Genomic DNA, 57671 nt, shown 5'->3' with positions numbered 1-57671 from the left:
ATGGGTGCATAAAGCGATTGAAGAAGGCGTGAATGTGAAAGGGTATCATCTATGGACATTTATGGATAACTGGTCTTGGACGAATGCGTATAAAAATCGTTATGGGCTTGTCGCCGTTGACCTTGAGCAAAATGAAAAACGAACAATTAAAAAGAGCGGATACTGGTTTAAAGCGCTTTCGGAGAACAATGGGTTTTAAATGATGATAAGGTTATCCCTTCATCTTAGGGATAACCTCTTTTTTGCAAAGGGTTTGTGATTGTGACAAGGAAAAATTAAAATAAAAATAGGATTGTGAAAACTGTGATGTAGAGGATGACCAATATGTCGAAGTATGAACAAATTTCCAATGAAATTCGTAATCGAATTAGGAAGGGGATTTACTCTCCGGATGAGCCGATTCCGGATGAGTTATCGTTATCTCAAGAATTCGGTTGCAGCCGAATGACGATGAAGCGTGCGCTCGATGTGCTTGTATCGGAAGGATTGCTGTATCGCAAGCGCGGACATGGAACATTTATTGTAAAATCAGCAATTTTGAACGGTCAAGTGAACGTCGTCAGCAATGAAACACTTGGATTAACGAATCTTTTAAAAGGAAGAAAGATTACAAGCAAAATCATTACATTTGAGGTGTTATTTCCGCCAGAGGAAGTGGCGGTTCATTTATCGATTGATATGAATACGCCTGTGTATCATTTGATTCGTCTTCGCAATGTCGATGGTGAGCCCTATGTTATTGAACGAACATATATGCCGACGAACTTAATTACAGGCCTCAACGAAGATGTGCTTCATTCGTCCATTTACAATTACATTACGCATCAGCTAGGGCTGACCATTGCTGGATCACATCGGAAAATTCGTGCAGCGAAACCGAATGAACTAGATCAAATATATTTGCAATGCGCACTGGATGATCCGGTTTTGGAAGTAGAGCAAGTCGGTTTTTTAAATAATGGGATGCCCTTTGAATATTCGTTTTCAAGGCACCGTTATGATAAATTTGTGTTCACAACGGTCAATATTCGCCGATAAAATGCGGGCTTGTCCTTTCGGTTGGACAGCCCTTTTTTCATAATAGCCACTCATAAATTAATTTTGCTTGTTCTAGCGGAACAAGATGGCTATGGTATTCCTCTGCTTTGTTAAAGTCGTGAGCCAATATTGATGAATGGAGAATATCTATGAGTGCCAAGGAAATGTTTTCCATATACACCCATTTACGGAATCAAAAATGATTTGCAGTTGATTAAGCAGAGGCAAGTTTCATCTTCTTGACCGAGGTGGGTATGATAAATAAAGATCGGCAATCTTTTAAATAAACCTTCTCTAATGGGAACACAGTTCGTAAAATCAACTTCATTATATAACTGGTTCATTTCCTCCCATGACGAAATATAAAAAATCGGAATGATGCGCGGGTGGTGAAGGACTTTTAATTGCTCGTATGATCGCCTGTTTTTTCCACACAGCATATAGTAGTCAATCGGGGCGTCAGAGGAAATTTTTTTATTATGTGCTGAAATGTGCCGATTCCAAGGCTGCTGCTGGCAATTAATCCATGGTAACGAGGTGATGCGGACAGTTTTTGGGAGCACCTTTGGCAATGGACGGATGAATCGGGATGCTGGTGATAAAAATTCGTTCGGTTGGAGCCCTTTTTCCTGTAGTTGTGTTTTTATATATGGATAGCCGATGAAATGATAGTCGATTGCTTCCGTTCTCAAAAGGTGATGAATAAAATAGTCAGTGTATACATTGACAACGGGAACGGTAATGTTCTGTTCATTTTTAACTGGTTTACTAAGTAAGAGGGGAGAAGAGTGAGTACAAATAATGGCATTTGGCTTTGGATGATGAACGATGCTTTTGATATGACGAAGAAAAAAGCATCTCATACTGTGAAAAGGATTTTTCCACGAACGACATATAATACGCTGTATGTCTTCGGAAAGCGATGAATCCACTGTAGATAAAACATGGAAATGATCGTTTCTCCTTTTCCTAACCACGATGATAAGAGTTCCACTTTTTTAGTATTGAAGGCGTGGATCAAGCGCCAGCAGCCCTTCTTTTTAACGCGTCGCCCGTTTGATGATGCCCTGTAATAGCGTAGCGGTAAGCGTGTTTTTTATGCTCCATTTTACCAATCATAAATTGCCCTTTTTTGTTTCATAATGTAAACGAATAACGAGGAAGAAAAAAGGAGAACATGTTATGATAAAGGTGAGGCAATGTTTTGTTGCTGTTTGGGGGATATTCGACCCGATTTACTATGCTTGCTCAAGGTTAGAATATATTGAAGACCCGGATCAAAATCGGCATATTTTTCGCGTTCGTGTAACGAAATATAAAGGAAGGGACGTTATTTTATCGGATGGTACGAAAATTCAAAAAAACGATCTTCTTTTAAAGATTCATTTGCATAATGTTCGTTTAATTCGCGAGCTTATTCGTTTCGAAAGTGAAATTAAAAAGGGACGCTACATTTACAAACAAGTAAAAAATGGCTTGCCTCATCTGGCGACATATCTTCGGAATCATGAACAATTCGCTCAAATTAAAGGCATTGTTGGAATTACAGCATTAAATAAAGGTTGCGAGCGTCTGGGGTTCGAGACGTTTTCTATTGTGAATCCGCTCTATCAATGGTTCAAACAAACGGCGTTTCTTCCGATTTATTGGATTTCTCAATTTCGTTTCGATAGTATGCGGAGGCCACCGAAATATTTATTTATGTCGAAACAACAATTGTTGCGGTTGTACGGTTGCCAACCTACCCAGTAATTCCCACTGTTTTCTCTCTTCCTGTTTACTATAATGGTAAAAGGGAGGGAGAACAATGGTATTATTTTTTACTCTAGTTTCTAGCATTCTTGTATATTTTGTGTATAGAGCAAACCGCAATACGTACGAAGCGGTTTTAAATAGAGTGACTGTGAATGTACGTCAAAACGATCAAGATGTCATTCGTATTTTACACTTGTCAGACCTTCATTTAGAAAATTTATCGATTTCTCCTGACTATTTATATAATAAGTTAAAGGACGAACACATTGATCTTATCGCTTTAACGGGAGATTTTCTTGATCGGAAGAAAAGCATTCCAAAGTTAGTTCCGTACTTGAACGTGTTTCAACAACTAAATCCGGCTTACGGCATATATACGGTATTCGGCAATCATGATTATGTGCTGCGGGGACAGCATTTTCAAACATTAAAGAAAACATTAGAGCAACATGGCTGCATTCTATTACAAAATGAGACGAGAACGATTTTTGTGGACGGAAAAACGGTCAATATCATCGGGATTGACGATTTTAGTACGAAACGAAGCGATTTACAAAAAGCGTATGCGAACGTAAAAGATGGGTTGAACCTCGTGTTAACGCATGACCCGAATATCGTTCTTCATATGCATGACTATCATTTTGATTACTTGTTATCCGGCCATTTTCATGGGGGACAAATTCATTGGCCGAAGCCATACCATCTTGTTAAGATGGGGAAACTAGTACGGATGAATATGATTAAAGGATATCATGAAATCGATGGGAAACCGTTTTATATTAGCGAAGGGCTAGGGCAAACAGGAGTGAACATTCGCGTTGGTACCAAGCCGGAAATTACTATTCATACACTGTCGCTAATGCCGCTAAAACAAGCAAAACAACACGTCAGCTAAGGAGGGAAGGTTGTCTGAAAAAGACAGCCTTCTTTTTTTCTAAGGACAAAGCGGAATAGATGATACAGTTCTTATGCATATTAAGGGGTAGATGCATGAAGAAAAGGAGTGTGGCAGGATGGAACCTTCTTGGAAAGCACTACTCCCCTTTTTAATTGTTATTCCATTATCGATATGGACGAAGCAAGTGATTCCGGGGTTGTTTGTCGCTTTGTTACTTGGCAGTTATTTAATCGAGCCTAGCTTGCTAGGTGGTATTAAAACAATGTTATCGTATACAGTTGATAATGTCATGCAAACGAATAATATTCGCATTATCATCTTTCTTTATGTATTTGCTGGACTTATTAGTATGATTAAATATACAGGGGGTATTAAAGGGTTTGTTCATCTCGTCGGCAAAAAAGTAAAAACGGCGAGAAGCGCGCTGCTATTAACGTGGATTTCCACGATGGTAACCTTTAGTGATCCTGATTTTCGTATTGTGACTATCGCTCCTATTATGAAGGCGTTAAAAAAACGTCTGCATTTGTCTTCCCAGCAAATTGGATTTACGATTGAAGTGACATCGAATCCGGTTGTCGCCCTTATTCCGTTAGCGACGGCTTTTGTCGGCTATATGGTATCGGTCATTGATAAGGCACTAAAAACAGCGGGGATTGACGCGAAGGCGTATACGGTTTATGTCAAAAGCATTCCATTTAACTTTTTTTCGTTTACAATCATTATTGTAGGGCTGTATTACAGCTTTTTTAAATATTCGAAAAAAGCGAAAGCAAGCAAGGAGAGAGCAAGGGCAGCTGCTGGAATCCGAAGATGGAATCAGCAGGAAGCCGTCGAATTTGCCAGTGAGGAGTCAACCAATCCGAACGAAGAACAAGGAGAAGAAGGGTTGGAATCGTGTCCGCGAGCGTTTGAAAAAGATACGCCGGTAAGACCATGGAACTTAATCATTCCGCTTTCGATTGTGCTAGTGTTAACGTTATTTCTCAGTTGGTGGGATGGACATCGAGGAGCAAAAAACTTTTTTGATGCGTTTCTTCGTAGCGATGCGCTTGGTGTTATGTTAGAGTCGCTGATGATTACCATGATTATCACTGTTATTTATTTTCTGTTTCAAAAGTTTAAGCTTGCCGATTTGTTGACTCATTTTGTCAAAGGCGGCAATGAATTAATGTCGGTCATTTTAATGTTAGCCCTTATTTGGGCGGTATCAGCCGTATCCGAAGATTTAGGTTTTTCGGAGTATATTACAGACCATGTGAAAGGATGGATTCCCCATTATTTTGTCGCCCCCGTTTTGTTTTTGCTAGGGGCAGTGATTTCGTATTTTGTTGGCTCGTCATGGGGAACGTGGGGATTGTTAATGCCGCTAGGGGTGACGCTGGCCCATCAATCAGGGACAAATATTTTACTCGTTATTGGGGCGGTATTTGCGAGCGGAACGTTTGGGGCGTTTGCTTCGCCGCTCAGCGACAATACGGTGACATTATGTACCATTTTAGATTTGCCGGTGATGGAATATTCACGGACTAAACTCATACCTGCATTTATTGCAGCGGGACTGGCAGCCGTTCTTTTCGGTGTCATGTCATTTGTGATGAGATAATACGCCAACGGGGTTCATTTTCTGTGAGGGGGAATCGAGCCCCGTTTTTCGTTCATAAAACGTATTCTTATTGTATCGGAATTTGTTTTGCCACATTATCTTTATGATTGCGGTAATAGCGAATCATTGTTTGAATGACGTGACGAAAATCTGGACAAATAATGCCGGAAGCTTGTAATGTGCGTTGGGCTTCACTTGAATCATAAACTGATGCACAGGTAAAATAGTCAAGCCCTTCTTTTTCAGTATGCAGCCATCTTCTTAGAAACGGAATGGACACCATCCACTTTGCAATAGAAAGAGGAAGGGATTCCTTTTGGTCCCTTTCCTAAGTATTCCTTTCATCATCATTCGGTACACCTCCTTCATCTTATACGGCTTTGGGTCGGTTAAATGATACGTTTTTCCGATAGCTCCATCAAAGCGGGCTGAATAAAGAGTGATTTTGATAATGTAATCAATTCAATAGGTATAAAATTTCCTTCCGCCTGTCCGTTTCCGAGATACGGGATGAACGGTAAAAAAATTCAACATAAAGTAAAGGCCGCCAAATTTCGCAGTTTCTCCTGTTTCCGAATGACCGACGACAATTCCGGGACGAATGATGGTCGTTGGACGCTGCTTAGCAACCTTACGAACGGCGATTTCTGCTTCGTATTTTGTTTTTTCATAATGGTTTTTAAGCGACTGTCCCATGTCTAATTCCGTTTCTAAAATTGTTCCATGTCACGTACCTGAAACGTAAATGGTACTAAAATATATATCGCTGTAGGTGTTGCAGGGAAAACAGCAATCGTTCACATGCTTTGTTCCTTGAACGTTCACCTCATAAGTATGGAAAAGGGACAGCTGCAAGAGCGATGCTTTATTTCTTGCTGCGCTATCCAAACGAAATCGGAAAATCATTTCGCAAAAAAATTGATATTCCACTATTGATCCGTTGGCATCAAGAATTTCCTGCCACGATTTATGAAAAGCATCGCAACTACGCTATTTTTTTCATTCAAGGGAACCGCAATCCGTTTATTGATGTTCCTGAGCTGGCGGAACGAATGATATTTCCGCTAACACTTTCGTAAAAAGAAGGCTGGTTCACAACATGGAGCCAGCCTTTTGCTATGATTACAGACAACAGTAGAGAAAGCCTAACCACGGCTGAATTGGATTCGGGCAAGACAGCCTAATGGTTCAACACACGAAATCATACTATGATGAATTAAAAATCAGCATAGCTTAGAAGATTGTGCAACTAAACTATTGTTGAACATAAAATCTATGAAGTCGTCATGAACAAGACGCTAAAACGGTGGGAGCAATGAAACACCTATGGTAGATGATGTAGTGTAAGTGATAGTTGCCAGCCCACGGATTGTTGTGGTGGGAGAAGTGATCGTACACTCTGAACTTTGGGGAAACTACAGATACCTGAATGGCCTTTCGCAAGAATCCCGCTGATTCCGAAGAAATCAGCTTGCCTTTTAGAGGAGGATCAGATAGGGATATTTGGATCGCCCGTTTCTTGTGTTTCGCTTTTTTTGCGAAAATATGTGGCGATAATCGGTCCAGAGATGTTATGCCAAACGCTGAAAATAGCGCTTGGAACGGCGGCAAGCGGTGAAAAGTGAGCGGTTGCCAATGCAGCACCAAGTCCGGAATTTTGCATCCCCACTTCAATCGAAACGGCCCGTTGCTTTGGCTCAGACAGGCGAAACAGTTTGGCAAACCAAAACCCAAGCAAAAGCCCAAGTCCGTTATGTACAACAACGATTAAGAAAATGGTCAATCCGCTTTTAGCGATCGCTTCTTTATTAAGGCCAACGACCGCTGCAACAATTGCGACGATCGCAATAACCGATATGAGCGGAAGAATTTGAACGCTGGCTTCCACTTGCTTTTTCAACAGCAGTTTTACAAGAAGCCCAAGTATAATCGGAGCGATGACAACTTTGACGATAGACCAAAATAGCGATGCAGCGGAAACGGATAGCCACTTTCCTGCCAACAGCAAAATAAGCGAAGGGGTCAAAATCGGCGCAAGCAACGTTGACACGGTAGTGACCGCCACAGAAAGCGCTGTATCGCCTTTGGCTAGGTATGTCATGACGTTCGAAGCCGTACCGCCTAGACAACAGCCAACAAGAATGACCCCGAGTGCGACCTCTCGAGAAATCGGTAATAACGTTGCTAGTGCAAACGCAAGCAGCGGCATAATGATAAATTGAGCTGCAACACCCATTAGTTGATCATACCAAGCATAACAATTCCCAGCAATGGAACAATATATGTTCCCAGCCATGTAAATCCTTGAGGATACAGAAAAGATAAAACGGCAAATAACAACACCCAAACTGCAAACGTGTTACCAACAAAGTTGCTAACACTTACTAAACGCCCCATTTTTTCACTCCTTTTCTTTTGTGATATGAATGTTATCATATTTTATTATTCAGAAAATTTTAATTATATTTCTTATAAAGAAACCTAGAAAGAATTAATATTTTGTGAACGTTTGTTGTTATGGAGAGGATGTGCCTAAATTCACTGCTAGGCGAATCGTTTTTATCGTATTATAATAAATTGAGAAGAATAATCATTATTGCTCAAGGGGATGAAGAAATGTTCCTTACTGACCTTCAACAAGGAAAAAAGGCAGTGATTACGAATTTAGGGATGATGAATGAAGTGGTAAAACAACGTTTAATACATATGGGACTACAAGAAGGGGAAGAAATTTGTCTAAAATGCGTTATGCCATTTGGAGGGCCGCTAATGGTCGAAGTATGTGGACAGTGCATTTGTTTGCGACGAAAAGATGCCGCTTGTATTGGAGTGAAATAAGCGATGTCACAAATTGCTCTATTTGGGAATCCGAATACCGGGAAAACGTCATTGTTTAACAATTTAACAGGTTCTTATGAATATGTCGGGAACTGGAGCGGAGTAACGGTTGAAAAAAAAGTAGGGATTTTACGTCATCAACATATACATATCGTCGACTTACCCGGTGTATACTCGCTTCATCCACTTTCTCGGGATGAGGGGGTTGCCACAGAATTTTTGCTGACGGAGTCTTTTTCAGCAATTTTAAATATTGTTGATGCTTCCCAGTTAAAGCGAAATTTACATTTGACTGTTCAATTGCTGGAGTTTGGCAAGCCGCTTATTATTGCGTTAAATATGATTGATGTTGCCGAGCGTCGTGGAGTAAAAGTGGATGTGGAAAAGATATCGCAATATGTAGGCGTTCCAGTTGTTCCCATTATTGCGCGAACGGGAAAAGGGATTGATGGGCTTGTTCATGCCGTGTTGTCTACTTCAAAACAAGAGGCACAACGTTTTTTTCTCAATTATGGCATAGAAGTAGAAACGGCTATTCATCGAATAAGCGAACAGCTACCGACCGAGCTCAATCTTTCTAAACGCTGGCTTGCTTTGCAATTTCTTGAAGAAAATCAACGGGTTCATGAATATTTGCAGGCAAGTGTTGATATTGGGCCGCTTCTAGAGGTTCGTAACCGTGTTCAAGAATTGATCGGGCGTCCACTGCCTCAATATATTCATGATGTGCGTGAAAAATGGATCGTTGATGTTATCGAAAAAACGACTATCATTGCTCCAAAACAACCATTGACGATAACAGAAAGAATTGATGCAATTGTCACCAATAAATATTTGGGCATTCCTATTTTCTTATTGTTCATGTATATCATGTTTATGTTGACATTTGATTGGCTGGGTTCGCCGCTTGCAGACTTGCTTGATCAGTTTTTTTCAGGGCCGTTAACGGACGGATTATCGAAGCTGTTATCGATCGTTGGAGCTTCGCCATTTATAAAAGAGCTTGTGTTAAATGGAATTGTATCCGGCGTCGGCGGTGTGCTTGTTTTTGTCCCGCAAATTTTCATTTTGTTCTTTTTTATTTCGTTTTTAGAAGACTCGGGATATATGGCACGTGTAGCGATGGTCATGGATCGTTTTATGGAAGCGATCGGCTTGAACGGAAAAGCGTTTATTCCAATGATTATCGGATTTGGTTGTAATGTTCCCGGGGTGATGGCAGCGCGAACGATCGAACAACCAAAAGAGCGGTTGTTAACGATTTTGTTACTACCGTTTATGTCATGTTCAGCACGGCTTCCGGTGTATGCGCTGTTTGTTGGTACGTTTTTTACGAAGCACGAAGCGCTTGTTGTGTTTTTGCTTTATGTGCTAGGGATTGTCGTCGCGTTGCTTCTAGCCAAACTATTTTCTTCGACGTTATTAAAAAATGAAAGCTCTATCTTTGTCGTCGAGCTGCCGCCATATCGAATGCCGCAAGCATTAACGTTATGGCGCAGTACATGGGATAAAGGAAAAGGATTTGTGCGCAAGGCAGGAACATTTATTTTCGCTGGGTCTGTGGCCATCTGGCTGTTAACGTATATTGGGCCAAAAGGGATCGGTGTTGGCATGGATGATAGTTTTCTCGCTGCCATTGGCGGCGTGCTTGCGCCCATTCTTGCTCCGCTCGGCTTTGGAACGTGGCAAGCTGGAGCGTCATTGATAACAGGGTTTTTAGCGAAGGAAGTCGTTGTTTCAACGATGAATATTATTTATCATGCGAAAAACATGGACGCTTTGCAAGGACTGATGGTCCATTACTTTACACCATTATCAGCGATTAGTTTTATGACGTTTGTGCTTCTTTATATTCCTTGCTTGGCTACGGTGGCGACGATTCACAAGGAGACAAATTCACGAAAGTGGACATTCATTTCGATTAGCTGTGCATTATGTATCGCTTATTTAGTTTCGTTTTCGATTTATGAAGGTGGAAAGTTGCTGGGATTTTCATAGAAAAGAGGGGAAATATGATGATTGCTAATGTTGTTATCGGTGGGGCGATTTTTGCTTATGCCGGTTGGATGTTTGTTCGTCATGTGAAAAAAAGCTCCCAAGGAACGTGTGCAAGTTGTTCGATGGCAGACGGTTGTCACGGTTCATGTGGGACTTACGAACATCGTCATAAGGGATAAAAAAACAAGGTTCTGGTACCTTATCAAGACCTAAAATTTTTAAAGAATAAGGGTAAGCACATATTAGTCGTGTTTAATATGTCTGCTTACCTTTTATTTGTATTCAACTTGAGTCACACGTTAATTGAAGAATTATACTAAAGCGATAATTCCCATCGCTCTTCTGTGAGAATTTGGTTAGATAAAGTCTGTATCCGTGTTTCCGTTAATCTGAATCCGAATTTTTTATATAAGTTTCTTGCAGCTTTAAAGTCATTATTTGTCCAAAGGAGTATAGTCTTATACGCTTTCTCTCTGCAAAAATCGATTGCCTTTTGTATTAACTTACTCCCAAAACCAGCCCCTCTTAAATCCGGCTCCACAAGAAACCAACGTAACTGTGCTACATTTTCATCAACCATTGTAATTCCAATGGAACCTTTAGGGACACCATTAATTTCTAAAATCCAGATTTCTTCTTTTGTAGTATCAGAACGTTCTATAAAGTTGTTTAATCCCTTTTTAATAAATTCTTTAAAAGATAAATCATAATTGTATTCTTTATTGTAAATTTTGTAATGCGAGTTAATTATGTATTCTGCGTCTTCAGGTTTAAATCTCCGTATCATATTCTCATCCTTTCTCTTTTAATTCTGTCCGTTCATTCATAAGAAAGGAAACAGTCTTCCCTTATGTTTACTCGTTTATAATTTTCTATAAACTTCTGCGTAAACCGTTTTCAACTGTTCCTGTGTGATTGCTTGTTTTTTATTTCAACGACTTAATGAGAGCGTCTTTGTTTGTTATCGTTCATTTTCTAATCATTATAGTATAGTTAATTTAGAAGAGCTCTTGTTTTTTACGTAGCGATATAGCTTACAGGCATAGTTGAACAATAGTCTCGTGAGAAAAAGCCGTTATCTATTTCTATCATGACAACATAACAGAGATTCGGCATGAAATCTGTACCATCATTCGAACGATTAGAGGTAAAGAGGACGAGGGGGATAGTTAAGCATCATTTATACGGACGGATTAGTCGATAAAGATTTACAGACCGTTACTAACGCGTTGGGCGTGAACAATGTGAGATAAAGATGGCATTTCATAAGCAAAAAAATGAAGGAGTTACTAATTGGGCGATTTACGATTGGCCTCTTCAGTTTCTCTTTTTCTATATTTTTCTTGTAGTAGTATGCAAATGGCGGATAAAGTAGATTTTTGATTAATTTTAGTAAAAGTAGAAAAAATTTGTCCTAATTAGTCGTAAAGACCTATTTACATTATAGCAAAAAATGTATATTAATGGATTATAGACAATATAATGTTTGAAAACAACGAATTTTCTATTAATTATATAATAATATGTGATCGTCCGCATGGACAAAGGGAGACGAAACGATGGTCTATGATGGCATTCTATTATCGCTATTAATTGGTTTTTTTCGCGGGGGAAGTTTGAAAGGACTTGCATATATGAAGCTGCGTGGCGGCTGGTTGTTTCCGATCTTGCTGGGAATTGAAGTTTGCATCTTTTTATTGCAAAATAAAGTGAGCATGATCGGCGAACTCAGTAATGCGCTATTTATCATTATTTATGTAATTGGTCTTGTTTTTCTATGGATGAATCGGCATCATCCGGGATTTATCGTCATTTTTGCTGGTGTTCTATTAAATTTTTTTGTTATGGCTGTAAACGGGGGAAGAATGCCTGTATCAATCGAAGCAGCGCAATTTCTTGGACGAGAATACATAGAGGCATTAAAAGCGGGAGTATACGGCAAGCACGAAGCCATTACAGGGGCGACATGGTTACCGTTTCTAGGTGACATTATTCCGCTCTCACCGCCATACCCGCGACGACAAGTCATCAGCATCGGCGATGTCGTGATGAATGTCGGAGCGTTCATTTTTATTCAACATCTTATGCTTCACGGAACAAACAAGGAGGCCACTTCTGTCCAAACGCTCCATGAAGGGAGGTGAAAAAGATGATGAACGTAAAAGTGAAACAGGCACTTATTAATCTATTCATCATCGGCTCTATTATCGTAGCGTTGACTTCGGGGTACAAATTTGGAAGCTAATTTATAGGTACCTCATTTATGGGGAAGTCCTTTTTAGTACTTCTCCTTAAAATTTTTTATAAAATGAGAGTGGTTTACATGTTTTTTCTTACATATTTACGCTCAAAAAATTATGTGAAAGCTTATCTTGTAATGATTTGTCTTTTAGGAATAGTTACGTTTATTTGGAAAGTGAATTTTCGTGCTCAATCCTTAGAGGATTGGGTTTTAATTTATGTATTATCAGGGTCTATTCTTTTGTTAAACAATTTTTTAATTCATCTTCCTCCGAAAGATAACTCATTTTCGATGGATTCAGCGATTTATTTAGCTTCGATGTTTTTGTACGGGATTGACTTAACGATAAATGTTTTGTTAATTAGCAGTGTTATTGAGTTAATGTATAAACGCAAAATGGCTTGGTGGAAACATGTTTTTAATTTTTCTATGTACTGTCTAATGCTTGTGGGAGCTTATTATTCTTTCATATTATTCGGAGGAACGATAGGTAAAGTTAACACTTACAACTTGCTCCCATATATGATTAGTTTAGTAGTATATTTTAGTTTAAATATTGCATTTATGTTGATATTCTTTTTTATTTCCGGTCAAATATTTAAAGGCACATTTGATATGGGAGTTCTATTTGAATCAGTTGTTAGCTACTTCGTCACTTTATTACTTTCTTTAGTTTTAACTATTTTACTAAAAGAACAAAGATATTTTGGCCTATTTTTATTCACTGTTTTAGTAGTACTATTATCGTTTGCGTTTCGTAAGTTTCTATATTTATATCAAGATATTTCAGAACGAGCCAATAAAGATCATTTGACGGGGCTGTATAATCATGGATTTTTTAAGGAAACGTTAAGCGAGCAGTTTACTGATGCGAAAAAATTGAAGCAGCCGTTTTGTTTGGCGCTACTTGATTTAGATGATTTTAAAAAATATAATGATCGCAATGGCCATCTTCAAGGGGATAGACTATTGCAGTTTTTTGGGGATTTGTTGAAATTAGAGACGAAAGGGACCAATTATGTTGTTGCGCGATACGGTGGAGAGGAATTTGCCATTTTGATGCCCAATACGACGAAAAAAGAGGCGTTTTCTTTTTTAGACCGGTTGCGCAAAAAAGTCAATGACACGTATTTTGCAGGGGTTGAGCATGTTCCTTACCGCTGTCTTTCGTTTTCGTGCGGCATTGCCGAATATGAAAAGGAAACGTATGATAGCGGTGAGTTAATTCATAAAGCGGATCAAGCGCTGTATTATGCGAAAGCTCAAGGGAAAAACAATGTACAAGTATATGATGACAAAAACATTTCTTTGGATGCCATTACGTTTAAAGAAGATTTAGACACATTGGAACAACAGCTTAAAATTTTTTTGTCTAAAGATGTATATACATATCGTCATAGCAAGCGCGTATTTAAGTATGCGTTAGAATTTAGCGAAAAATTAAATTTAGCGGACCATGAAAAACAAACACTCATTTTAGGAGCGTTAATACATGATATCGGAAAAATCGAAGTGCCGCGCGATATTTTAAATAAAGAAGAAAAATTAGCTCCCCATGAATGGGAAATTGTAAAAAAGCATGTGACATGGGGGAAAGAAATTTTAGCAGTAGAAAAGCGCTTTGACGATTTGATTCCGCTTGTTGAACTTCACCATGAACGGTATGACGGAAAAGGGTATCCGCATGGATTAAAAGAGGAAGAGATTCCGAAACTTGCCCGCATTTTATGTATCATTGATTCGTTTGATGCGATGACAACCGAACGGCCATATCAGCCGACGAAAACGTTTGAAGAGGCGATTGAAGAAATACGGTGCTGTGAAGGAAAACAATTTGACCCGATATATGCAGAAATGTTTATTGAGATGATTGAAGAAAATTATTTGAAAAAACATCGTTTTGCTGCTACATAACTCTGAATGAAAGGATAAACTAGCAATCTTGTCTTTTAAAAAAATCGAGATGAAAAGGAATGAGAGGATAAATGGAACGATATCGCATCGTTTACGATGTGCCGACGGTCTCAGCATATGTTCATCTACGCCAAAAAACAGGGCTAAGTGAAAAAAGTATCGAAGCGGCTGAACGAGGGTTAAAACATTCTTTGTTTGCGGTCAGTATATACGACAGTGAAACGTTTATCGGAATGGGACGGGTCATTGGCGATGAGGGGTGCTTTTATCAAATTGTTGATATTGCTGTAGATCCTGCCTATCAAGGAAAAGGGATTGGCAAACAAATCATGAAAGAGATTATGCATTATTTAGACACGCATGCCCCAAAGGGTGCGTACGTCAGTTTAATTGCTGATCCGCCAGCGGATCGATTGTATAAGCAGTTTGGGTTTGCTTATACGTATCCAACCTCATATGGAATGTATAAGCGCTATGAATAAAAAACGCTGTTCTCTTGTAAGTGAACAGCGTTTTTTTATTTTATGCTTTGATTATCGGTTGCCTGGAAGCAGAAGGACTTACATTTTTATATAGTTGATTGATTTTGGTTGTTTTATAGATATAATTTGACTGATTTTGATAGTTTTTTAATGTTTTTGATTGATTTTTAAAGCGCTTTCGATTATGATAATAGTACAAGCGAAACATCCCTTGATGGGAGGTGAGGATTTGCTGACGGCAGAGCGGCACCGGATTATTTTAGAGCTTCTTGCTGAAAAGGAAGTTGTGAAACTGCAAGAATTAGTCGAGGCGACACATTCATCGGAGTCGACGATTCGCCGCGATTTAACGCAGTTAGAAAAGGAAAAAAAATTGCGACGCGTCCATGGCGGTGCGGCGTTGCTGCATCAAAAACGAGAAGAGTTGAGCGTCCTTGAAAAGTCGACGAAAAACATGAAGGAAAAGAAAATGATTGCCGAATATGCCGCAAGCTTTGTTCAAGACGGTGATTGTATTTATTTAGATGCGGGAACGACAACATTTGAAATGATTGCGCATTTGCGTGGAAAGGATATTGTCGTTGTCACAAACGGGATCATGCATGTCGATGCATTGCTTGAACATGAAATCCCCACGTATTTACTTGGCGGATTCATTAAGAAAAAAACGAAAGCGCTTCTTGGCCGTGGTGCGTTGAATGCATTAGAGAGTTATAGTTTTGATAAATGTTTTATCGGCGCAAACGGCATTCATCTCGATTATGGTTATACGACACCGGATCCTGAGGAGGCGATGGTGAAACGATTAGCGATGAAACTGTCGCAGCACGCTTATATTCTTGCAGACCATTCGAAGCTAAATGAAAGTACGTTTGCGAAAATTGCTGATTTAGAAGAAGCAACGCTTATTGTTGATGAATTGGATGAAGAGCTCTTGGAACTATACGAAGCAAAAACAGCGATAGAGGTTGTGAAAAGATGATTTATACATGTACGTTGAATCCTTCTGTTGACTATATTGTGCAAGTCGATGAGTTACGAATTGGCGAGCTGAACCGAGCGATGAAAACGGCTACATTCCCGGGAGGAAAAGGGATTAACGTGTCCCGCGTGTTAAAGCGGCTCAATGTTGACAATACTGCTTTAGGATTTATCGGCGGATTCACGGGGGCATTTATTGAACAACAATTACGTCAAGAACACATTCAGTTTGATTTTGTCAAAGTACCTGGAGATACGCGCATTAATATTAAATTAAAAGACGGAAAAGAAACGGAAATTAACGGCCAAGGTCCGGCGATTCTTCCTGAACATGAAGAAGCGTTAATGCAAAAAATAAGTGCATTATCAGAAGACGACATTCTTGTATTAGCCGGAAGCATTCCGTCATCGCTTTCCGCCGACGTGTATCACCGAATGATGGATAAGGCGAAAAAAGCGAATGTAAAAGTGGTCGTTGATACAAGCGGACCTGCGTTAAAACGACTGATTACAAATCAACCGTTTTTCGTCAAACCGAATCATAAAGAGTTGAGTGAATTATTCGACACATCCTTTTATTCAAAAGAAGATGTCATCGTATGCGGACGTCGGTTAATCGAATTAGGCGCGGAAAACGTGATTGTCTCCATGGCTGGAAATGGTGCGTTCTTTTTTAATAAAGAGATGACACTGTTTGCAGAAGCGCCAAAAGGAACGGTGAAAAACTCGGTTGGCGCAGGTGATTCGATGGTGGCAGGATTTTTGGCAGCGTATACAAGCGGGAAAAGTTTGGAGACAGCGTTTGCCTATAGTGTTGCAACGGGGAGTGCAACGGCGTTTTCCGAGGACTTATGTACCAAAGAAAAGGTAGAGCAATTAGTGAGTGAAGTCAAAGTGACTCACCTATAAAAGGGGGATTGGTGTATATGAAAATAACGGATTTATTAACGAAAGAAACGATTGTTCTTGATGTAAAAGCAAGAACGAAAGCGGAAGTGATTGATGAGCTTGTCCAACAGCTGGATAAAGCGGGAGTGTTGCACGATTCTCATGCATTTAAAGAATCGATTTTGGCTCGTGAAGCGCAAAGCACGACAGGCGTAGGTGATGGCATTGCCATCCCTCATGCGAAAACAGCAGCGGTCAAAACTCCTGCTGTTGCCTTCGGTCGTTCTAAAAGCGGGATTGATTACGATGCATTAGATGGGAAACCTAGCTATTTGTTTTTTATGATTGCCGCTCCAGAAGGGGCAAACAATACGCATTTAGAGGCGTTAGCCCGCTTGTCAACGATGCTGATGGACGCGTCTTTTCGTTCACAAATTGAAAGCGCTTCAACTGATGAGGAAGTCATTGAGGTGATTGCTCGAAAAGAAGCGGAAGTACAAGAAGAAACCCAACAAACGGCGTCGTCACGGAAAAAAGTTGTAGCTGTTACCGCTTGTCCAACAGGAATTGCCCATACGTATATGGCAGCAGATGCATTAAAGGCAAAAGCGAAAGACATGAATGTCGACATCAAAGTAGAAACAAACGGTTCAAGTGGTGTGAAAAACAAATTAACGGAACAAGATATCGAAGAAGCAGTCGCAGTTATTGTTGCGGCTGATAAACAAGTTGAAATGGAGCGGTTCAGAGGCAAGCATGTCATTCAAGTACCGGTCGCACAAGCGATTCGCAAACCGGAACAACTCATTGAACAAGCATTACAACAAGATGCGCCGATCTACCAAGGAAGCGGAACAAAAGTAGAAAGGCCACAAGCGAAGCCTCGTACCGGTTTTTATAAGCATTTGATGAACGGTGTATCCAATATGCTTCCGTTCGTTGTTGGCGGCGGTATTCTCATTGCGATTTCGTTCATCTTCGGTATTAAAGCATTTGACCCGAAAGACCCATCGTTTAACCCGATTGCGAAAGCATTGATGGATATTGGTGGCGGCAGCGCGTTTGCGTTGATGATTCCGGTTCTTGCTGGGTTTATTGCGATGAGTATTGCCGATCGCCCTGGTTTTGCGCCGGGAATGGTGGGCGGTTTTATGGCAGCAAACGGTGGAGCCGGCTTTTTAGGAGGCTTAATTGCTGGTTTCCTCGCTGGCTATTTAGTCGTTGGGCTAAAGAAACTGTTTAGTCGCTTGCCGCAATCGCTTGAAGGAATTAAACCAGTATTGCTTTATCCATTATTTGGTGTTCTAATTACGGGACTTATCATGATGTATGTTGTTGTCGATCCGGTCAAAGCGCTAAATGACGGAATGAAACATTGGCTTGAAAATATGGGAACAGGCAACTTGATCTTATTAGGTGCAATTCTTGGTGGAATGATGGCGGTGGATATGGGTGGTCCGATTAATAAAGCAGCGTTTACATTTGGACTTGCGATGATTGATGCCGGCAATTATGCACCGCATGCAGCGATCATGGCAGGAGGGATGGTACCGCCATTAGGATTAGCGCTTGCGACGACGTTCTTTAAAAACAAATTTACAAAAGCAGAACGCGAAGCAGGAAAAACATGCTATATCATGGGAGCATCGTTTATTACAGAAGGAGCGATTCCGTTTGCTGCTGCTGACCCAGTGCGTGTCATTCCTTCTATTATTGTCGGCTCTGCTATTGCGGGAGCGTTAACGATGTTGTTTGGAATCGGTCTTCCAGCTCCGCATGGCGGAATTTTCGTCATTCCAATCGTGAAAGGAAGCTCGTGGTTATATGTGCTGGCGATTTTGATCGGTTCTATTGTTACAGCACTTATGATTGGATTGTGGAAAAGGGAAGTGAAAGAATAACAAATAAAGTCAGCAAAAACTGAGTGGGATATTTCCTGCTCGGTTTTCTTTTTTTAATAACAAAATCTCATTAAATTTTCATGAAAGGATGGATTCAATCATGGTAAAATAAATGGTTGTAAATATTACTAAAGGAGCTTGTGTCTTGATGAAATCGTTTCTTCAGCTCAATACGATTTTTGTTAGTATTTTAATAGAATCATTGCCTTTTGTATTAATTGGCGTCTTTATCTCCGGGATTATTCAAATGTTTGTAACCGAAGAGATGATAGAAAGATGGGTACCAAAAAATAAAGTTTTAGCGGTTGTGTATTCAACGTGTATTGGGGCGTTATTTCCTGCCTGTGAATGCGGGATTGTTCCAATTACACGCCGTTTAGTAGCAAAAGGGGTGCCGTTGTATGCGGCGGTTCCGTTTATGCTAACAGGTCCTGTCATCAATCCGATCGTGTTGTTTTCGACGTATATCGCGTTTGGTAGCAATATCAAAATGGTGCTTTACCGTTCGATTTTTTCATGTATCGTTGCGGTGACGATCGGCTTGTTGTTATCAATACAATACAAAGATGATCAATTACGGAAAAAAGAAGTTATTCAAGCGGCCCCTGCCCGGTCGTTAAAAGAAAAGTGGATGGGGACGCTTGAACATACGATTGAAGAATTTTTCTCATCAGGAAAATATTTGATCATTGGTGCGTTTACGGCTGCGGTGATGCAAACGCATATCAAAACGTCCACGCTTCTTGCGATCGGACAAGGGAAGATATCTTCTTCTCTTGTGATGATGGCGCTTGCTTTTGTGTTATCATTATGTTCGGAAGCTGATGCGTTTATCGCCTCTTCCTTTCAAAACACATTCTCATTTGGGGCACTAGCTGCGTTTTTAGTGTATGGTCCTATGTTAGATATAAAAAATACGCTGATGTTGTTGCAGTCGTTTAAAACGCGTTTTGTGATCGTGTTAATTGCTTATATTACTATTTTTGTATTTGTTGGTTCACTGTTTATTTAAGGGGGGAGGCCGAATGCTGCGCACATACATTTTACTTGGTTTTACATTTTTATTTTTTCACTTGCACGTAACCGGTGATATAAGCAGATATATTAATATGCGATATTCATATTTATCATTCAGCGCGATTTTTATCTTTGCTTTTTTAACCATTATTCAATTTGTGATTGCGAATCGAGCCGAGAAGCATCAGTGTCACGATGAATCGTGCTGTCATCACCATCATCATGAAGAACAAGCAAGATGGAAAAAAGCGCTCAATTATGCCGTCTTTATTTTTCCGATTGTTTCCGCGTTGCTTTTCCCGATTGCGACGCTAGATTCAGAGATGGTAAAGGCAAAAGGGTTTCATATACCGGGATTTGATACAAAAAGCGAAGACCCATTTGTGCAACGACAATTTCTTCGCCCTGATACAAGTATTTATTACGGCAAAGATGGCTATGATGCCCTGATGAGAAAAGAGTTGGCACAGTTTTCGAATTACTCTCATCTTGTGCTGAATGATCAAAATTATTTAAAAGCGATGGAAACAATTTATCAATTTCCGGGGCAGTTCAGTGATAAAGAGATTGAATTCGATGGATTTGTTTATCATGACCAAACAACGAAGAACAACCAATTATTCCTGCTTCGATTCGGCATTATTCACTGTGTAGCGGATTCAGGAGTCTATGGACTGTTAACGGAGTTTTCAGAAACGCCCCATTTGAACAACGATGAATGGATTCATGTAAAGGGAAAATTGTCAACGATTTACTATCAACCGTATAATGCAACGATTCCATACGTTGAAGTAGAATCATGGCATCCAATAAAACAGCCGAAAGAACCGTACGTGTTTCGTGGGTATGATAATTAGAAAAGCAGAGGAGATTCGACATACCCATATTATTATGAAAAAGCACCCGCTTTTTGCGGGTGCTTTTTCAATGGAAATATGTCTAATCACGAAAGTCGCAATCAAGCACTTCGCCAAGCTTTACACATTTTAGACGTTCCATTTCGAGTTGGCGTCGTTTCCATTCATTAAGCAAACGGTCGAGTGCTTCTTTTGGCGTATCGTCAGCGAGACGAAATGCTCCGTAATGCATAGGGATAAATGTTTTCGCCTGACAGTCAAGAAACGCTTGTACCGCTTCTTCGGGAGTGACGTGCTGCGGTCCCATGAACCACTCTGGTTCATAAGCACCGATGGGCAGGAGTGCATAGTCGATGGAAAAGCGTTCGCCAATCTCGCGAAAACCGCGGAAATAACCGCTGTCACCAGCAAAATAAAATGTTGGTTTATCGTCCGCTTGAATGACCCATCCTCCCCAATGGGATGTATTCGTATCGAATAACGTGCGTCTTGTCCAATGTTGCGCCGGAACAAAGGTGAACGTCACAGAGCGATACTTCATTTCTTCCCACCAAGAGTATTCGGTGACGTGTTCATATCCTTTCCGTAAAAACAAGCGGCCAAGCCCGACCGGAACGAAAATATGAGGGTTTCCTTTAAGCTTCCGGATGCTTGGGAAATGCAAATGATCGTAATGTCCATGAGAAATCAGCACTACATCTATACTTGGCATATCATCTATCGCAATTCCCGGCGCGGTTAGTCGCTTTGCTGTTCCCATTCGCATCGCCCAAACGGGATCAGTGACGATCGTTATGCCGTTTAGCTGAATAACGAATGTTGAATGTCCAACCCATGCCAGTAGCGTGCGTGAACGATTAGTATGAAGCTGTATGTACTCTTGCGTACCGGCGTGAGGTACTTGATAAGAAAGATCTTTTTTCTTGTTTTTTCGTTCTTTTTGCCATCGACGAAAATCGGCAAACGTTTTTTTCGTCGAGACGCTGTCCAAATTTTCATACCGTTTTTGTCTCATTGCACTTCATCCTTTTTTTCGCTTGGATTATAATTTAAGAGTAGCAAAAACGGTTTTTTCTTGACAAATCATTGATACAGGGTGAGGAAGCGAGATGTTACAATCATTTACGATTCGAACAACAAAGCGAGATGAAATGATCGACATTACTCATTTCGTCCAACAGGTAGTCCGTGAAGCGGGTGTATCAGAAGGAATTGCCATTGTGTATTGTCCACATACAACGGCAGGTATTACAATTAACGAGAACGCTGATCCGGATGTGAAGCGGGATATGATGCGACGCTTCGATGAAACGTATCCGTGGGAACACCCGCTTGACCGGCATGCGGAAGGAAATACGGCGGCGCACATGAAAGCAAGTACGGTCGGCGCTTCACAACACGTCATTATTACAAATGGCGAGCTTTTGTTGGGAACATGGCAGGGAGTTTACTTTTGCGAATACGACGGTCCGCGCCAGCGAACATTCTTTGTTAAAGTGTGGAACGGATAAAAGCTGACATCATCAGTCAGCTTTTTTCTTTGAAAAAAAATTGTTGCTGATACTCAAAAAAGATATATTATTTTTGTGTGAGGAGGTTTATATATGAAGGAAAAGATACAAAAACATTTAGCATTCAAATTATTTTTTTTAATTGCTGGTCTTATGCTAATTTTATTCATTTTTAACATCGGCTTATTTTTTCAAATGACGAAGCGAACCGTAGAACAGACTATTTCTTCATATGGCATTGAAACAGCCCAAAATCTTGTTTCACATTTCAACGCAGATGATTATTATGCGTTTTTACAGAAAAAAAAAGAAAATGATACATACTGGTCATTACGTGAGGAATTAAATGATTTGCGCGAAAAAGCAGGTGCGCTGTATGTGTATACGTTAGAGGCAGATGAAGAAACGAAGAAATTGTCTCTTTTAATCGACGGACAGCCAAAAGACTCTAAGGTCGCTTCTAAGATTGGCGAACCGGCAAGCACTGTGAAGTATGACGATATTGTACCTGTTTTAAAAGGGGGATCAAGCAGTACGAACATCGTTCACGATCCAAAGTACGGGGACTACTTATCTGCGTTCGCTCCGATTATCTATAATGGAAAAGTCATCGGTATATTAGGAGTCGATATTTCTGCAAAAAAAGTCGGTGTCATTCAAAGTAAAGTTCTGAAGGGGCAACTGCCAATATTTATCGTCATTTTTGTGATAGGAATTGTGATGGTGAGCAGCCTTTCCTTTTTGATGATTCGCAAACGGCTAAAACCGCTTGCCTTGTTAGATAAGGTAGCCGAAAACATTGCGTCAGGCGATCTTCAACATGCTGAGTATGCTCTTAATCAAGTGAATGTAAAAGGACAAGATGAAATTGCTCGTTTATTTCATTCATTTCAGCGAATGGTTCGTCGCATGGATGAAATGTTACAGGACATTACGCGTAGCATGCACGAAACCGTTCAATCATTCGAAAAGCTGAGCGAAAATATAGGGGACGTTCGACGTTGTCATGAAGATATCATGGCAGCGATGCACATCGTGTCTACTCATGCTGAGCATCAAAAAGTGAGCATGGATGAATCTGCTACAGCGATTGAGGAAATGACGATTGGTGTTCAAAAAATCGCGGAGTCTTCTGCTATAGTTGCTGAATTTTCGAATGATGTCATGAAACAAGTGGAACAAGGTAACGAGCAAATCGAAAGAGCTGTGCAGCAAATGGAACATATGAGCGATGCAGTTCGACAAACATCCCGTAAAATGGCTGAATTAGGCGAGCGTGTAGTCAAAGTCGGCAAAATTCTCGATGTAATTACTGCCATTGCCGAACAAACGAACTTGCTAGCCTTGAATGCCAATATCGAAGCAGCGCGTGCAGGAGAGCATGGAAAAGGATTTGCTGTCGTTGCCAATGAAGTACGAAAACTAGCGGAGCAATCAAAGCGTTCTACCGAAACGATCGCTCAAATGGTTCAACAGTTCCAACAAACGGCTCAAGAAGCTGTTAGCGAAATGCAACGAGGCATGAATGAAATGGAAAAAGGAACAAAATCTGTACATGAAGCGGGGGTAACGTTCCGATCCATTTTAGAAGCCATGCAGCGAACGAATGGTGAGATTCAAGAAGTATCAGCGGTAACGGAAGAAATGTCGGCAGGTTCTGAAGAAATTGCCGCTTCTGTAGAGCAATCGGCCGCTTCAACAAAAGAAACGGCACAAACTATTCAAAAAGCCATGGAAGCCGTCGAAAAACAAATGAAAGCAATGGAAGAAATCGAAGTATCCACACAGCAAGTAGGAAGAGTGACGGAAAAGTTGGAAAAAGCGGTAGAAAGTTTTCGACTATAAGATAGGTGGAAATGAATGAGGAAACGTTGTTTCTACCGATGGTTTTGATGACAGGAATTATATTATGTAAACTTATATTAGAACAACAGCGAGAAAATAAACAGCAGTCTAATGATTAGGGCTAACCTTTTCTCTTTCGGTTAGCCCTGTATCATTATGATCTTCAACTATCAAAGTGTTGTTAAAATTAATGGTCCATTTTTCGTAATCGCAATCGTATGCTCATATTGGGCAGAATAGGAGCCGTCGACGGTTCTTGCCGTCCAGCCGTTGTCGTCCATTTTGCTTTGCCAATCTCCAATGTTAACCATTGGTTCGATCGTAATGACCATGCCTTCTTTTAGCCGCATTCCTTTTCCTTTTTCCCCGAAATGAGGGATAAAGGGTTCCTCATGAATGGTTGGACCGATCCCGTGACCAGTAAAATCGCGAACAACAGAAAAACCGTTTGTTTCCACATATGTCTGAATCGCATAGCCAATATCGCCAATTCGGTTGCCGACGACGGCTTGTTCAATGCCCTTATATAAGGATTCTTTTGTGATATGAAGCAACGTTTTGACTTCTTCGCTGATTTCGCCAACTGGATACGTCCATGCCGAATCGGCAAGAGCTCCATGTAAATTGACTACAAAATCAATAGTAACAATATCGCCATTTTTTAGAGGTTCGTTACGTGGAAAGCCGTGGCATATTTCATCATTAATCGAAGCACATGTCGCATACGGATAGCCTCTGTATCCCTTTTGTTCAGGGACAGCGCCGTGTTGAGCCAGAAATTCTTCCACGAAACGGTCAATCTCAAGCGTCGTGATTCCCGGATGAATGAGCTTTGCGACTTCTTGATGGCAAGCAGCTAACAATTTTCCCGCTTCATGCATTAGCTGAATTTCTCTTTCTGTTTTTAAGTTAATCATCGAAGTTTTTCTTCTCCTTTTTTTGATGTATTCGTTGTTTTTCATTTTAATATAATGGCGCAGGAGAAGCAAAAAAGATGATGTTCAATTAAAGCCCAAAATAAGAAATATTAAAAAATTGGAGAAATAAACAATCATAATGTTATTTCGCAAAAAAGTAAGGCAATCAAGGGAATAGTCCCTTGAACAGGGGAGATAAGCAATGCGGTCAGGCAAATGTCGACATCACTACTGTGAAGAGGACAATGGAACAGCATTAGAAACAGCAGCTCTATTTGCCCGTGAAGGAACGAAGGTGGTACTCGCTGATGTAGATGAGGCGTCAGGGACCGCATATGCCCAGCAATTCAAGAAACAAGGATGGTATATGGACAAAAGCGGCTGTTCGAAACGAAACAGGTTCAAACAGCCGGATTTTTTTAGATCAATATGTATTCAATTCGAACAACAGCATAACATAAATAAAACGGAAGTTTTCCTGTATTTCATTTTTTGTTATGTCGCAAACACTTTTTCTTGTTCGTTAGCGATTGTATTTTTCCAAGATTGTGCAAGCGGAAGATAGATGGACACTTCGGTTCCCTTGTTGACCTCGCTCGTAATGTGAATGGTTCCATTCATTGATTCAATAATACGATAAACTACCATCATCCCAAGCCCCGTTCCTTTAATTCCTTTTGTTGTAAAATAAGGTTCTCCCAGCCGTTCCATTTGCTCTTTGGTCATGCCAATGCCCGTATCGGAGACGCGGATGAGCACTCGTCCATTTTCGATAGAAACATAAATTTGCAATGTGCCACCATTTGGCATGGCTTCAATAGCGTTTTTTATAATATTGATTAAACATTGTTGGAATTTTTCGCGCTCCCCTTTTACGTTGAAGGGAGCTAGCAAGGTTTGAAACTCGACGCTATTCATGTTAGCAAACGGGCGTAAAAGGTCGATGACGCGCTCAATTTCTGTTTTTACATTTAATTTTTCGACAGATTCTGGAGCTGGTTTCGCAAATGTCAAATAATCAGTGATAATCGCTTCAGCCCGGTCAAGCTCTTCGATCGCAATTTGCACGTATTGTTTCCGCTTTTCCGCTGATAGCTGCCCTTGCTCAAGAAGCTGCATAAATCCGCGCGCCGCAGTAAGAGGATTTCGAACTTCATGGGAAATCGAGGCTGCTAAATGACTAACGGCTTCCATTTTTTCTGCGCGAATAATCCGTTTTCGTAATGCAATATTTTTATATAACATTTCTTTTAAATAGCACGTAAGTAACATGCAAATGGATTGAATCGGTAAATAAACGAGTGAAAGAGAAAAAGAGGTAGGCGGGACCCCATAAAGCAGATGACCTAAAGCGACGGATAACGCCCCCGAAAAAACCGATAAGGAACATGCTAGAAAAATACGATATTTAGAGGATAGCGACAAAAACTTTTTTGATAACATCATGCTAGTGAGCGTAATAAAAATCGATGTAATGGCCGTAATCGTAAAACCACGCCCTCCGAAAAAGAAGTGGTAACCAATTGTGATGAAACAGAGGAGTACGCTAGCAGCAGGTCCTTTATACAAACTTCCTAACCAGAGTGGAATTTGACGTAAATCGTAAACATAGTGTGTGTCCATTCTGATAGGAAATATCATGCATAGGATAATGACGAAAGCAGAACAAAAAGATAAAACATGTTGTTTGATTGTTTCCGGGACATTTTTCTCTTCAATCCATAACGGAACGACGAAAATCGGAATAAGAATAAAAAATAAATTGAGCAGGAAGTCTTTGAGAATATTAACCATATACACACCTTCTTTCGTTTGGTGCAATAAAAAAGTTTTAACAATGATTGATTAATATATTACATTGTAAACAAAAAACATGTCGGATGTTAAGAGTGAATCATTAGAGTTTTTTTGACATAAATCTTTATTTTTCAACACAAACAGGATAGGTTTGCTATCCTGCTTTTATCTCATCAATAAAAACTATTTAAAATTAGAAAGCATAGTTAGTTTTTAACAACAACGTACCGCTGTTTGACGATAGCAAGTCTTACGAAAGCAATCGCTGGTGAAGGTCTGTAGCGTTCTAATAATAAGATATGGATTGAAATTTCGCAGTGTTGGTGAGGTGCTGACCGAACAGCTGCATGCGTGTTGTTATATCGATAATACGATATCAAGCACGAGAAAAGTTCCTCGTGCTCAACTTTATTCAATAAACGACAAATGCGCGATTTCGTTAGGAATTTGTTGATTTTTTTTCGTTTATTCTTCCCCTGTTTTATTTTTATAATTTTTAATGTAACGTCATGTAGAAGGGGGATTGTCATATAATGAGGGAGACATATAAGCAATTAATGACGTGGATTCAACAAAAACAACCGGTGAAAATTAAGACACATCAAGGAGAAGCGACATTTTTACCTGTCAAGTTATATAAAGATACGCGAAAGCTGTTTGTCTATAACCGAAAGATGAGATTGACCAACATTTGCTTAGATGACATTATTTCGATTCGGCCAACGCGTATTTACGGTTCTTTTGATATAAGAGATGAGAAATTCGTACATACACATTAGATTGGGAAGGGAGCGGACTCTACCGACGAAGGAGAGACCGTTCCTTTTTCTTATTGCCGAATGATAGGATTGTATTTTAGAATGAAATCACTAGCTGTAAGGGGGAGGAAGAAGCATTGGAAGGGAAACGAATTGTACTATGCGCCTCAAGAAAATTAGAGGAAATGAAAGCCCTCATTGAAAAGCAAGGAGGCATCCCGCTTGTTCGTTCGGCACAAGGAACGGTGTTTTCGAAAGAAGATGAGTTAGGAGAAGAAATCCGTACGGTCATCGCGATGCGCCCAGATTGGATGATTTTCACGACGGGTGTTGGAGTGGAGACGTTAATAGAGTCGGCGGAACGCGAGGGAGTGAAAGAGGAGTGGCTGGAGACGATTGGTCAAGCGAATGTAGCAGTGCGGGGATATAAGACAGTTGCCGCGCTAAAGAAAATCGGAATTTCCCCTGTTGCCGCAAGTGATGATGGCACGACAAAGGGACTGATTCGTTCACTTCAGCCGTTTTCTTTTACTGGGAAAAATGTTGTCGTACAATTGCATGGGGACACTGCACCGACGTTGAAGCAGTTTCTTTACGAAAATGGTGCGGTGTATACGGAGTTGCTCCCATATCGACACGTGGCACCGGATTCCGATGTTCTTGAGCAGTTGTCTGAAGAAATTATTGATCATAAAGTTGACGCTGTTTGTTTTACAGCAGCGATGCAAGTTCGCTTTTTATTCTCGTTTGTGAAGGAGCAAAAAGATATCGACAAATTCCGCCGCGCGTTTGCGGAACGAGTCGTCGCATGTGCGGTGGGAAAAGTAACAGCAGAAGCGCTTCATGAGGAAGGAGTAGCTCGCGTCGTCTCCCCTGAGTTGGAACGGATGGGGGCAATGATTGTGGAATTGTCGCGATATTTTAAGGGGAAATAATATCTTACGTAAAAAGTTAAACACGGCTCTCTAGAGAAACGGGAAGTCGTGTTTTTTATCATTGACTATATCAATTTGAAACCTTTGGAGGCATAAATTCGTACCAAAAGTGGCAAAAAGAGATGAATGTCTTTGTTGCATATACATCGCGGGAGACGACACTAAGTGTCATAGAGAGCGAAAGTCTTTTAAAGAAAAAACGAACAAATATTCTTTTGCGTGTGCTATAATTAAAAAGAAAAGTTTTCAACACGTAGGTGATGGTTATTGCGCTACCATAGTCATATTGTCACATCGTTACTAATGGGAGCGGCGGTGGCGTCACAAACGCCGCTTTCGTTTACAGCAAGCTATACAGCAGGCATTGTCATCGGAAGTTTACTTCCGGATATCGATGAACCGAATTCATATGTTGGCCGGCGTTCCTTTGGAGTGTCCGGCAAAGTGAAGGAAGCGTTTGGCCACCGTGGCATGACGCATTCGCTTCTCGTGTGGGCAGTGATAGCGCTTGTTGTTACGTTTGAGTCGTCTTCTTTATTTTCCATTGGCTTTGTGCTTGGGTATTTGTTTCATATTATGGAAGATTTTTTTTCTGTTCAAGGGGTACCGCTTTTATGGCCGTTTCAAACGAAGCGGTATAAAATTCCATTATATCGGACAGGAAGTTTTTCGGAAACGATGATTTTTTATCTAGCGTTTTCGTTGCTGATTTATGTCGGCATGAAATACGAATTATTTACGGAATGGTTGCAATCGATTAGCGGCTTTGTTCACTAGTCATTCTGCACATTCTTCTTTTCTTTCCTTGCAGAATCTGCTATGTTTATGTACGAGAGATTTTTGATGATAGAAAAGAGGTGGGGTCAATGGAGACGCCCGTCGACATACTGACGTATTTGCCGCTTGTCAGTGCTTTGTTTGTCGCGATGAAGTGCTATATCACTCAGCACCGGCAAACAAAAGCATTTTTATATGATGTCGCGCTTGGTTACTTTGAGCAGGAGGTTGATAGCGGATACCGCTTCTGCTTGTTTTTCCCGGCTCGTCGCTTCTTTACATCGCGACAACGGAAAATCCCAGCGCGTGAACGATCGCACGTTTCCGATGAAGAAGGAAGTAGGCTCCTTGTTTGTTCATTCATCAATGAAACTAACAAGGAGGCCGTAGATGCATATGAAGAAAAAATGGATTTTCTTTTTGCTAGGGATCGTGGGATTGTTGAGTGGTTGCAACCGCAATGCGCCGATTACGGAGCATAGCCAAGGAGTATGGGATCATTATTTTGTGTATCCAATGTCGAAGCTTCTTTTGACATTGGGGCACTTTTTTGGAAATAATTATGGATTAGCGATTATTACGTTGACGTTAATCGTTCGCTTTTGCTTATTGCCGCTCATGTTAAAGCAGTTTAAAACAACGGTAGCGATGCAAAAGCTTCGTCCAGAAATTCAAAAGTTGCAACAAAAGTATAAAGGCAACGATGTAGAGACACAGAGAAAATTACAACAAGAAATGATGCTTTTATACCAAAAGCATGGAATTAATCCGATGAGCGGATGTATGCCAGCGCTTATTCAAATGCCGATTTTTATGGCCCTTTATTATGCGATTTCGCGTACGCAAGAAATTAAGCTTCATTCGTTTTTATGGGTACAGCTCGGTCATACGGACCCGTATTTCATTTTGCCGATTCTTGCTAGCGTAACGACGTTTATTTCATTGCGTATTTCACCGTCGATGACTGCGGAAAAATCGCCGCAAACGATGATGATGTCATATATTATGCCTGTGATGATTTTCATTGGCGCGAGCTCTGTCCCATCAGCTTTATCGCTTTACTGGGTTGTCGGCGGTTGTTTTTCGATCATTCAATCACTGATTTTGCGCATGCAGTTGAAATCAGTGATAGTGGCGAAAAACGGACAAGCGTCATAAAGAGTAAGCCGCTTCCACCACGTTGGAAGCGGCTTACTTCGTTTTACAAATTCCCTTGTTTGCGAAGAATTTTCTCCATTTCATTGACAAGCGAGTCGAAGTAGGTGAACAGGTTGTTTAGCGGCTCAGGCGACGTCATATCAACGCCTGCTTTTTGCAATAATGGAATAGGATCATCGGATGTCCCGGCACTTAAAAATCGCAAATAGCGCTTTGTTGCTGTTCCTGTTGGATCTTCTTTTATTTGTTTCACAAGTTCAAACGAAGCGGCGAGTGATGTAGCGTATTTATAGACGTAAAAGGCGTCGTAAAAATGGGGAATGCGCAGCCAGCCGAGCGCTGCTTCCGGGTCCGCTGCATAGGCGGGACCATAATATTTTTTGAGCAAATTGAGCCACAATGTGTTGAGTTCCTCCGCCGTTAAACTTTCGCCTTGCCCCACTTTCTTGTGAATCGCTTGTTCAAATTCGGAATACATTACTTGTGTGTACACCGTTCCGCGAATTTGATCAATTTGTTGATTTAATAAATACAGCTTTTCTTCATCCGTTTTCGCTCGCTGCATAAGGTAATCCATCATCAGCCATTCATTGGCTGTTGAGGCGACTTCGGCGGTAAAAATCGACTGGCCAGAATAGTAATAAGGTTGCTTTTGATTCGTATATACGGAATTCATCGCGTGACCGATTTCGTGAGCAATCGTTAACATGCCATCGAGGGAATTATCGTAATTTAACAAAAGAAATGGATGAGTGTCATAGGCTCCTGTATTATACGCGCCTGTATATTTTTTCGGACGCGGATATACATCAAGCCAACGATGTTCAAAGGCATGCCGGACATTGGATACGTATTCTTTCCCAAGCGGCTGTAATCCTTTGAGGATGAGTTCTTGTGCTTCGCTGATGGAAAATTTCATTGTTTTTGCTACCGATTGGCTCACAAGTGGAACATGCATATCGTAGCTATGTACCTTTTCGACACGTAACACTTGTTTGCGCAGCTCAATATACCGATGTAGGGAAGGCAAATGGTTGTTGACGGAAGTGATGAGATTCGTAAAGACGTGCTTTGGCACATCATCGGAAGATAAAGCTGCGTCAAGCCCAGATGGGTATCGTCGCGCTTTCGCATACAATTCGTCCGCTTTGACAGAGGCGTATAGCGTAGCAGCAGACGTATTTTTGATCGACTCGTAGCTATGAAAAAACGTCTGAAACGCCCGTTTCCGGTAGTCTCGATCCGGATGCTCCAGCGCTTTTACATAGTTTCCTTCCGTTAGCTGAATCGTTTTTCCGTCTGGCGTGTGCATGACAGGCGGTGTATAATCTCCGCGAGAGGCATTGTTATAAATGTTTTCTGGATCGTTTGTGATCGGAGCGATCCTAGCAAGCAGCTGCTCTTCTTTTTTCGAAAGGGTATGCGCTTTTTGTTCAAGCAGCTCGTCAAAATACCGCTTGTATTGTTTGAGATGTTTGCTGTTTTTGATCGCTGTTAATTTGTCTTTAGGAAGGGCTAAAAGTTCCGGCTCGATAAACGCGGTTGCTGCCGCGTACCGTGATGCAAGGGTTTCAACTTTCGCTTTTAAGTGCGCTGCCGTTTTGTCTTCAATATTTATATCCTGCTGTAGATGGGCGTAAAGAGATAGCTTTTCGAGCTTCCGTGACAATTTTTCGTTTAATGCAAACAGGGTTGCCACATTTGTTTCATCATGGAGCTTTCCTTGATAGGATGATAATTGGGGTAAGGCGTCCTCGACAGCTTTATAATCTTTATGAAAAGCGGCTTGAGAAGGGTAAATATCGGCAATGTTCCATGTATATTCTGGCTCAATGTTTGCTTTGGCTGCTTGGGTATGAAGAGGGACGATGCTCATCCATGTTGCGAGCAATACACAACACATAGTTCTCATTTGTCATAACTTCCTTTCCTGTTTTTACCGTTGTTATAGGTAGTATGTACAAAAACAGGAAGCTTACTCGAAACGAAAGCAGGAATATCGAGGAACGTGTCAAATATCATCATCATTAACGGTAATAAACTAAAGGAGGACAATAAATTGGAACGCATACGTTTAGCGGAAGATTTAACATTTTCGCGAGTGATTCATGGTTTATGGCGGTTAGCGGAATGGAATTATTCAAAAGAAGAAATTTTACAACTCATTGAGTTTTGTATAGAACAAGGAATTACCACGTTCGATCATGCTGATATTTACGGAGGATATACGTGCGAAGCATTATTTGGAGAGGCGTTGGCGTTAAAGCCTGAGCTGCGCGACCAAATCGAAATCGTCACGAAATGCGGCATCAAGTTAGTAGCGAAAAACCGTCCGGAGCATCGCCTTAAACATTATGATACAAGCAGACAACATATTATTGAGTCCGTTCATCAATCATTAAAAAACTTTCAAACTGAGTACATAGATGTATTGCTTATTCATCGGCCTGACCCGTTTATGAATCCGGAGGAAGTGGCAGAAGCGTTTACGCAACTAAAACGAGAAGGAAAAGTCCGCTATTTTGGCGTCTCGAACTTTAAACGCTCGCAATTCAATATGTTGCAGTCGTATTTAGATTTCCCGCTAGTGACGAATCAAATCGAAGTGTCTGCTTACAATCTTGAAAATATCGAAGACGGTACGTTAGATTTATGCCAAGAAAAACGGATTCCACCGATGGCGTGGTCACCGCTTGCTGGTGGGAAAATTTTTACAGCTGACGATGAAAAAGCGATTCGTTTAAGAAACACGCTGGAAAAGGTGAAAGAGGAGCTCAATGCAACGAATATTGACGAAGTGTTATATGCATGGCTGCTCGTTCACCCGGCGCGGATTATGCCGATTGTCGGATCAGGGAAAAAAGAGCGCATTCTCAGTGCGATTCGCGCTCTTGAATTATCGATGGATCGTCAACAATGGTTTGATATTTTGCATAGCTCCATGGGACATGAGGTGCCGTAAAAAGCAGGAATGAACAACAAGGAGAAACAAGCGATGAAAGTCATTATTGCTGAAAAGCCAGACCAAGGCGCGACATTAGCTTCGATTTTTCAAACGAAAAAACATCAGGGTTATATTGAAATTTTTCCGAATGAGCTCTTTCCAAAAGGTGCATACATGACATGGGCAGTTGGTCACCTTTTTCAACTCGCCCCGCCTGAACGTTATCGTCCGGAGTGGAAACAATGGAAGCTTGATACGCTTCCAATCATTCCAGAGAGGTTTCAATACGAAGTTGAAAAAGCAAAGGCAAAGCAATTTCACACTATTAAAGAGCTGCTGAGAAAGCCGGAAGTGACGGAGATCATTCATGCCGGAGACGCTGGGCGTGAAGGAGAGTTAATCGTTCGCAATATCATTCACATGAGCGGCGTCAAAAAACCGATGAAACGGCTGTGGATTTCCTCATTGACTCCAAAGGCGATTTACGAAGGATTTCGACAACTATTAGATGAACGAGAGACGCGCAACTTATATGAGGAAGCATACGCACGCGCCTGTGCCGATTGGCTCGTCGGCATGAATGCGTCGCGCATTTACAGCATTTTATTAAAACAAAAAGGAATGAATGACGTCTTTTCCGCTGGGCGAGTTCAAACGCCAACATTGGCGTTGATCGTGAAACGTGAGAAAGAGATTGAAAATTTTCAATCAGAGCCATTTTGGGAAGTAGTGGCTACCTTCAATATCGATGGGAAGCAATATGAAGGAAAATGGGCAAAAGAGAGTGAATCTCGCTTAAAGGATGAACGATTAGCTCAGAAAATCGCCGAATTTTGCCAAAACAAACAAGCAGAAGTGAAAGAGGTAAAAACGGAACGAAAAACGTTTCAGCCGCCGCTCTTATTTAATTTGTCATCGCTTCAGGCAACGGCGAACAAGCTCTATCAATTTTCGCCGAAAAAGACGCTTGATGTACTGCAAAGCCTATATCAAAAAGGGATTGTGTCATATCCCCGTTCCGATTCCAACTATGTGACAAGGGGAGAAGCAGAGACATTTCCTGAGATTTTGCAAAAATTAAGCGCGTTTCCTGATTATCAACCGTTTTTCCCGCTTCCGAATGCTTCGATTCTTCACAATAAGCGATATGTGAATGAAAAAAAGGTGACGGATCACTATGCGATCATCCCAACGGAACAAGTGACTGACCCTAAGAAATTATCAAATGATGAACGGAAAATCTATGATTTAATCGTGCGCCGTCTCATTGCTGCCCATTATGAACAGGCGATCTTTGACTATACAACTGTGATTACTCTCGTCGATCAACGGGCGGAATTTGTTTCGAAAGGAAAACAAGAAGTGCAAGAAGGATGGCGCAAAGTGATCTTTCAGCGCGATGATGACGATGTCACGGCTCTCCCTCTTCTCTACGAAGGAGAGCAAGGTTATGTTGCCAACGTCGACGTAAAAGAAGGAAAAACGCAGCCGCCGAAACGTTATACGGAAGGCCAACTCATTACGCTCATGAAAACAGCGGGGAAATTTCTCGACAATGAAGAATTGGAAAAAGTGCTTGCGAAAACAGAAGGGCTCGGTACGGAAGCGACTCGCGCAGGGATCATTACGATGCTAAAAGAGAGAAAGTATATCGAAGTAAAGAAAAATCAAGTATATGCAACAGATAAAGCGAAAGTGTTAATCGAAGCGATTGGTAATAAAATTTTAGCCTCACCGGAAATGACGGCGAAATGGGAACAGCGTCTAAGCGAAATCGGTGAAGGAAAAGCGTCAGCGGCTCATTTTATGGAACAAGTGAAGAAGCTATCGACGAAAATCATTGAGGATGCGCTGGAAATGTCAAAGAGCTGGGACTTTACCGGATTGAATACCGAGACAATACAGCGCACAACGTCAAAAGCGACGCTTGGAAAACCGATTGGCAAATGCAAACTATGTGATGGAACAGTGATTGATAAAGGAGAATTTTACGGATGCACGAATTATGCCAAAACGAAATGTCCGTTCACCATTTCCAAAAAGATTCTCGGTAAAAGGATTTCTCAAACGAATGTGAAAAAGCTGCTGCAACATGGTAAGACAGATGTAATCAAAGGATTTAAAAAAGGAGAGAAAATGTTTGATGCTTACTTAATTTGGGATAACGAACAGAAAAAACTTTCTTTTTCGTTTCCAAATTAATCATTCACCCCCTCCAATCAAACGGAGGGGGTGTTTACTACTCGTGCAGTTTTTCCATAAACCGCTCTGGTTCTTGCAATGACTGAAATCCAAACTGCCGGTAAAGTCCATGGGCGTCTTGGGTGGCTAGTAAAACGCGGCGGATGTGGATAAGGTCAGGGTGCTGTAATAGGCATTGTAACATCCATTTTCCAAGCCCTTTTCCGCGATATGCTTCATCGACGAATACATCGCACAAATAGGCAAACGTTGCTCCGTCTGTGATCACCCTTGCAAATCCAATTTGTGTCTGTTCGTGAAAGAGAGAAAAGCATAGTGAATGTTCAATCGACTTTATTATGGTGTCGCGGCCTCTTGTTTTTGCCCAATACGATTGTGCGAGAAATTCACATACACGATCAATCTGTATTTTTGTTTGATCTGTTGAAAGAGTAAAAGGTTCTTGTATATATTCGATGATTTGAAACAAGTCCTGTTTTCTCCTCTCTAGTTTTCAATGAATTATAATCAACATGAACACAAAAGACAATATAAAAATCATGATATTTACGAGTATAAACAAAACTTGTAATATTACACTTATAAAAGAACATCCATTTTATAAACAATAATTTTATTATGTCAACAAAAGAGGGGAGAAACATGGATAAACAAGAATTAATCGACCTTCTTTCAAGCAAAATGAAGCTGATTCGCACGGAAAAGGGATATACACAAGATAAGATGGCAGAAGTATTAGGGATTTCGAAAAAAACGCTCGTCCAAATTGAAAAAGGACGGACGCAGGCAAGTTGGACGCAAGTGGTCGCTCTATGCGCATTATTCCGCGACAGCGAAATTATTGAATCGCTTCTTGGCGACACGCCACTTGAAGTGATTGAAACGGTTGCCCATGAAGAAATCGACGTGCCGAAAGGAAAAACGCTAGGTGGAAAAGTATGGTGGAAGGAAATTAAGCGGATGGGGCCGTTTCGCCTGCAGCAAAACATCATCAGCAAGCATTATCGTATTTTAGACGAGTATAATGATCGATGGTATAGCTCTTTTGATAAAGAAGAAGCATTAAAGCGGCTTGAGGAATTAGCCAAAGGAGCCATGTAAAGTTGCTTGTAACGAATCATTCCTTTTGCGCGACTAACTAGAAAAAAAGGGTGATTCGATGAAGCGAGTGTGATGTTGTTATAGAGTGTCATCTTTTTATTTTGTTTTGCGCGCCGAGAAACACCGATTGGCGCCTGTTCGTGGTTCCTCCTCGTTCACCGGCGGAAGAGTTCAGCAAAAGCTTTCGGGAGAAGTCGTGTGTACGTGTGAAACAAAAAGAAACGAACCGGGGGATGCGTGTGGTGATCTTTTCAGTCGGCCGTACGTGAAGAAGAGTGAACAAAACGCATGTTGTCGTTTATATCGGCTTTGATGAGAGGGTTGCGGATCGGGAGGGACGATCTTGTTTACGAGCATGGCGATACGGGGGCTCTGGGAATCTGCTCGCTTACGAAACCGCTGCCGCTCGCAAAATCCGATATCGATAAGTTGGGGAAAGGAAAACTGTTAATAGAGAAGGAGGCGGTAGAAGAGTTAGAGAAGCACCATCTTAGCCCGTACGTGGCCGTCATTTGTGCTATTAGTTTCGTCATGTTTGCTGATTATTTGGAGAGACGTTTACAAAAACAGTAACATCGCCGATATATACGCTGTTTTCTAAATTTAACTGATTTTTGAAGCGTCTTTCTTCTCGAAGGCCTAGTTTTTTATCGACATGAATCGCTCGTCCGTTTGTTGTCGTGATGGTAAGGGGGTCCATTCGATCATTTGTTGCATGAATGCTAATACCAAACGAGGCGATGCGGCAGAGCCGTTGTTTCTTTTTACGCTGAATTTAGTAGGCGGAGAACGATTTCATTCTCTTCGGCTACTAAAATGTGGTTCCCTGATTTGCGCATATCTAGGATGCATGGTTGTTCACGCTCGACGGTCATTTAACGTGCGTCTGAAGATTGGTTCCTAATATCGTTTTCGTGTGTGCCAATATCCCTGCAGTGTCTTTTGGAACGGAAAGGGATGATTCTTTTTTGATATTAGAAAAAAATTGAGTGAAAGGAAGATTGACATGCAGATTCGTCATGTATCTCCTCATGATTACAACGATATTATTAGTGTGTTAAATGACTGGTGGGGCGGGAGACAAATGGTTGACATGCTGCCAAAGCTCTTTTTCATTCACTTTCAAAACACTAGTTTTGTTGCCATCGAGCAAGAACAAATTATAGGCTTTTTGATTGGTTTTGTTTCCCAAACATATCCAGAGGAAGCGTATATTCATTTTGTTGGAGTTCATCCGGATTACCGGAAGAGAAAAATTGCTTCAAGGTTGTATGAGCGGTTTTTCGAAACAGTAAAAGAAAAAGGTTGCCGGCTTGTACGTTGTGTTACTTCACCTGTCAATCGTACATCAATCGCTTTTCACTCTCGCATGGGGTTTGACATTGAAAAGGGAGATCAGGAAATCGAAGGAGTTTCTGTATTCACGAATTATGATGGCAGGGGAGGCCATCGAGTGTTATTCGTCAAACATTTACAGGATGGGGGAAGAAACGGGGATGAGCGTTCCGTTAGCGCTGGCTATCAAGCTGCGAAATGAAGGGCATTTAGAACAATCAAGAGAACTTCTTTTAGATTTGGTCAAACGTTATCCGAATGATGGTGAAATTCATTTTTATTGCGGGCAAGTACATGATTCGATGGGATTGGAAAAAGAAGCGGTTGAATTTTATGAAAAAGCGGTTCGTTTAGGACTGAAAGAAGAAAGTTTAAAAGATGCATTTGTTTGTTTAGGAAGCACTTATCGCGTTTTGGGTAAGTATGACGAATCATTGGAAGTTTTAACAAAAGCACAGCAACAGTTTCCCGATTATAGGCCGGTCCAAATATTTTTAGCATTAACATTATATAGTCTGAAACGATATTCAGAGGCGATGGAAATTGTGTTAAAAAATCTAATCGATACGACTGATGATGAAGAATTGCATAGTTACCAGAGAGCTCTAAAGTATTATGCCGACCATTTAGAGTGATAATGGGCGTGGACTTTTTGTATAATTTGTTGAAGACAGGGCATAACTATCAATGAACAGACAAAAAAGGTATACCGCAGTGCAAATTCATGTCAACTGATTTCCCAAATTCCCTTACAGAAATTCTTGAAATTGTCCTGCGGTGTCAGCTCACGTAGTACAGTCAAAGAAGTAACTCATGAAGTTAATTCATTGGGCTATAGCCAAGCGGTAAGGCAACGGACTTTGACTCCGTGATGCGCTGGTTCGAATCCAGCTAGCCCAGTTCCTATAAAGGCAAGCGAATGCGCTTGGCCTTTTTCTTTTGTTTGGAAGGATTTTTGACAAAAGTGTCAAATGATATAAAAAACGGACATACAGGGAAGGGGATTGGTGTGAAAACAGCGGATTTATGCGACCAATTTTTCGAACAACTTCAAGTTTGTCAATTATCGCTACATTCTTATGGGGGAAAAAAGGAATTTTCTGGACCGATTGCCACCGTTGATGTATTCGAGGATAATGTGCTTGTGCGTCAAGCGCTTGAAACGATTCCGAAAGGATCTGTCCTCGTTGTTGATGGAAAAGGATCACGAAACTGCGCGTTATTGGGGGATCGGCTTGCGCAAATCGCCTGCGATCGCGGGCTGGCAGGTGTCATCATTCATGGCTGCATTCGCGACTCGGCTGAAATAGCGAAGATGCCGCTTGGGGTCATGGCTATCGGCACCTGTCCGGTGAAAAGCAAAAAAGAAGGAAAAGGAATGCGTGATGTTGTGCTCGAATTTGGCGGTGTGCGCTGGGAGCCGGGCGCTTATGTGTATGCCGACAGCGATGGGATCGTCATTTCGCAAACGAAGCTTTCTGAAGCAGAATGATGAAAAAAGTTGTTGACGTTTTTCGAAAATTTATAATACTATGGATAAGGAAGCTTGTTCCATTGAAAACTGAATGACTCGTCAAAGCAAGTAAGGTGCCTTTCTCATAAAGGGATAGGCTTAAAAGGGAAGCACGGTGAAAAGCCGTCACGGTACCCGCCACTGTGATGGGGAGTTTCATTGCATCATGTCACTGAAAGCAATTTTCGGGAAGACGCAATGAAATGAAGATCCTAAGTCAGGAGACCTGCCTTATTTGTTCAGACGGATACCTACGGGATTATAGGTAGACGTGCTGGGAAAAGTGTGCCTTTATATCGGTTTTTAACGGCTGTCTTATTATATGCATTTTTTCTGCACCTCTACGCATAGAGGTGCTTTTTATTTGGACGAAAAAGGAGAGGAAAAAAGTGGCGACATGGAATTTAATCGGAATGAAACATCATGTGCTTATTTGCAATGGAGGCAGTTGTATGCGAAAAGGGGGTGAGGAAGTGACAACAGCGATTCGCTCGGAAATTGAGCGTTTGGGATTGGACAGCGAAGTACATACATCTCGAACACGCTGCAACGGCCGGTGTGAAGATGCCTGTGTTGTCATCGTCTACCCTGAAGGAGTATGGTACAAAGCCATGAACGCGGAAAAGGGAAGAGAACTTGTGCAAAAACATTTGCGAGATGGTCAGCTGTTAGAAGAAGTGATGACATATCGATATGATGCGAAAAACGGGTTGACGATGTCAGAGAAATCGACTGCCCCCATTGGTGTTTTGAAAGTTTCTAGAAAGTAGAAGAAAGTAGAAAGGTGAGAAAAATGAATAAATGGAAATTAGCACTTTTGGTATGTTGTTTGAGCATTTATTTTACATTTAGCAGCTCCACATCTACGTTTGCAATGCATATCATGGAGGGATTTTTACCGGTTAAGTGGGTTATTTTTTGGTGGATCATTTTTTTACCTTTTTTTATTTTAGGACTGCGTTCTTTATTGCGTGTGACGCGTAAAAATCCTGAATTGAAGTTGCTCATGGCTCTGTCCGGAGCATTCACCTTTGTTCTTTCAGCATTAAAAATTCCGTCTGTGACGGGAAGCAGTTCTCATCCAACAGGAGTTGGGTTAGGTGCTGTTTTGTTCGGTCCGCTTGCGATGACGGTAATGGGGAGCATTGTTTTACTGTTTCAGGCGCTGTTGCTTGCTCATGGTGGGCTGACGACACTAGGTGCAAACGCTGTTTCTATGGCAGTCGTTGGTCCGTTGGTGGCTTACGGAATTTATTGCTTTGGTATGAAGACTAGTATTTCTCAACGTCTTATCATTTTCTTGGCTGCCTTTTTTTCCGATTTGGCAACCTATGTTGTCACATCATTTCAATTAGCATTAGCCTTCCCTGATGCTACTGGCGGAATTAGCGCTTCGTTTTTAAAATTTGTAGGTATTTTCGCTATCACTCAAATACCACTTGCACTTACAGAAGGACTGTTAACCGTGATTGTTTGGAATTTCCTTTGTACATATAGCCGCCATGAATTAGAACAATTGCGTAAAGGGGTGTAAAAATTGAAACGAAATGTCTTCCTTCTCCTTCTCGCTGTCATTCTTGTTGCAGCACCATTATCGTTTATTCGCCATTCTGAGTTCGGTGGCACCGATGATAAGGCAGAAAAAGCTATTCAAGCGATTGATCCAAAATATAAACCTTGGTTTGAAACGATATTTGAGCCGCCTGGTGGAGAAATAGAAACGCTGTTATTTTCAGTACAAGCAGCAATTGGAGCAGGAGTGATCGGGTATATTATCGGCGTATATAAAGGACGTGCTGGTCGAAGAGATGAAGCAAAATGATGAACCGGTTTGATACAATTGCCTACAACAATCGATTACGAAAGGTACCTCCTGAACAAAAAGTTTTCTTTTCTTTTCTTCTGCTTTTGATCGTCATGTTAGGAAATCGTGACATGCAAACCGTTATTATCATTTGGCTGGCGGTATGGATTGTTTGGTATGCGCGTGTTTCATGGCAGGTGTATGTGAAAGCGTTATTGCTTGTTTCCGCCTTTCTTTGTGTTAGTTTACCCCTTCTTATTGTTTCGATCGATCATTCTTTTCATATTTCTGTGAACAGCAGCAATATCAGTTTAGTGATCACACTATGTTTTCGATCCATTGCAGCTTGGTCGTGCCTGTTTTTTCTTCTTGTAACAACACCGTTTACAGAGTTTCTTTATACGTTAAAGCGAATGAAAGTTCCATCAATTATCATTGAGCTGTTGTTTTTAACATACCGATTTGTTTTTGTTTTTGCCCGAGCAGCCGACGAACTTCATGTTGCTATGAAAGCGCGAAGTGGTGGAAATCATTGGCGTCATGCAGCCATGCTTATATTTCAACTTATACAAAAAACATGGCTATATTATGAAGCATTATCATTTGCTTTGCGTGCCCGCAGCTTTTCTGGCGAAATCACTTATGTGCAAAAAGAAGGGGACGTGTTATGTAAACGCTATTTATTCGAAGCGATTATCGGAGTGGTTATGATTGTACTATTAGGAGTAATAGGGGGAGAGCTGTTATAAATGTTGAAATTTCAGGATGTTTATTATACGTATCCAGACGGGCAATGTGTATTAAAAGGGTTGTCACTGCATGTTCCACTTGGGAAAAAGTGCGCCCTTATTGGTCATAACGGCTGTGGGAAAACAACGTTATTTTTACATGCGAATGGATTATTGATACCGGACAGTGGTGAAGTGTATTGGAAAGGAAAGAAAATCGACTATAAACAAAAGACATTGCAGAAATGGCGGCAAGAAGTTGGTATTGTATTTCAAAATCCTGAGCATCAGCTAATCGCTCCCACCATAACAGAAGAGCTGGCATTTGGCTTGCATAACTTGCGTGTAGAAAAAAGTGTAATAAATCAGCTCCTTCAAGAAACGATGGATGATTTTTCCTTACACAAATGGAGGGACAAGCCGATCCATCATTTAAGCCTAGGACAAAAAAAGTGGCTTTCGCTCGCTTCTGTCATGATTATGAAACCAAGTTTATTAATATTAGATGAACCAACAGCGTACTTAGATCGCTTACAAGTGGAGCGTTTTATGGAAAAATTAAACGATATTCATCAAAAAGGGGTTACGGTGTTTATGGCGACGCACGATCTTGATCTCGTTTTCCAATGGGCAGATGTGGTGTTCGTTATGCACGATGGACAAATTGTGATGCAAGGGAAGCCGGAAGAAGTCTTTGTCCAAGGTGAAAGGCTAAAACAATTTCAAATTGGAGTTCCTTTGTTAGCGGCTGTATGGAACACCTTATTTCCTAATGAGCGTCGCATTCCGCGTAGCATAGAAGAAATAAAAGCAAGAATGAAAGTGTAAAAGAAAGGTGATAGAAATGAAAGGAAAGTTGTTAATCATTGGATTTGGTCCGGGAAGTGTGGATCACATGACAAAACGGGCGCGCGAAGGAATTGAAGAAAGTGACGTCATCATTGGCTATAAGACTTATGTTGAACTCGTATCGGATCTTATCACGGGAAAACAACTCATTAGCACCGGAATGACGGAGGAAGTAAGCCGTGCTCAGGAAGCAGTGAAATGGGCAGAGCGAGGTAAAAAAGTGGCGGTGATTTCCAGTGGGGACGCTGGTGTGTATGGAATGGCCGGACTTGTGTATGAAGTATTAATCGAGAAAGGATGGACGAAAGAAAGCGGCATTGAAGTGGAAGTGATTCCGGGAATTTCCGCGATCAACTCGTGTGCGTCTTTATTGGGAGCGCCGGTAATGCATGATGCATGTACGATTAGCTTAAGCGACCATTTAACTCCTTGGTCGCTCATTGAAAAGCGGATCGAAGCTGCAGCGGCTGCCAATTTTGTCATCGCTCTTTATAATCCGAAAAGCGGCAGAAGAACGCGACAAATCGCCGAAGCGCAGCGGATTTTATTACGCTATCGTTCGCCGCAAACACCTGTTGGTTTAGTGAAAAGTGCCTATCGCAAGCGCCAACAAATTGTCATTACTGATTTGGAACATATGCTTGAACACGAAATCGGGATGTTAACGACTGTCATTATCGGGAATTCATCGACATTTATCCATGACGGTTTCATGATTACTCCGCGTGGATATCAGCGAAAGTATACATTAAGTGCGCTCGAACAGCCATTAAAGCCGCATGAACGCCTACGGAAAGAAGCTGAGCCGTGGGCGTTGGACCAAAGTGAAAGAGCGCGTGCGCGAGATATTGCAGAACAAGCGTTACAAAAAATCGCTGCTCAAAACCACCAAGCAACGACTTTTGCCCCTTCAATTCTTGAAGTGGCTGTCAGTCCCGGAGTTGCCAATAAAACGTTTACTCCGAAGCAAATGATGGTGATGGCGGAAATTGTCGGCGAGGAAGGGACGATGATGTATACGCCGGACCATTATATGAAGCTAGAGATTCCCACTTCTGAGCCGGAAGAAGTCATTGCGAAGTTGAGAAGTGCTAAATTCATCGTCTTCCCTGTCGGCAATGTGTTGACATTAAAGGCGTGCGATTTTTGTGATGGAGAGAAAAAAGAAGCGATTCCGTATGCAGAAGAGTTGCAAAAACGAATTGGCGGAATATCGCTGCCAAAAGAAGTAAAGATCGGCTTTAATGGCTGCGGAATGGCTTGTTATGGTGCGGTTAGAGAGGATATTGGCATCGTATACCGAAAAGGAGCGTTTGATTTGTTTTTAGGTGGAAAGACGATAGGAAGAAACGCGCATCCAGGCCGACTTGTTGCCGAGGGAATTCCGCCTAGCGAAATCATCGATGTCGTTACCCGCGTTATCGAAGAATACAAGGAAAACGGGCATCCAAATGAACGGTTCCATAAGTTTTTTCAGAGGGTGAAACAAGTGGGGGGATTCGAATACAAGGAAGACGAAAAGGTCGTACAAATTGAAGTGCCGGCATGTGGGGAGTAGAAAGGGGGGAACTAGAATGAAAGCTATTTTATTTGTCGGGCATGGAAGCCGCGACCCGGAAGGAAATGAACAAGTTCGGCAATTTGTTGAGCGACTAAGACCGAAAATCCATCCAACTTTTTATGTAGAAACGTGTTTTTTAGAGTTTGGCTTACCAACTATCATCGAAGGAATTGAGCAATGCGTAAACGCAGGAGCTGATGAAGTGATCGTCATTCCGATTATTCTGTTAGCTGCTGGTCATTCCAAACTTCATATTCCGGCAGCTATTGATGAGGCAAAACAAAAATACCCGCATGTTACGTTGACGTACGGCCGCCCAATCGGCATTCATGAACAGACGTTTGCCATTTTAAAAACGAGATTAATAGAGATCGGTGAAAATGTCGAAGCTCCTGATAAGGAAACAGCGGTATTGCTGCTTGGACGCGGGGGAAGTGACCCTGATGCGAACAGCGATTTATACAAAATTACCCGCTTATTTTGGGAGCAAACGAACTATTCATTGGTGGAGCCAGCGTTTATGGGGGTGACTGCTCCGCTCTTGGAAGAAGGAGTAGAGCGTTGTGTGAAGTTAGGGGCTCGGAAAATCGTGATTTTACCATACTTTCTCTTTACAGGTGTTCTAATAAAGCGGCTTGAGGAAAAAATCATCCAGTTCCGTGCACAATATCCGAACATAGAATTTCAATTAGCTGGGTACTTTGGATTTCATCCAAAGCTGCAAACGATTGTGCTCGATCGTCTCGAAGAAGCGCTCGGTCAAGCGGTTAAGATGAACTGTGATGTATGTCAATATCGCCTTCATCTCGCAGAGCACCACGATCACCACCACCATCACCATTAAGTCAGAGGGAGGAAACGTTCATGATTTTGGTGTTAGCAGGAACGAGCGATGCGCGCGCGTTAGCCTTGCGAATTAAAGAAGTGGGATACCCCGTCTTAACAACGGTTGTGACAGACCATGCCGCAAATGAATTGAGGCAAGCAGGGTTAGAGGTGTATGTTGGCCGTTTAACTGCCGCTGACATGGAAGCGTTAATTCAACAACAGGATATCAAAGCGGTGGTAGATGCAAGCCATCCGTTTGCCGAAGAAGCATCGAAAAATGCAATAAGCGCCGCTCATAGTGCCAACGTTCCGTATATACGCTATGAGCGAAAGTCGCAGTCGTTTCGTTCCGAGAAATTAACCGTTGTGAAGGATTACGAAGAAGCGGCTTTGCTTGCCGCTGAAAAGAAAGGGGTCATTTTATTAACCACCGGAAGCAAAACATTGCACATTTTTGCCGAAAAGCTTCTTCATTTACCGAATGTACGTCTCATTGCTCGCATGCTTCCTCGCAAAGATAATATCGAAAAATGCGAGCAACTTGGTATTCCGCAAAAAAATATTGTTGCCATTCAAGGGCCGTTTACAAAGGAATTTAATCAAGCGCTTTTTCAACAATTTGGCGTGACGTTGCTTATTACGAAAGAAAGCGGAAAAGAGGGAGCAGTCGACGAAAAAATTGCCGCAGCTGAAGAACTTGGGATTGAGACAATTCTCATTCGTCGTCCGACACTCGACTACGGTACGGTGTATTCGGAATTTTCTGGTGTTATCACTACTCTTTATCGGCTGGTGCCACAACCAATCAATGAAAGGGGTTAAAACCGATGGATTTTCGTATGGAATTTCGGCCAATTACCGTTCAACCGCAAAAAATCGAAGAGAGAAGTTTTCAAATCATCAATGAAGAAATTGGCGAGCATTCATTTACGGAGGAACAATATCCGATTGTTCAGCGCATCATTCACGCTTCGGCAGATTTTGAGTTAGGAAAAAGTTTATTATTTCATCGAGATGCCATTCGCGCTGGAGTAGAAGCGATTCGCAGCGGCAAGGCGGTCGTGGTCGATGTGCAGATGGTTCAAGTCGGCATTAACAAATCCCGCATTGAAAAATATGGCGGGAGTGTCAACGTATATATTTCCGATCCAGACGTAGTAGAAGAGGCGAAACGTCTGAATACGACGAGAGCGATTGTCGCGATGAGAAAAGCGGTGAAAGAAGCGGAAGGAGGAATTTTTGCGATCGGCAATGCCCCGACGGCGTTGCTTGAACTCATTCGTTTAATTAAAGAAGGAGAGGCGCGCCCGGGATTAGTGATTGGTTTGCCTGTCGGCTTTGTTTCCGCAGCCGAATCGAAAGCGGAATTAGCAAAGTTAGATGTTCCGTTTATTACAAATATAGGTAGAAAAGGAGGGAGTACGGTTACTGTTGCTGCACTCAATGCACTTTCACTTTTAGCAGAGCGAGGGTAGATGATGGCAGAGAAAAAGACGCTGCGTGAAGGATACACGACAGGAGCGTGCGCGACAGCTGCAACGAAAGCGGCATTAATCGCTTTGATTACAGGCATACCGCAAACAGAGGCAACAATTTATTTGCCGATTGGGCGATTTGTCACGTTTACTGTAGAACATTGCCAGATCACCGGGAATTCGGCAACCGCTACGGTCATTAAAGATGGCGGAGACGACCCGGATGCTACACACGGTGCTGCGATTGTCGCCACCGTTTCGTGGACGGAGCAATCCGGTATTCATTTGGACGGTGGAGCAGGAGTGGGGCGTGTTACAAAACCTGGATTGCCAGTTCCGATTGGAGAAGCGGCCATCAATCCTGTTCCCCGTCAAATGATGTATGAAACCGCGCGGGACGTACTCGAGCAATACAGCATCAAAAAAGGTGTCCGCATTATCATTTCGGTTCCCAGAGGAGAAGAAATTGCGAAAAAAACCTTAAACGCCCGTCTCGGCATTATCGGTGGCATTTCCATTTTAGGAACACGCGGCATTGTTGTTCCGTTTTCAACCGCTGCTTATCGAGCGAGCATCGTTCAAGCGATTCAAGTGGCGAGAGCGAACGGGTGTGATCATGTCGTCATTACAACGGGCGGTCGAAGTGAAAAATATGCGATGCAGCAATATGCTGATCTTCCGGAAGAAGCGTTTATTGAAATGGGCGATTTCATCGGTTTCACGTTAAAACAATGCAAAAAACACGGAATCCAAAAAGTATCGATGGTCGGAATGATGGGGAAATTTTCAAAAGTCGCGCAAGGCATTATGATGGTTCATTCAAAGAGTGCCCCTGTAGATTTTCAGTTTTTAGCGTCGATTGCCGAAGAGGCTGGTGCCCCACCTGAGTTGGTGTCCAATATTAAAGAAGCGAATACCGCGTCGCAAGTCGGTGATTTCATGCAAGCGGCTGGAAATCATCTATTTTTCGAAAAACTGTGTGACTACTGCTGTTTGTCAGCGTTAAACGAAGTTGGTGGCGGGCTTGTGATAGAAACGTCGCTGTATACGATGGGCGGTCAACTTTTAGGAAAGGCGGTACGAAACGATGCAGTCGATTAAACTCATTGGAATTGGTGCGGATGGGAAAGCAAATTTACCTTCCCTTTATGAACGTTGGATTGATGAGAGTGAAGTATTGATTGGCGGGGAGCGTCATTTAGAGTTTTTCCCTGACTATCAAGGTGAAAAAGTCATTATTCAAGGCGGCCTTTCGTCGCTTGTCGACCGGTTGCGCCATGAAACAAAGCGCACCGTCATTTTAGCTTCTGGCGATCCGATGTTTTACGGGATTGGCAGCTATTTATCTAGCAAAATTCCGATAGAAGTGTATCCATCGGTCAGTTCGGTTCAATGGGCGTTTGCGAAAATGGGAGAGAAATGGCAAGATGCGTATTTTGTCAGCCTCCACGGTCGAAGTATAAAGGGACTGGCACAACGGATTGATGGACGCGAAACGGTCGCGATATTGACCGATTACACGAATTCACCGAATGAGATTGCGAAGTATTTGCTTTCGTATGGGATGACCGAATACCGGGCCTTTGTCGGCGAAAACTTAGGGGGAGCGGATGAACGCTGCCGCTACTTTGAATTAGAAGACATGATTCAAGCAGAATTCTCACCATTAAATGTTGTCGTTTTGAAAAAAACGAAAAACGGACCTTTTTGGATATTAGGCATTGATGATGAGGAGTTTTTACAGCGGAAACCAGAACAAGGGTTAATTACGAAAAAAGAAATTCGTGTGCTCAGCATAAGCGCGCTTCGTCTCCGTGAAGACAGTGTTGTTTGGGATATCGGAACATGCACTGGATCGGTGGCAATTGAAGCGGCCAAAATTGCGCGCGAAGGAGCGGTATTTGCCATTGAAAAAAATGCCCATGATATTGAGATTTGCAAGGAAAATCTAAAAAAATTTCGCGTCGATATCACGCTTGTGCATGGAAAAGCCCCTGATCATTTACACGAATTCCTTGAACCTGATGCGATTTTTATCGGAGGGACATCAGGGGAAATGGGAGCGTTGCTTGATGTCTGCTGCCAGCGCTTAAAGAGAAATGGCCGTATTGTGATCAATGCTGTTACGATCGAAACATTATCGCAGGCGGTAGAGGGGCTCAAACAACGAGGATTTTACGTAGACATTACTCTCGCGCAAATTTCAAGAAGCAAGCCGATTTTGCAGCTAACAAGATTTGCATCACTGAATCCGATTTACATCATCACTGCAAAGAGAGAGGGAGACGAATGATAGGAACATTATACGGTGTCGGCGTCGGCCCGGGCGACCCAGAGCTGATGACGGTTAAAGCGTTTCGAAGATTAAAAGAAGCGGCAGTGATTGCTTATCCAAAGAAGCAACGCGGCAGCAAAAGCTACGCCCAACAAATTGTTGAAGCATATTTTTCACCAGCGGAAAAAGAGATGCTCGGACTTGTGTTTCCGATGACAAAAGATGTGAATGTGCTTGCGGAAAAATGGAGTGAAACGGTGGACGCTATATGGGAACAATTGCGCATTGGGAAAGATGTCGCCTTTGTCACAGAGGGTGATCCGCTTTTATATAGCACGTTCATTCATTTAATGCGGATGATGCAAGAGCGCTATCCCGACGCTCGCATCGAAGTGGTTCCAGGTGTTTCATCCGTTAATGCCGCTGCGGCTAGATTGCAGCTTCCGCTTGCCGATGGCGATGAGCATGTGGCGATTATTCCGGCGTGCGATGATTATGAAACAATGAAAAAAGCGATTGAAGATCATGATTGTGTGGTCTTTATTAAAGTTGCTAAAGTGATCGATACAATGATTCGCCTTTTACGCGAACTCAATTTATTACAGAACGCCGCTGTCGTTACGAAAGTCACCTCAAATGAAGAAATCATTTGGAATGTCGAGCAACTCGAAGGGGCTGAACTGGAATATCTAACACTAATGGTGGTGAGAAAATGAAAGTATATATCATCGGAGCGGGCCCGGGCGACCCGGATTTAATCACGGTCAAAGGATTGAAACTGCTAGAGGAGGCGGATGCGATTTTTTACACCGATTCTCTCGTGAATGACCAGTTAGTGCACCGTGCGAAACCGGAAGCGGAAATCGTTCCGACCGCCGGCATGCATTTAGAAGAAATCGTGACTGAAATAGTAGAAAGAGTGAGAGAAGGAAAAACGGTCGTGCGTCTTCATACGGGCGATCCGTCTATTTATGGAGCGACGCTGGAGCAAATATCTCTATTAAAAAAGCAAGGAATCAACGTCGAAATTGTTCCCGGAGTGAGCTCTGTATTTGCCGCTGCTGCTGTTGCACAGGCGGAATTGACCGTTCCTGATTTGACGCAAACGGTCATTTTAACACGAGCAGAAGGACGAACGCCGGTTCCTGAGCGGGAAAAGTTAGAAGAGTTAGCAAAACACCATTGTACATTAGCGCTTTTTTTAAGTGCGACCTTAACGAAAAAAGTGAAAAGCGCTTTGCAGGCGGCTGGTTGGAGCGATGACACTCCTGTTGTTGTCGTTTACAAAGCGACATGGCCCGATCAAAAAATTGTTCGTTCCACGGTCGGGACGCTAGATGAAGATATGAGAACAAACGGAATTCGGAAACACGCCTTGATTTTAGCTGGATGGGCGCTTGATTCATCCATTGCCGAGCGCAATTATCGCTCGAAGCTGTACGATAAAACGTTCACACACGGATATCGGCGGGGGGAGAAATAAGGTGTATGCCGTTGTTGCTATTACAAAACACGGAGTGGACATTGCACGTAAAGTGGGAGAACAGTTGCCGAACGCTCACGTGTATTACACAAATAAATTTGCAAGAGGAGACGAAGCGGAAAAAGGCATTCATGTATTTGAAGGGAATGTTCGCTTGCTGTTGCCGTCTCTGTTTCAGACCTATCGCGGACTCGTTCTCATTATTTCACTTGGCGCGGTCGTTCGCATGATTGCCCCGCTATTGAAGGATAAAAAGACAGATCCGGCCGTTGTTGTTGTTGACGATAAAGGCGAGCATGTCATTAGCGTTCTTTCCGGGCATCTCGGCGGCGCCAACGAACTAACGCGACAAGTAGCCGCTCTATTACAAGCTCGTCCTGTCATTACAACCGCTTCCGATGTACAAAAAACGATTGCCGTTGATTTATTTGGCCGACAATTCGGCTGGGTATGGGAATCGGATGAAAAGCTGACTCCTGTGAGCGCTGCGGTGGTGAATGAACAAAACGTTGCCGTTGTCCAAGAATCGGGAGAGCGAGAATGGTGGAACTATGATACACCATTGCCGAGCCATATTTGCGTCTATTCTTCTATTCCAGAAGCATTAGCAGAAAAGCCAGACGCTGCCCTCGTTGTTACCCACCGTTTATTATCGAAAGAAGAAGAAGCGATTTTACAAAATGGTGTGCTGTACCGTCCGAAAGTGATTGTGCTGGGCATTGGCTGCAATCGCGGTACATCGGCTGAAGAAATCGAAGCAGTCATTGACGAAACGTTAGCGGAACTTCGCTTTTCAGGCAAAAGTGTCAAAGCGGTATGCACGATTGCGTTAAAAAAGGACGAGCCGGGGCTACTCGAAGTTGTGCGAAAGTATGGATGGGAATTTGTGTATTATTCACCAGAAGAGCTCAATCATGTGCACATGGAACAACCTTCAGAAACGGTTTTTCGCTATACGGGGGCTTACGGAGTGAGCGAACCTGCGGCAAAGTTATATAGCGGTGCTGAGAATCTGGAACTTGTTAAGAAAAAATCAGGCAATGTAACGATTTCCGTTGCACTGCTGAGACATTAAGGGGGAGGCAATATGCGAAGAATCGTCATCGCTGGTACGGGGAGTGGCGTCGGAAAAACGACTGTGACGATCGGCATTATGGCGGCATTAAAGCAAAAAGGTTATATCGTGCAAGGATTTAAATGCGGTCCGGACTATATCGACCCGACTTACCATACAGCGGTAACAGGACGGCCATCGCGCAATCTCGATAGCTGGATGGTCGGACACGAAGCGGTCAAAGACATTTGTGCCAGAGGATGTGAAGGAGCCGACATTGCCGTTATTGAAGGGGTCATGGGGCTGTTTGATGGAAAACGGCCAACGACGAATGAAGGAACGACCGCGGAAATTAGTGTTCTTACGCAAAGCCCTGTTTTATTAGTCGTGGATTGTGCCGGGATGGCCCGGAGCGCAGCGGCGATTGTCCGAGGTTTTCAGTGGTTTGATGAGCGTGTTCGCATTGCCGGAGTCATCGCCAACCGCGTTGGCAGCGAAGGACATTTTCGCTTGCTGAAAACAGCCATTGAACAAGAATGCGGCATTCCGGTCATCGGTTTTCTGAAAAAGGAGGATTCATTGCGCATCCCTGAACGGCACTTAGGATTAATTCCATCGGTTGAGCGGGGGGAGCTTGATGAGTTTTTTGCTCAACTAGGAGAGCTTGTCACAAAGACGGTAGATGTAGAAGCATTGCTTGAATTAGCCGAAGCTCCGAAACTGCAAGTCCAGCGTTCTTTTTTGCCGACGAACAAAATGTATGATGTGCGCCTCGCCGTTGCCAAAGATTCTGCGTTTCATTTTTACTATCCGGAAAATTTAGAGCTTCTTGAAGCGTACGGGGCAGAGCTTGTCTTTTTTTCTCCGCTTCATGGTGAGCCGCTTCCGGAGCGGGTACACGGTTTATATATTGGCGGCGGATTTCCGGAAGAGTTTGCCAAAGAATTATCTCAACAACAAGAAGTGAAGCAGTCGATTAAAGCCGCTATTGAGCGTGGGCTTCCGACGTTAGCGGAGTGCGGAGGATTTATGTTTTTAACGGAAGGCATTGAAACGACGGATGGAGAGTATTATGACATGGTTGGTGTCATTCCAGGGAACGTAAAAATGCACCATAAGTTAGTGGCGCTTGGCTATCGTGAAGTGAAAGGAGAACAGGGAAACTTTTTACTTTCGGAAGGTCTGCAAGCAAGGGGACATGAATTTCATTATTCAACGTTTGAAGCGAGGAAAGCAATCGATTTTGCCTACGAAACAACGGGCCTACGCGGCACAAGAAAAGACGGATATATGAACGAAAATGTTGTGGCAGGCTATGTTCATTTTCATTTTGCTTCCTGTCCAGAGATGGTGGAATGCTGGCTTGAACGGTGTAAGAAGGTGAAGGAAAATGGTTAAAGCGTTGCCCATCATGTTTCAAGGGACGCATTCCGATGCGGGAAAAAGCATCATCGCAACTGCCTTTTGCCGCATTTTTGCGCAAAGCGGATGGAAAACGGCCCCCTTTAAATCGCAAAACATGTCGCTCAATTCCTATGTGACGGTTGATGGGAAAGAAATTGGCCGTGCCCAAGGAATTCAAGCGGAAGCGGCAGGCGTTGTCGCGACAACGGATATGAATCCGATTTTAATTAAGCCAAGCCGTGATAATGAAGCGCAAATTATTGTACACGGAAGGCCGTACGGAAATATGAAAGCTTTTGCTTACCGTAATGAATTTTTTGCAACGGGCTTGCAAATGATCCGACAATCACTGGACGTCTTAATGAATGAGTACGAACGTCTTGTTATTGAAGGGGCAGGAAGCCCTGCGGAAATTAATTTAAACGACCGCGAACTTGTCAACATGCGTGTAGCCCGGATGGCGAATGCCCCAGTCATTTTAATCGGCGATATCGAACGCGGCGGCGTGTTTGCCAGCCTTGTCGGCACGCTTCAATTATTGGAGCCGGAAGATCGCAAGCGGGTGATTGGTGTGATTATTAATAAATTTCGCGGTGATCTTTCTCTGTTACAACCGGGATTAGACTGGTTTGAACAATATACCGGAGTTCCGGTGTTAGGTGTCGTTCCGTATTTGCCAAACTTACATATCGATGCCGAAGATTCGGTCAGCTTGGATCAAGTCTCGACTACCGTCAATCCCGACAAAGAAATCGATATTGCAGTGATTCGTTATCCGAAAATATCGAATTTCACGGATGTTGATCCGTTTTTTATCGAGCCGGATTGTCATATTCGTTTTGTGACCACCGCCGATCAGCTCGGACAACCCGACCTTCTCATTTTGCCGGGAAGTAAAAATACGATTGAAGATTTGCTTTATGTCAAAGAAAGCGGGCTAGCGAAGAAAATCTTCCATTTGTATGAAACTAGTAACGTGACCATCGTTGGCATTTGCGGCGGATATCAAATGTTAGGCCACCGCATCAGCGACCCGTTTGGCGTGGAAACCCCGCTGCAACAGACGGATGGATTGCGGTTGCTGCCAATTGAAACGACGTTGAAGCGGGAAAAAACGACAGTTCTCTCTGAAGGTGTATTGATGTTTGCAGGTGAACGATTTCATGTGAAAGGATACGAAATTCATATGGGACGTTCGCACGCGCTTGATGGCTACGTCCCACTTATTGATGTCAATGGGAGGAGTGAAGGAAGCCAAAGCGAAGACGAGTGCATCATCGGCACGTATTTTCACGATGTGTTTCATAACGATGCCTTTCGCGAAGCGTTATTAAACGAGATTCGCCGACGAAAAGGGATTATGCCCATTTACGGACGTAAGTCATTTCGCACGTTGCGTGAGCAAGCTTTCGATCGACTTGCTGACCATGTAAAGCGCCATGTCCGAGTCGAGGAGATTGAGCGGAAAATGGCCGAGTTTCAAAAGGAGGGAAGGTAATGTTTACTATTCCAGCGTTACATAAAGAAATCGGGAAAGAAGTAAGTGCCTATGTCGACCAGCTAACGAAGCCAGTCGGCAGCCTTGGTCGCTTAGAACAGTTAGCGATTGAACTAGCGGAAATGACGTCCTCTTCGTTTCCGACAGTGACTCCACCAGGTGTGCTTGTGTTTGCAGCCGATCATGGTGTTGTGAAAGAAGGGGTATCTGCGTTTCCACAAGAAGTGACAGCGCAAATGGTCATGAATTTTGTAAACGGCGGTGCAGCCATTAACGTATTCAGCAGGCAAATCGGCGCAACGTTTGCGGTTGTAGATGTTGGGGTAGCAACCGATATCCAAAGCGAAGAAGTCATCCATCAGAAAATAAGATATGGAACGAACAATTTCTGTGAAAAAGAAGCGATGAGTAAAGAAGAAGCAGAGAAATCAATTTTGGTTGGATACGAACAAGCAAACGAGATGATCAAACAGGGAATTCGCTGTCTTATTGTTGGTGAAATAGGCATTGGCAATACAACGACAAGCAGTGCCATTCTTGCGGTATTAAGCAAAAAAGAAGTAGAACAGCTTGTCGGAGGAGGCACGGGTATTGCAGAAGAAAAAATCGTTCATAAACGACAGGTGATTCGGCGTGCATTGATGCTTCATGCCCCGAATCCTTCCGATCCGATAGAGATTTTAGAGAAAATCGGTGGATTGGAAATTGCGGCGATGACAGGAGCGATGCTAGCGGCAGCTGAAAAGCGCATCCCGATCCTTATCGACGGATTCATTTGTACCGTTGCTGCGCTGCTGGCGAAACTCATTCATCCATGTGTCGTTGATTATATGATTCTTGGCCATCGTTCAAAAGAAATCGGTCATAAAGTCGCGATTGAACTGTTAGGAAAAAAGCCGCTTATTGATTTAGGCTTGCGGCTTGGAGAAGGAAGCGGAGCTGCAGTTGCGTTTCCACTTTTACAATTTGCAACGAATATGGTGCGGGAAATGGCGACGTTTACTTCGGCACATGCGTCAAATTCAGTGGAAGCAGGAGGAAAGCATGGATGAACAGTGGAAAAGTATATTTAGTAGGGGCAGGTCCAGGTGACGAAAAGCTTATTACCCTCTATGGAATGGAATGCATTCAAAAAGCGGATGTCATCGTTTATGATCGGTTAATCAATCGAAACTTATTGAAGTATGCAAAGGACGGAGCGGAGTTGATTTATTGCGGAAAAGAGCCAGGGAACCATGCGTTGATTCAAGAAACGATCCATGCGTTGTTAGTCGAAAAAGCGAAGCAAGGAAACATCGTGACAAGATTAAAAGGAGGAGATCCGTGTGTATTCGGCCGAGCGGGCGAAGAAGCGGAAGTGCTCGCGCAGCACGCAATTCCATTTGAAATCGTTCCAGGAGTCACCGCAGGAATTGCTGCCGCTGCCTATGCGGGCATTCCTGTTACCCATCGAGATTATGCTGCTTCGTTAACCATCGTGACAGGCCATGGTCGGCGGGAAAAAGGGGAAGATCGCTTGCATTGGGAGGGGCTTGCGAAAGGAAGCGATACGATTGCGTTTTATATGGGAGTCGGGAACTTGCCATATATTTGCCAACAACTCATCCAATACGGCAAATCTTCCGATACGAAAGTGGCTGTCATTGAATGGGGGACGACAGAGCGGCAACGAACAGTCGTAGGGACGTTACAAGATATTGAAGAAAAAGTGAAAAAAGCCTGTCTTTCTCATCCCTCGATTATCCTTGTCGGAGAAGTTGTCAAGTTACGGGAGAAAATCAAATGGTTTCCGGAAGCGTATTGTTTAGAAGGTGAGACGGTTGAGTCAATATAAAGGACGAGTCATTGTATATACAGGGGACGGAAAAGGAAAAACGACCGCCGCCCTTGGACTTGCTTTGCGAGCGGCGGGAAGAGGAAAAAAGGTCGCCATTATTCAATTTATTAAATCACCACAACGCACGTATGGTGAGCACATCGTGTGTGAAAAATTAAGCATCGAAATGCATCAAATGGGCGCCGGATTTACGTGGACGAAAACGCCCGAAGAACATCGCCAAGCATTGAAAAACGCATGGAGCTTGGCAAAAGAGAAAGTATTATCCGGGCAATATGATCTCATCGTATTAGATGAATTGAACAATGTGCTGGCGATTGACCGCTTTTCGGTCGATGATATTGTTTCGATCAATGATGTCATTCAATTGATTCAAACGCGTCCTCCTCAGCTTCATCTCGTCATTACCGGCCGTTCGGCAAAAAAAGAATTGATTGCTCTTGCCGATATTGTCACAGAAATGAAGCTTGTGAAACATGACTATCAAGAGGGGATTTGCGCTATGAAAGGTATTGAATTTTAGTGAAACTACTTCGTTCGTGCAATAAAATGTTCATTTTTAATCATATAAATCAGTTTTGTCGTTTTGTGATTTATTTCGCTTATTGCCTTTGCTGTTATCACCGCTTATCGTTTCGGTAGCGAACAACGACTGATTTTGTGTTGGCGAATTTTGATTTTTGCTTCCTTTATTATATTTTTTTGTCATACCTAACGTCCTTTCTTCATCAAATTTTAGAAAAAAGTAGGAAGATGATGATTTAAAATGCTTGTCGCGTCGCCGTCGGTATTGGCACGAATATATCGTTCTCCGTCTCTTTAGGCCAACATATTTCCCCGGGCAATCGTGCCGTTTTCACCTTTTATTAACGCTTTTTGGTACGATAACACACGACCGCTTGAAGTGTTGAATTTGATATATTGCCTTTATTTTTGGTACAGCGACAAATGTTTCCCGTTGATCCATCGGCAAATACTCTTTTTTACAGCATTAGCTTTTCCGATGTCATTACTTTTATGCAAAAGAGGTGTTGAAATGAAATCGTTCGATTGGCATGAAGAAGCAGAAAAACAGTGGGACAAAAAAGCGGGCTTTTGGCACAAGAGCAGTGAAGACATGTGGGAGCACGGAAGTCGGAAAACGATCGTCCCGTTTTTGGCTACATACATACCAAAAGAAGGAGAAGTCGCCGATTTTGGATGCGGCGATGGCTATGGTTCGTGGAAGCTATATCAGGCAGGCTATCGCGTTATTGGGGTTGATTTATCAAGAGAAATGATTGAAAAAGCAAAAGCACGCGGAGAGCATGAACGGCTGCGCTTTATCCAAGGTGATTTGACCCAATTGCCGTTTGCTGATGAAACGTTTTCCGGCGCCATGGCGATTAATTCGCTCGAATGGACGGAAGAACCATTGAAAGCGCTCAATGAAATGAGACGAGTGCTGAAGCGCGATCATTATCTATGTGTTGGCCTGCTCGGTCCTACGGCGGCGCCGCGCAAAAACAGTTATCTGCGCCTGTACGGAAAACCGGTCATTTGCAATACGATGATGCCATGGGAGTTTGAACAATTGGCACAAGAAAACGGATGGGACATCATCGATGGACAAGGAGTTTACAAGCGAGGAGTGCACGAGGATACGATCCGCTCCTTGCCGACCGAGC

The 57671-nt window shown here is 42.3% G+C and carries 60 protein-coding genes, 1 tRNA gene, 2 pseudogenes and 1 riboswitch (2 of these 64 cut by a window edge); of the genes and pseudogenes, 52 read left to right on the top strand and 11 right to left on the bottom strand.

Annotation, left to right across the window (positions count from 1 at the left end; all coding sequences use genetic code 11):
• Both HNR31_RS13340 and HNR31_RS13335 read left to right on the top strand, forming a co-directional pair.
• On the top strand, positions 1-199 hold the 3' portion of the coding sequence (locus HNR31_RS13340) for a glycoside hydrolase family 1 protein (protein WP_181556719.1). The gene continues 1214 nt to the left of window position 1, outside the view; the window shows 199 of its 1413 coding nt (coding positions 1215-1413); the start codon falls outside the window, past its left edge; the stop codon is at positions 197-199.
• Positions 200-324: 125 nt separating this feature from the next.
• Positions 325-1038, top strand: coding sequence for a GntR family transcriptional regulator (locus HNR31_RS13335; RefSeq protein WP_181556718.1), 714 nt, complete (start codon positions 325-327; stop codon positions 1036-1038).
• 185 nt (positions 1039-1223) lie between these two features.
• Here HNR31_RS13335 and HNR31_RS13330 read toward each other — a convergent pair whose 3' ends face one another.
• A complete protein-coding gene (locus HNR31_RS13330) occupies positions 1224-1901 on the bottom strand; it encodes an MGDG synthase family glycosyltransferase (protein ID WP_181556717.1) in 678 nt (225 codons plus the stop codon).
• 319 nt (positions 1902-2220) lie between these two features.
• Between HNR31_RS13330 and HNR31_RS13325 the strand changes: the two genes are divergently transcribed.
• From HNR31_RS13325 to HNR31_RS13315, 3 genes are all read left to right on the top strand, one after another.
• On the top strand, positions 2221-2790 hold the full coding sequence (locus HNR31_RS13325) for a YkoP family protein (protein ID WP_181556716.1): 570 nt from the start codon (positions 2221-2223) through the stop codon (positions 2788-2790).
• Positions 2791-2845: 55 nt separating this feature from the next.
• Positions 2846-3688: a metallophosphoesterase gene (locus tag HNR31_RS13320; protein ID WP_181556715.1), complete on the top strand. Its 843-nt coding sequence runs from the start codon at positions 2846-2848 to the stop codon at positions 3686-3688.
• A 118-nt stretch (positions 3689-3806) separates the two neighbouring features.
• On the top strand, positions 3807-5297 hold the full coding sequence (locus HNR31_RS13315) for a Na+/H+ antiporter NhaC family protein (RefSeq protein WP_181556714.1): 1491 nt from the start codon (positions 3807-3809) through the stop codon (positions 5295-5297).
• Between the two features lie 67 nt (positions 5298-5364).
• Here HNR31_RS13315 and HNR31_RS13310 read toward each other — a convergent pair whose 3' ends face one another.
• The gene (locus tag HNR31_RS13310) at positions 5365-5577 is read right to left on the bottom strand and encodes a hypothetical protein (RefSeq protein ID WP_181556713.1); all 213 of its coding nucleotides are present in this window, start codon (positions 5575-5577) and stop codon (positions 5365-5367) included.
• Positions 5578-5759: 182 nt separating this feature from the next.
• Positions 5760-6014, bottom strand: a complete 255-nt coding sequence (locus HNR31_RS13305) for an SDR family oxidoreductase (protein ID WP_374058316.1) — start codon at positions 6012-6014, stop codon at positions 5760-5762.
• 113 nt (positions 6015-6127) lie between these two features.
• Between HNR31_RS13305 and HNR31_RS13300 the strand changes: the two are divergent.
• Positions 6128-6376, top strand: a pseudogene (locus HNR31_RS13300) (endonuclease); the annotation flags it as partial.
• A 410-nt stretch (positions 6377-6786) separates the two neighbouring features.
• On the opposite strand, the pseudogene HNR31_RS13295 reads toward HNR31_RS13300, so the two are convergent.
• Positions 6787-7694 (bottom strand): annotated as a pseudogene (locus tag HNR31_RS13295) (bile acid:sodium symporter family protein).
• Between the two features lie 219 nt (positions 7695-7913).
• On the opposite strand from HNR31_RS13295, the gene HNR31_RS13290 reads away from it, so the two are divergent.
• Genes HNR31_RS13290 through HNR31_RS13280 form a run of 3 tightly spaced genes read left to right on the top strand, consistent with a single transcriptional unit; the run spans position 7914 to position 10312 of the window.
• Positions 7914-8135 carry a FeoA family protein gene (locus tag HNR31_RS13290; protein ID WP_181556745.1) on the top strand — a complete coding sequence of 74 codons (222 nt, stop codon included), beginning with the start codon at positions 7914-7916 and terminating at the stop codon, positions 8133-8135.
• A gap of 3 nt (positions 8136-8138) precedes the next feature.
• The gene (gene feoB / locus HNR31_RS13285) at positions 8139-10133 is read left to right on the top strand and encodes a ferrous iron transport protein B (protein ID WP_181556711.1); all 1995 of its coding nucleotides are present in this window, start codon (positions 8139-8141) and stop codon (positions 10131-10133) included.
• A 17-nt stretch (positions 10134-10150) separates the two neighbouring features.
• Complete coding sequence (locus HNR31_RS13280; RefSeq protein ID WP_181556744.1) at positions 10151-10312, top strand: FeoB-associated Cys-rich membrane protein; 162 nt, start codon at positions 10151-10153, stop codon at positions 10310-10312.
• A 137-nt stretch (positions 10313-10449) separates the two neighbouring features.
• Here the strand turns inward: HNR31_RS13280 and HNR31_RS13275 are convergent, their stop codons facing one another.
• Positions 10450-10920, bottom strand: a complete 471-nt coding sequence (locus HNR31_RS13275) for a GNAT family N-acetyltransferase (protein ID WP_181556710.1) — start codon at positions 10918-10920, stop codon at positions 10450-10452.
• A gap of 772 nt (positions 10921-11692) precedes the next feature.
• Here HNR31_RS13275 and HNR31_RS13270 point away from each other — a divergent pair.
• The 8 genes from HNR31_RS13270 to HNR31_RS13235 all read left to right on the top strand — a co-directional run bounded on the left by HNR31_RS13270 (position 11693) and on the right by HNR31_RS13235 (position 20415).
• The gene (locus tag HNR31_RS13270; RefSeq protein WP_181556709.1) at positions 11693-12277 is read left to right on the top strand and encodes a DUF5317 domain-containing protein; all 585 of its coding nucleotides are present in this window, start codon (positions 11693-11695) and stop codon (positions 12275-12277) included.
• A 179-nt stretch (positions 12278-12456) separates the two neighbouring features.
• Entirely contained in the window at positions 12457-14289 is a 1833-nt protein-coding gene (locus tag HNR31_RS13265; protein ID WP_181556708.1) for a diguanylate cyclase, read from the top strand.
• A gap of 71 nt (positions 14290-14360) precedes the next feature.
• Positions 14361-14771: a GNAT family N-acetyltransferase gene (locus HNR31_RS13260; RefSeq protein WP_181556707.1), complete on the top strand. Its 411-nt coding sequence runs from the start codon at positions 14361-14363 to the stop codon at positions 14769-14771.
• A 229-nt stretch (positions 14772-15000) separates the two neighbouring features.
• A complete protein-coding gene (locus HNR31_RS13255) occupies positions 15001-15753 on the top strand; it encodes a DeoR/GlpR family DNA-binding transcription regulator (RefSeq protein WP_181556706.1) in 753 nt (250 codons plus the stop codon).
• Positions 15750-16661, top strand: coding sequence for a 1-phosphofructokinase (gene pfkB / locus HNR31_RS13250; RefSeq protein WP_181556705.1), 912 nt, complete (start codon positions 15750-15752; stop codon positions 16659-16661). Before HNR31_RS13255 ends, pfkB begins: the two co-directional genes overlap by 4 nt.
• A 17-nt stretch (positions 16662-16678) precedes the next feature.
• Complete coding sequence (locus tag HNR31_RS13245) at positions 16679-18541, top strand: PTS fructose transporter subunit IIABC (RefSeq protein WP_181556704.1); 1863 nt, start codon at positions 16679-16681, stop codon at positions 18539-18541.
• 112 nt (positions 18542-18653) lie between these two features.
• Positions 18654-19553 carry a permease gene (locus tag HNR31_RS13240; protein ID WP_374058313.1) on the top strand — a complete coding sequence of 300 codons (900 nt, stop codon included), beginning with the start codon at positions 18654-18656 and terminating at the stop codon, positions 19551-19553.
• 13 nt (positions 19554-19566) lie between these two features.
• On the top strand, positions 19567-20415 hold the full coding sequence (locus tag HNR31_RS13235; RefSeq protein ID WP_181556703.1) for a TIGR03943 family putative permease subunit: 849 nt from the start codon (positions 19567-19569) through the stop codon (positions 20413-20415).
• Between the two features lie 82 nt (positions 20416-20497).
• On the opposite strand, the gene HNR31_RS13230 is transcribed toward HNR31_RS13235, so the two are convergent.
• Positions 20498-21430: an MBL fold metallo-hydrolase gene (locus HNR31_RS13230; protein WP_181556702.1), complete on the bottom strand. Its 933-nt coding sequence runs from the start codon at positions 21428-21430 to the stop codon at positions 20498-20500.
• A 94-nt stretch (positions 21431-21524) separates the two neighbouring features.
• Between HNR31_RS13230 and HNR31_RS13225 the strand changes: the two genes are divergently transcribed.
• Together HNR31_RS13225 and HNR31_RS13220 are read left to right on the top strand one after the other, a co-directional pair.
• Positions 21525-21926 (top strand): secondary thiamine-phosphate synthase enzyme YjbQ, encoded by a 402-nt coding sequence (locus HNR31_RS13225; protein ID WP_181556701.1) that lies wholly within the window; start codon positions 21525-21527, stop codon positions 21924-21926.
• A gap of 93 nt (positions 21927-22019) precedes the next feature.
• Positions 22020-23771: a methyl-accepting chemotaxis protein gene (locus HNR31_RS13220; RefSeq protein WP_181556700.1), complete on the top strand. Its 1752-nt coding sequence runs from the start codon at positions 22020-22022 to the stop codon at positions 23769-23771.
• 170 nt (positions 23772-23941) lie between these two features.
• Here the strand turns inward: HNR31_RS13220 and map are convergent, their stop codons facing one another.
• Positions 23942-24688 (bottom strand): type I methionyl aminopeptidase, encoded by a 747-nt coding sequence (gene map, locus HNR31_RS13215; protein ID WP_181556699.1) that lies wholly within the window; start codon positions 24686-24688, stop codon positions 23942-23944.
• A 495-nt stretch (positions 24689-25183) separates the two neighbouring features.
• Positions 25184-26482, bottom strand: coding sequence for an ATP-binding protein (locus tag HNR31_RS13210; RefSeq protein WP_181556698.1), 1299 nt, complete (start codon positions 26480-26482; stop codon positions 25184-25186).
• Between the two features lie 536 nt (positions 26483-27018).
• Here HNR31_RS13210 and HNR31_RS13205 point away from each other — a divergent pair.
• From HNR31_RS13205 to yidC, 5 genes are all read left to right on the top strand, one after another.
• Positions 27019-27264 carry a hypothetical protein gene (locus HNR31_RS13205; protein WP_181556697.1) on the top strand — a complete coding sequence of 82 codons (246 nt, stop codon included), beginning with the start codon at positions 27019-27021 and terminating at the stop codon, positions 27262-27264.
• Positions 27265-27380: 116 nt separating this feature from the next.
• On the top strand, positions 27381-28178 hold the full coding sequence (locus tag HNR31_RS13200) for a uroporphyrinogen-III synthase (RefSeq protein WP_181556696.1): 798 nt from the start codon (positions 27381-27383) through the stop codon (positions 28176-28178).
• A gap of 267 nt (positions 28179-28445) precedes the next feature.
• A complete protein-coding gene (locus HNR31_RS13195; protein ID WP_181556695.1) occupies positions 28446-28955 on the top strand; it encodes a metal-dependent hydrolase in 510 nt (169 codons plus the stop codon).
• An 89-nt stretch (positions 28956-29044) separates the two neighbouring features.
• The gene (locus HNR31_RS13190) at positions 29045-29437 is read left to right on the top strand and encodes a hypothetical protein (RefSeq protein ID WP_181556694.1); all 393 of its coding nucleotides are present in this window, start codon (positions 29045-29047) and stop codon (positions 29435-29437) included.
• Positions 29352-30113 carry a membrane protein insertase YidC gene (gene yidC / locus HNR31_RS13185; RefSeq protein ID WP_181556693.1) on the top strand — a complete coding sequence of 254 codons (762 nt, stop codon included), beginning with the start codon at positions 29352-29354 and terminating at the stop codon, positions 30111-30113. Before HNR31_RS13190 ends, yidC begins: the two co-directional genes overlap by 86 nt.
• A gap of 43 nt (positions 30114-30156) precedes the next feature.
• Here the strand turns inward: yidC and pepF are convergent, their stop codons facing one another.
• Positions 30157-32025 (bottom strand): oligoendopeptidase F, encoded by a 1869-nt coding sequence (gene pepF, locus HNR31_RS13180; RefSeq protein WP_374058312.1) that lies wholly within the window; start codon positions 32023-32025, stop codon positions 30157-30159.
• Between the two features lie 147 nt (positions 32026-32172).
• Between pepF and HNR31_RS13175 the strand changes: the two genes are divergently transcribed.
• Positions 32173-33075 (top strand): aldo/keto reductase, encoded by a 903-nt coding sequence (locus tag HNR31_RS13175; RefSeq protein ID WP_181556692.1) that lies wholly within the window; start codon positions 32173-32175, stop codon positions 33073-33075.
• 33 nt (positions 33076-33108) lie between these two features.
• Positions 33109-35259, top strand: coding sequence for a DNA topoisomerase III (locus tag HNR31_RS13170; protein WP_181556691.1), 2151 nt, complete (start codon positions 33109-33111; stop codon positions 35257-35259).
• A 37-nt stretch (positions 35260-35296) separates the two neighbouring features.
• On the opposite strand, the gene HNR31_RS13165 is transcribed toward HNR31_RS13170, so the two are convergent.
• Entirely contained in the window at positions 35297-35728 is a 432-nt protein-coding gene (locus HNR31_RS13165; protein WP_181556690.1) for a GNAT family N-acetyltransferase, read from the bottom strand.
• 173 nt (positions 35729-35901) lie between these two features.
• Between HNR31_RS13165 and HNR31_RS13160 the strand changes: the two genes are divergently transcribed.
• The 25 genes from HNR31_RS13160 to cobO all read left to right on the top strand — a co-directional run bounded on the left by HNR31_RS13160 (position 35902) and on the right by cobO (position 56527).
• A complete protein-coding gene (locus tag HNR31_RS13160) occupies positions 35902-36360 on the top strand; it encodes a helix-turn-helix domain-containing protein (protein ID WP_181556689.1) in 459 nt (152 codons plus the stop codon).
• Positions 36361-36648: 288 nt separating this feature from the next.
• On the top strand, positions 36649-36933 hold the full coding sequence (locus HNR31_RS13155) for a hypothetical protein (protein WP_181556688.1): 285 nt from the start codon (positions 36649-36651) through the stop codon (positions 36931-36933).
• A 433-nt stretch (positions 36934-37366) separates the two neighbouring features.
• Entirely contained in the window at positions 37367-37897 is a 531-nt protein-coding gene (locus HNR31_RS13150) for a GNAT family N-acetyltransferase (RefSeq protein WP_181556687.1), read from the top strand.
• Positions 37857-38330, top strand: a complete 474-nt coding sequence (locus HNR31_RS13145) for a tetratricopeptide repeat protein (protein WP_181556686.1) — start codon at positions 37857-37859, stop codon at positions 38328-38330. The genes HNR31_RS13150 and HNR31_RS13145 overlap by 41 nt, the downstream gene beginning before the upstream one ends.
• 193 nt (positions 38331-38523) lie before the next feature.
• Positions 38524-38595, top strand: a tRNA-Gln gene (locus HNR31_RS13140).
• A 109-nt stretch (positions 38596-38704) separates the two neighbouring features.
• A complete protein-coding gene (rraA, locus tag HNR31_RS13135) occupies positions 38705-39187 on the top strand; it encodes a ribonuclease E activity regulator RraA (RefSeq protein ID WP_181556741.1) in 483 nt (160 codons plus the stop codon).
• A gap of 76 nt (positions 39188-39263) precedes the next feature.
• Positions 39264-39456, top strand: a riboswitch (cobalamin riboswitch).
• A gap of 141 nt (positions 39457-39597) precedes the next feature.
• Positions 39598-39978: a (2Fe-2S) ferredoxin domain-containing protein gene (locus tag HNR31_RS13130; protein WP_181556685.1), complete on the top strand. Its 381-nt coding sequence runs from the start codon at positions 39598-39600 to the stop codon at positions 39976-39978.
• 23 nt (positions 39979-40001) lie between these two features.
• Positions 40002-40742 carry an energy-coupling factor ABC transporter permease gene (locus HNR31_RS13125; protein WP_181556684.1) on the top strand — a complete coding sequence of 247 codons (741 nt, stop codon included), beginning with the start codon at positions 40002-40004 and terminating at the stop codon, positions 40740-40742.
• A 3-nt stretch (positions 40743-40745) separates the two neighbouring features.
• Positions 40746-41030, top strand: a complete 285-nt coding sequence (locus HNR31_RS13120; protein ID WP_181556683.1) for an energy-coupling factor ABC transporter substrate-binding protein — start codon at positions 40746-40748, stop codon at positions 41028-41030.
• Entirely contained in the window at positions 41030-41761 is a 732-nt protein-coding gene (cbiQ, locus tag HNR31_RS13115) for a cobalt ECF transporter T component CbiQ (RefSeq protein ID WP_233414590.1), read from the top strand. Before HNR31_RS13120 ends, cbiQ begins: the two co-directional genes overlap by 1 nt.
• Entirely contained in the window at positions 41762-42568 is an 807-nt protein-coding gene (locus HNR31_RS13110; RefSeq protein ID WP_181556681.1) for an energy-coupling factor ABC transporter ATP-binding protein, read from the top strand.
• A gap of 16 nt (positions 42569-42584) precedes the next feature.
• Positions 42585-44147 carry a precorrin-3B C(17)-methyltransferase gene (gene cobJ / locus HNR31_RS13105; RefSeq protein WP_181556680.1) on the top strand — a complete coding sequence of 521 codons (1563 nt, stop codon included), beginning with the start codon at positions 42585-42587 and terminating at the stop codon, positions 44145-44147.
• Positions 44148-44163: 16 nt separating this feature from the next.
• Positions 44164-44994 (top strand): sirohydrochlorin chelatase, encoded by an 831-nt coding sequence (locus tag HNR31_RS13100; RefSeq protein ID WP_181556679.1) that lies wholly within the window; start codon positions 44164-44166, stop codon positions 44992-44994.
• A 20-nt stretch (positions 44995-45014) separates the two neighbouring features.
• Positions 45015-45800, top strand: coding sequence for a precorrin-6A reductase (cobK, locus tag HNR31_RS13095; RefSeq protein ID WP_181556678.1), 786 nt, complete (start codon positions 45015-45017; stop codon positions 45798-45800).
• A gap of 5 nt (positions 45801-45805) precedes the next feature.
• Positions 45806-46453, top strand: a complete 648-nt coding sequence (locus tag HNR31_RS13090; RefSeq protein WP_181556677.1) for a precorrin-8X methylmutase — start codon at positions 45806-45808, stop codon at positions 46451-46453.
• Positions 46454-46456: 3 nt separating this feature from the next.
• Positions 46457-47554: a cobalt-precorrin-5B (C(1))-methyltransferase gene (locus HNR31_RS13085; protein WP_181556676.1), complete on the top strand. Its 1098-nt coding sequence runs from the start codon at positions 46457-46459 to the stop codon at positions 47552-47554.
• A complete protein-coding gene (cbiE, locus tag HNR31_RS13080; protein WP_181556675.1) occupies positions 47541-48746 on the top strand; it encodes a precorrin-6y C5,15-methyltransferase (decarboxylating) subunit CbiE in 1206 nt (401 codons plus the stop codon). The genes HNR31_RS13085 and cbiE overlap by 14 nt, the downstream gene beginning before the upstream one ends.
• Positions 48743-49444, top strand: a complete 702-nt coding sequence (gene cobI / locus HNR31_RS13075; RefSeq protein ID WP_181556674.1) for a precorrin-2 C(20)-methyltransferase — start codon at positions 48743-48745, stop codon at positions 49442-49444. Before cbiE ends, cobI begins: the two co-directional genes overlap by 4 nt.
• A complete protein-coding gene (gene cobM, locus HNR31_RS13070) occupies positions 49441-50211 on the top strand; it encodes a precorrin-4 C(11)-methyltransferase (protein ID WP_181556673.1) in 771 nt (256 codons plus the stop codon). Before cobI ends, cobM begins: the two co-directional genes overlap by 4 nt.
• 1 nt (position 50212) lies before the next feature.
• Entirely contained in the window at positions 50213-51286 is a 1074-nt protein-coding gene (locus HNR31_RS13065) for a cobalt-precorrin 5A hydrolase (protein WP_181556672.1), read from the top strand.
• A gap of 12 nt (positions 51287-51298) precedes the next feature.
• Positions 51299-52663 (top strand): cobyrinate a,c-diamide synthase, encoded by a 1365-nt coding sequence (locus HNR31_RS13060; RefSeq protein ID WP_181556671.1) that lies wholly within the window; start codon positions 51299-51301, stop codon positions 52661-52663.
• Positions 52656-54167, top strand: coding sequence for a cobyric acid synthase (locus HNR31_RS13055; RefSeq protein ID WP_181556670.1), 1512 nt, complete (start codon positions 52656-52658; stop codon positions 54165-54167). The genes HNR31_RS13060 and HNR31_RS13055 overlap by 8 nt, the downstream gene beginning before the upstream one ends.
• Positions 54167-55219 (top strand): nicotinate-nucleotide--dimethylbenzimidazole phosphoribosyltransferase, encoded by a 1053-nt coding sequence (gene cobT / locus HNR31_RS13050; protein WP_181556669.1) that lies wholly within the window; start codon positions 54167-54169, stop codon positions 55217-55219. Before HNR31_RS13055 ends, cobT begins: the two co-directional genes overlap by 1 nt.
• Positions 55216-56001: a uroporphyrinogen-III C-methyltransferase gene (cobA, locus tag HNR31_RS13045; RefSeq protein ID WP_181556668.1), complete on the top strand. Its 786-nt coding sequence runs from the start codon at positions 55216-55218 to the stop codon at positions 55999-56001. Before cobT ends, cobA begins: the two co-directional genes overlap by 4 nt.
• Entirely contained in the window at positions 55979-56527 is a 549-nt protein-coding gene (cobO, locus tag HNR31_RS13040; RefSeq protein ID WP_181556667.1) for a cob(I)yrinic acid a,c-diamide adenosyltransferase, read from the top strand. The genes cobA and cobO overlap by 23 nt, the downstream gene beginning before the upstream one ends.
• A gap of 36 nt (positions 56528-56563) precedes the next feature.
• Here the strand turns inward: cobO and HNR31_RS18445 are convergent, their stop codons facing one another.
• Positions 56564-56713, bottom strand: a complete 150-nt coding sequence (locus HNR31_RS18445; RefSeq protein WP_220129525.1) for a hypothetical protein — start codon at positions 56711-56713, stop codon at positions 56564-56566.
• A gap of 327 nt (positions 56714-57040) precedes the next feature.
• Between HNR31_RS18445 and HNR31_RS13035 the strand changes: the two genes are divergently transcribed.
• On the top strand, positions 57041-57671 hold the 5' portion of the coding sequence (locus HNR31_RS13035; protein ID WP_181556666.1) for a class I SAM-dependent methyltransferase. Its footprint extends 50 nt past the window's final position; 631 of the gene's 681 nt are visible here — the first part of the coding sequence; the start codon lies at positions 57041-57043; the stop codon falls past the right edge of the window.

Source organism: Thermaerobacillus caldiproteolyticus (assembly GCF_013761245.1).
GTDB classification, from domain to species: Bacteria; Bacillota; Bacilli; order Bacillales; family Anoxybacillaceae; genus Thermaerobacillus; species Thermaerobacillus caldiproteolyticus.
This window is presented reverse-complemented; position numbering and strand designations above follow the sequence as displayed.

Coding starts and splice junctions, on each gene's coding strand:
- HNR31_RS13335 (WP_181556718.1), top strand. CDS start 325: ATGTCGAAGTATGAACAAATTTCCAATGAAATTCGTAATCGAATTAGG.
- HNR31_RS13330 (WP_181556717.1), bottom strand. CDS start 1,901: ATGAGATGCTTTTTTCTTCGTCATATCAAAAGCATCGTTCATCATCCA.
- HNR31_RS13325 (WP_181556716.1), top strand. CDS start 2,221: ATGATAAAGGTGAGGCAATGTTTTGTTGCTGTTTGGGGGATATTCGAC.
- HNR31_RS13320 (WP_181556715.1), top strand. CDS start 2,846: ATGGTATTATTTTTTACTCTAGTTTCTAGCATTCTTGTATATTTTGTG.
- HNR31_RS13315 (WP_181556714.1), top strand. CDS start 3,807: ATGGAACCTTCTTGGAAAGCACTACTCCCCTTTTTAATTGTTATTCCA.
- HNR31_RS13290 (WP_181556745.1), top strand. CDS start 7,914: ATGTTCCTTACTGACCTTCAACAAGGAAAAAAGGCAGTGATTACGAAT.
- feoB (WP_181556711.1), top strand. CDS start 8,139: ATGTCACAAATTGCTCTATTTGGGAATCCGAATACCGGGAAAACGTCA.
- HNR31_RS13280 (WP_181556744.1), top strand. CDS start 10,151: ATGATTGCTAATGTTGTTATCGGTGGGGCGATTTTTGCTTATGCCGGT.
- HNR31_RS13275 (WP_181556710.1), bottom strand. CDS start 10,920: ATGATACGGAGATTTAAACCTGAAGACGCAGAATACATAATTAACTCG.
- HNR31_RS13270 (WP_181556709.1), top strand. CDS start 11,693: ATGGTCTATGATGGCATTCTATTATCGCTATTAATTGGTTTTTTTCGC.
- HNR31_RS13265 (WP_181556708.1), top strand. CDS start 12,457: ATGTTTTTTCTTACATATTTACGCTCAAAAAATTATGTGAAAGCTTAT.
- HNR31_RS13260 (WP_181556707.1), top strand. CDS start 14,361: ATGGAACGATATCGCATCGTTTACGATGTGCCGACGGTCTCAGCATAT.
- pfkB (WP_181556705.1), top strand. CDS start 15,750: ATGATTTATACATGTACGTTGAATCCTTCTGTTGACTATATTGTGCAA.
- HNR31_RS13245 (WP_181556704.1), top strand. CDS start 16,679: ATGAAAATAACGGATTTATTAACGAAAGAAACGATTGTTCTTGATGTA.
- HNR31_RS13240 (WP_374058313.1), top strand. CDS start 18,654: ATGGTTGTAAATATTACTAAAGGAGCTTGTGTCTTGATGAAATCGTTT.
- HNR31_RS13235 (WP_181556703.1), top strand. CDS start 19,567: ATGCTGCGCACATACATTTTACTTGGTTTTACATTTTTATTTTTTCAC.
- HNR31_RS13230 (WP_181556702.1), bottom strand. CDS start 21,430: ATGAGACAAAAACGGTATGAAAATTTGGACAGCGTCTCGACGAAAAAA.
- HNR31_RS13225 (WP_181556701.1), top strand. CDS start 21,525: ATGTTACAATCATTTACGATTCGAACAACAAAGCGAGATGAAATGATC.
- HNR31_RS13220 (WP_181556700.1), top strand. CDS start 22,020: ATGAAGGAAAAGATACAAAAACATTTAGCATTCAAATTATTTTTTTTA.
- map (WP_181556699.1), bottom strand. CDS start 24,688: ATGATTAACTTAAAAACAGAAAGAGAAATTCAGCTAATGCATGAAGCG.
- HNR31_RS13210 (WP_181556698.1), bottom strand. CDS start 26,482: ATGGTTAATATTCTCAAAGACTTCCTGCTCAATTTATTTTTTATTCTT.
- HNR31_RS13205 (WP_181556697.1), top strand. CDS start 27,019: ATGAGGGAGACATATAAGCAATTAATGACGTGGATTCAACAAAAACAA.
- HNR31_RS13190 (WP_181556694.1), top strand. CDS start 29,045: ATGGAGACGCCCGTCGACATACTGACGTATTTGCCGCTTGTCAGTGCT.
- yidC (WP_181556693.1), top strand. CDS start 29,352: ATGAAGAAAAAATGGATTTTCTTTTTGCTAGGGATCGTGGGATTGTTG.
- pepF (WP_374058312.1), bottom strand. CDS start 32,025: ATGAGAACTATGTGTTGTGTATTGCTCGCAACATGGATGAGCATCGTC.
- HNR31_RS13170 (WP_181556691.1), top strand. CDS start 33,109: ATGAAAGTCATTATTGCTGAAAAGCCAGACCAAGGCGCGACATTAGCT.
- HNR31_RS13160 (WP_181556689.1), top strand. CDS start 35,902: ATGGATAAACAAGAATTAATCGACCTTCTTTCAAGCAAAATGAAGCTG.
- HNR31_RS13155 (WP_181556688.1), top strand. CDS start 36,649: ATGTTGTCGTTTATATCGGCTTTGATGAGAGGGTTGCGGATCGGGAGG.
- HNR31_RS13150 (WP_181556687.1), top strand. CDS start 37,367: ATGCAGATTCGTCATGTATCTCCTCATGATTACAACGATATTATTAGT.
- HNR31_RS13145 (WP_181556686.1), top strand. CDS start 37,857: ATGAGCGTTCCGTTAGCGCTGGCTATCAAGCTGCGAAATGAAGGGCAT.
- HNR31_RS13125 (WP_181556684.1), top strand. CDS start 40,002: ATGAATAAATGGAAATTAGCACTTTTGGTATGTTGTTTGAGCATTTAT.
- cbiQ (WP_233414590.1), top strand. CDS start 41,030: ATGAACCGGTTTGATACAATTGCCTACAACAATCGATTACGAAAGGTA.
- HNR31_RS13110 (WP_181556681.1), top strand. CDS start 41,762: ATGTTGAAATTTCAGGATGTTTATTATACGTATCCAGACGGGCAATGT.
- cobJ (WP_181556680.1), top strand. CDS start 42,585: ATGAAAGGAAAGTTGTTAATCATTGGATTTGGTCCGGGAAGTGTGGAT.
- HNR31_RS13100 (WP_181556679.1), top strand. CDS start 44,164: ATGAAAGCTATTTTATTTGTCGGGCATGGAAGCCGCGACCCGGAAGGA.
- cobK (WP_181556678.1), top strand. CDS start 45,015: ATGATTTTGGTGTTAGCAGGAACGAGCGATGCGCGCGCGTTAGCCTTG.
- HNR31_RS13090 (WP_181556677.1), top strand. CDS start 45,806: ATGGATTTTCGTATGGAATTTCGGCCAATTACCGTTCAACCGCAAAAA.
- HNR31_RS13085 (WP_181556676.1), top strand. CDS start 46,457: ATGGCAGAGAAAAAGACGCTGCGTGAAGGATACACGACAGGAGCGTGC.
- cbiE (WP_181556675.1), top strand. CDS start 47,541: ATGCAGTCGATTAAACTCATTGGAATTGGTGCGGATGGGAAAGCAAAT.
- cobI (WP_181556674.1), top strand. CDS start 48,743: ATGATAGGAACATTATACGGTGTCGGCGTCGGCCCGGGCGACCCAGAG.
- cobM (WP_181556673.1), top strand. CDS start 49,441: ATGAAAGTATATATCATCGGAGCGGGCCCGGGCGACCCGGATTTAATC.
- HNR31_RS13060 (WP_181556671.1), top strand. CDS start 51,299: ATGCGAAGAATCGTCATCGCTGGTACGGGGAGTGGCGTCGGAAAAACG.
- HNR31_RS13055 (WP_181556670.1), top strand. CDS start 52,656: ATGGTTAAAGCGTTGCCCATCATGTTTCAAGGGACGCATTCCGATGCG.
- cobT (WP_181556669.1), top strand. CDS start 54,167: ATGTTTACTATTCCAGCGTTACATAAAGAAATCGGGAAAGAAGTAAGT.
- cobA (WP_181556668.1), top strand. CDS start 55,216: ATGAACAGTGGAAAAGTATATTTAGTAGGGGCAGGTCCAGGTGACGAA.
- HNR31_RS18445 (WP_220129525.1), bottom strand. CDS start 56,713: ATGACAAAAAAATATAATAAAGGAAGCAAAAATCAAAATTCGCCAACA.